Annotated in this window: 43 protein-coding genes and 1 tRNA gene; 20 read left to right on the top strand and 24 right to left on the bottom strand. The window is 64.7% G+C overall.

The features are described from left to right. Positions 1-110: 110 nt before the first annotated feature. Together K8I04_08980 and K8I04_08975 are read left to right on the top strand one after the other, a co-directional pair. Positions 111-1,289, top strand: a complete 1,179-nt coding sequence (locus K8I04_08980) for a hypothetical protein (protein ID MBZ0071840.1) — start codon at positions 111-113, stop codon at positions 1,287-1,289. Between the two features lie 173 nt (positions 1,290-1,462). Further along, the gene (locus K8I04_08975) at positions 1,463-1,981 is read left to right on the top strand and encodes a hypothetical protein (protein MBZ0071839.1); all 519 of its coding nucleotides are present in this window, start codon (positions 1,463-1,465) and stop codon (positions 1,979-1,981) included. Between the two features lie 88 nt (positions 1,982-2,069). On the opposite strand, the gene K8I04_08970 is transcribed toward K8I04_08975, so the two are convergent. From K8I04_08970 to K8I04_08960, 3 genes are all read right to left on the bottom strand, one after another. Then, positions 2,070-2,441 carry a hypothetical protein gene (locus K8I04_08970; protein ID MBZ0071838.1) on the bottom strand — a complete coding sequence of 124 codons (372 nt, stop codon included), beginning with the start codon at positions 2,439-2,441 and terminating at the stop codon, positions 2,070-2,072. A 119-nt stretch (positions 2,442-2,560) separates the two neighbouring features. Next, positions 2,561-3,391 carry a serine/threonine-protein phosphatase gene (locus K8I04_08965; protein ID MBZ0071837.1) on the bottom strand — a complete coding sequence of 277 codons (831 nt, stop codon included), beginning with the start codon at positions 3,389-3,391 and terminating at the stop codon, positions 2,561-2,563. Beyond that, positions 3,382-4,119, bottom strand: coding sequence for a protein kinase (locus K8I04_08960; GenBank protein MBZ0071836.1), 738 nt, complete (start codon positions 4,117-4,119; stop codon positions 3,382-3,384). The genes K8I04_08965 and K8I04_08960 overlap by 10 nt, the downstream gene beginning before the upstream one ends. Positions 4,120-4,206: 87 nt before the next feature. Between K8I04_08960 and K8I04_08955 the strand changes: the two genes are divergently transcribed. Continuing rightward, positions 4,207-5,544 (top strand): YihY family inner membrane protein, encoded by a 1,338-nt coding sequence (locus K8I04_08955; GenBank protein MBZ0071835.1) that lies wholly within the window; start codon positions 4,207-4,209, stop codon positions 5,542-5,544. Positions 5,545-5,550: 6 nt separating this feature from the next. On the opposite strand, the gene K8I04_08950 is transcribed toward K8I04_08955, so the two are convergent. Beyond that, entirely contained in the window at positions 5,551-6,084 is a 534-nt protein-coding gene (locus tag K8I04_08950) for a hypothetical protein (GenBank protein MBZ0071834.1), read from the bottom strand. Positions 6,085-6,181: 97 nt separating this feature from the next. Between K8I04_08950 and K8I04_08945 the strand changes: the two genes are divergently transcribed. The 3 genes from K8I04_08945 to K8I04_08935 all read left to right on the top strand — a co-directional run bounded on the left by K8I04_08945 (position 6,182) and on the right by K8I04_08935 (position 8,832). Beyond that, complete coding sequence (locus K8I04_08945; protein MBZ0071833.1) at positions 6,182-6,790, top strand: protein disulfide oxidoreductase; 609 nt, start codon at positions 6,182-6,184, stop codon at positions 6,788-6,790. Continuing rightward, a complete protein-coding gene (locus K8I04_08940) occupies positions 6,787-6,993 on the top strand; it encodes a hypothetical protein (protein ID MBZ0071832.1) in 207 nt (68 codons plus the stop codon). Before K8I04_08945 ends, K8I04_08940 begins: the two co-directional genes overlap by 4 nt. A gap of 225 nt (positions 6,994-7,218) precedes the next feature. Next, a complete protein-coding gene (locus tag K8I04_08935; protein ID MBZ0071831.1) occupies positions 7,219-8,832 on the top strand; it encodes an ABC-F family ATPase in 1,614 nt (537 codons plus the stop codon). 42 nt (positions 8,833-8,874) lie between these two features. Here K8I04_08935 and typA read toward each other — a convergent pair whose 3' ends face one another. Continuing rightward, positions 8,875-10,707 carry a translational GTPase TypA gene (gene typA / locus K8I04_08930; GenBank protein ID MBZ0071830.1) on the bottom strand — a complete coding sequence of 611 codons (1,833 nt, stop codon included), beginning with the start codon at positions 10,705-10,707 and terminating at the stop codon, positions 8,875-8,877. 423 nt (positions 10,708-11,130) lie between these two features. Beyond that, a complete protein-coding gene (locus tag K8I04_08925; GenBank protein MBZ0071829.1) occupies positions 11,131-11,649 on the bottom strand; it encodes a YhcB family protein in 519 nt (172 codons plus the stop codon). Between the two features lie 282 nt (positions 11,650-11,931). On the opposite strand from K8I04_08925, the gene K8I04_08920 reads away from it, so the two are divergent. Beyond that, complete coding sequence (locus tag K8I04_08920) at positions 11,932-12,876, top strand: HPP family protein (protein ID MBZ0071828.1); 945 nt, start codon at positions 11,932-11,934, stop codon at positions 12,874-12,876. Between the two features lie 12 nt (positions 12,877-12,888). On the opposite strand, the gene K8I04_08915 is transcribed toward K8I04_08920, so the two are convergent. Then, positions 12,889-13,842: a glycerate dehydrogenase gene (locus tag K8I04_08915; protein ID MBZ0071827.1), complete on the bottom strand. Its 954-nt coding sequence runs from the start codon at positions 13,840-13,842 to the stop codon at positions 12,889-12,891. Positions 13,843-13,928: 86 nt separating this feature from the next. Beyond that, entirely contained in the window at positions 13,929-14,483 is a 555-nt protein-coding gene (locus K8I04_08910) for an NUDIX hydrolase (protein MBZ0071826.1), read from the bottom strand. Between the two features lie 399 nt (positions 14,484-14,882). Between K8I04_08910 and K8I04_08905 the strand changes: the two genes are divergently transcribed. Then, positions 14,883-15,311, top strand: a complete 429-nt coding sequence (locus K8I04_08905; protein ID MBZ0071825.1) for a YkgJ family cysteine cluster protein — start codon at positions 14,883-14,885, stop codon at positions 15,309-15,311. A 32-nt stretch (positions 15,312-15,343) separates the two neighbouring features. On the opposite strand, the gene K8I04_08900 is transcribed toward K8I04_08905, so the two are convergent. From K8I04_08900 to K8I04_08880, 5 genes are all read right to left on the bottom strand, one after another. After that, positions 15,344-16,192, bottom strand: coding sequence for a dihydrofolate reductase family protein (locus K8I04_08900; GenBank protein MBZ0071824.1), 849 nt, complete (start codon positions 16,190-16,192; stop codon positions 15,344-15,346). After that, positions 16,152-16,988, bottom strand: coding sequence for a sulfite exporter TauE/SafE family protein (locus tag K8I04_08895; protein ID MBZ0071823.1), 837 nt, complete (start codon positions 16,986-16,988; stop codon positions 16,152-16,154). Before K8I04_08895 ends, K8I04_08900 begins: the two co-directional genes overlap by 41 nt. Positions 16,989-17,096: 108 nt before the next feature. Next, positions 17,097-17,903, bottom strand: a complete 807-nt coding sequence (locus K8I04_08890) for a spermidine synthase (protein MBZ0071822.1) — start codon at positions 17,901-17,903, stop codon at positions 17,097-17,099. A 136-nt stretch (positions 17,904-18,039) separates the two neighbouring features. Next, positions 18,040-18,504: an Rrf2 family transcriptional regulator gene (locus K8I04_08885; protein ID MBZ0071821.1), complete on the bottom strand. Its 465-nt coding sequence runs from the start codon at positions 18,502-18,504 to the stop codon at positions 18,040-18,042. A gap of 282 nt (positions 18,505-18,786) precedes the next feature. After that, the gene (locus tag K8I04_08880; protein MBZ0071820.1) at positions 18,787-20,199 is read right to left on the bottom strand and encodes an HDOD domain-containing protein; all 1,413 of its coding nucleotides are present in this window, start codon (positions 20,197-20,199) and stop codon (positions 18,787-18,789) included. Between the two features lie 191 nt (positions 20,200-20,390). On the opposite strand from K8I04_08880, the gene K8I04_08875 reads away from it, so the two are divergent. After that, a complete protein-coding gene (locus tag K8I04_08875) occupies positions 20,391-20,852 on the top strand; it encodes a sigma D regulator (GenBank protein MBZ0071819.1) in 462 nt (153 codons plus the stop codon). A gap of 72 nt (positions 20,853-20,924) precedes the next feature. Here the strand turns inward: K8I04_08875 and K8I04_08870 are convergent, their stop codons facing one another. Continuing rightward, on the bottom strand, positions 20,925-21,554 hold the full coding sequence (locus K8I04_08870) for a hypothetical protein (protein ID MBZ0071818.1): 630 nt from the start codon (positions 21,552-21,554) through the stop codon (positions 20,925-20,927). 152 nt (positions 21,555-21,706) lie between these two features. Here K8I04_08870 and K8I04_08865 point away from each other — a divergent pair, with 152 nt between their 5' ends. Continuing rightward, on the top strand, positions 21,707-22,732 hold the full coding sequence (locus tag K8I04_08865; protein MBZ0071817.1) for a class 1 fructose-bisphosphatase: 1,026 nt from the start codon (positions 21,707-21,709) through the stop codon (positions 22,730-22,732). A gap of 388 nt (positions 22,733-23,120) precedes the next feature. On the opposite strand, the gene K8I04_08860 is transcribed toward K8I04_08865, so the two are convergent. Both K8I04_08860 and ispB read right to left on the bottom strand, forming a co-directional pair. Next, positions 23,121-23,197: transfer RNA gene (locus tag K8I04_08860), tRNA-Pro, on the bottom strand. 2 nt (positions 23,198-23,199) lie between these two features. Continuing rightward, positions 23,200-24,168, bottom strand: a complete 969-nt coding sequence (gene ispB / locus K8I04_08855) for an octaprenyl diphosphate synthase (GenBank protein ID MBZ0071816.1) — start codon at positions 24,166-24,168, stop codon at positions 23,200-23,202. Positions 24,169-24,419: 251 nt separating this feature from the next. On the opposite strand from ispB, the gene rplU reads away from it, so the two are divergent. The 4 genes from rplU (at position 24,420) to proB (ending at position 27,605) form a co-directional block, all read left to right on the top strand. Then, positions 24,420-24,731: a 50S ribosomal protein L21 gene (rplU, locus tag K8I04_08850; protein MBZ0071815.1), complete on the top strand. Its 312-nt coding sequence runs from the start codon at positions 24,420-24,422 to the stop codon at positions 24,729-24,731. Between the two features lie 26 nt (positions 24,732-24,757). Continuing rightward, the gene (gene rpmA, locus K8I04_08845; GenBank protein MBZ0071814.1) at positions 24,758-25,018 is read left to right on the top strand and encodes a 50S ribosomal protein L27; all 261 of its coding nucleotides are present in this window, start codon (positions 24,758-24,760) and stop codon (positions 25,016-25,018) included. 395 nt (positions 25,019-25,413) lie between these two features. Continuing rightward, positions 25,414-26,469: an Obg family GTPase CgtA gene (cgtA, locus tag K8I04_08840; protein ID MBZ0071813.1), complete on the top strand. Its 1,056-nt coding sequence runs from the start codon at positions 25,414-25,416 to the stop codon at positions 26,467-26,469. Positions 26,470-26,480: 11 nt separating this feature from the next. Beyond that, entirely contained in the window at positions 26,481-27,605 is a 1,125-nt protein-coding gene (gene proB, locus K8I04_08835; GenBank protein MBZ0071812.1) for a glutamate 5-kinase, read from the top strand. Between the two features lie 519 nt (positions 27,606-28,124). Here proB and rpsT read toward each other — a convergent pair. Continuing rightward, a complete protein-coding gene (gene rpsT, locus K8I04_08830; GenBank protein MBZ0071811.1) occupies positions 28,125-28,394 on the bottom strand; it encodes a 30S ribosomal protein S20 in 270 nt (89 codons plus the stop codon). A 176-nt stretch (positions 28,395-28,570) separates the two neighbouring features. Between rpsT and murJ the strand changes: the two genes are divergently transcribed. The 6 genes from murJ (at position 28,571) to ispH (ending at position 36,526) form a co-directional block, all read left to right on the top strand. Next, positions 28,571-30,151, top strand: coding sequence for a murein biosynthesis integral membrane protein MurJ (gene murJ / locus K8I04_08825; GenBank protein ID MBZ0071810.1), 1,581 nt, complete (start codon positions 28,571-28,573; stop codon positions 30,149-30,151). 70 nt (positions 30,152-30,221) lie between these two features. Further along, the gene (ribF, locus tag K8I04_08820; GenBank protein MBZ0071809.1) at positions 30,222-31,193 is read left to right on the top strand and encodes a bifunctional riboflavin kinase/FAD synthetase; all 972 of its coding nucleotides are present in this window, start codon (positions 30,222-30,224) and stop codon (positions 31,191-31,193) included. A 159-nt stretch (positions 31,194-31,352) separates the two neighbouring features. After that, positions 31,353-34,202 carry an isoleucine--tRNA ligase gene (ileS, locus tag K8I04_08815; protein MBZ0071808.1) on the top strand — a complete coding sequence of 950 codons (2,850 nt, stop codon included), beginning with the start codon at positions 31,353-31,355 and terminating at the stop codon, positions 34,200-34,202. Then, positions 34,195-34,695 (top strand): signal peptidase II, encoded by a 501-nt coding sequence (lspA, locus tag K8I04_08810; GenBank protein MBZ0071807.1) that lies wholly within the window; start codon positions 34,195-34,197, stop codon positions 34,693-34,695. Before ileS ends, lspA begins: the two co-directional genes overlap by 8 nt. A 49-nt stretch (positions 34,696-34,744) precedes the next feature. Continuing rightward, entirely contained in the window at positions 34,745-35,215 is a 471-nt protein-coding gene (locus tag K8I04_08805; protein ID MBZ0071806.1) for a peptidylprolyl isomerase, read from the top strand. A 375-nt stretch (positions 35,216-35,590) separates the two neighbouring features. Further along, positions 35,591-36,526 (top strand): 4-hydroxy-3-methylbut-2-enyl diphosphate reductase, encoded by a 936-nt coding sequence (gene ispH / locus K8I04_08800; GenBank protein MBZ0071805.1) that lies wholly within the window; start codon positions 35,591-35,593, stop codon positions 36,524-36,526. A 387-nt stretch (positions 36,527-36,913) separates the two neighbouring features. Here ispH and K8I04_08795 read toward each other — a convergent pair whose 3' ends face one another. The 7 genes from K8I04_08795 to K8I04_08765 all read right to left on the bottom strand — a co-directional run bounded on the left by K8I04_08795 (position 36,914) and on the right by K8I04_08765 (position 43,902). After that, positions 36,914-37,348 (bottom strand): type IV pilin protein, encoded by a 435-nt coding sequence (locus K8I04_08795; protein MBZ0071804.1) that lies wholly within the window; start codon positions 37,346-37,348, stop codon positions 36,914-36,916. 10 nt (positions 37,349-37,358) lie between these two features. Further along, positions 37,359-37,673 (bottom strand): hypothetical protein, encoded by a 315-nt coding sequence (locus K8I04_08790; protein MBZ0071803.1) that lies wholly within the window; start codon positions 37,671-37,673, stop codon positions 37,359-37,361. Between the two features lie 20 nt (positions 37,674-37,693). Beyond that, complete coding sequence (locus K8I04_08785) at positions 37,694-41,200, bottom strand: pilus assembly protein PilY (protein MBZ0071802.1); 3,507 nt, start codon at positions 41,198-41,200, stop codon at positions 37,694-37,696. A gap of 92 nt (positions 41,201-41,292) precedes the next feature. After that, positions 41,293-41,808, bottom strand: a complete 516-nt coding sequence (locus K8I04_08780) for a pilus assembly protein PilX (protein ID MBZ0071801.1) — start codon at positions 41,806-41,808, stop codon at positions 41,293-41,295. 11 nt (positions 41,809-41,819) lie between these two features. Beyond that, positions 41,820-42,959: a PilW family protein gene (locus tag K8I04_08775; protein MBZ0071800.1), complete on the bottom strand. Its 1,140-nt coding sequence runs from the start codon at positions 42,957-42,959 to the stop codon at positions 41,820-41,822. Further along, positions 42,956-43,417: a type IV pilus modification protein PilV gene (gene pilV / locus K8I04_08770; protein ID MBZ0071799.1), complete on the bottom strand. Its 462-nt coding sequence runs from the start codon at positions 43,415-43,417 to the stop codon at positions 42,956-42,958. Before pilV ends, K8I04_08775 begins: the two co-directional genes overlap by 4 nt. Further along, positions 43,414-43,902, bottom strand: a complete 489-nt coding sequence (locus tag K8I04_08765; GenBank protein ID MBZ0071798.1) for a GspH/FimT family pseudopilin — start codon at positions 43,900-43,902, stop codon at positions 43,414-43,416. Before K8I04_08765 ends, pilV begins: the two co-directional genes overlap by 4 nt. Positions 43,903-44,021 lie beyond the last annotated feature (119 nt).

Below are 44,021 nucleotides of genomic sequence, written 5' to 3'. Positions count from 1 at the left end.
GGCGTGTACCCGGCTGGGTCGCAGACGGATGGGCTGCCCTCTCCCTATAATAGGGTGCCTGGGGATACGCGCCGCCGCATGTGGCGGACGACCTGGCGGAGAGACCGAACGTGAACCAAGCTCAGTGGCAATTCCTGCGGGCGCTGTTGGCCATCCCCACCGCACCCTTCCGCGAACAGCAGGTACGCGCCTTCGCGGAGGCTGCGCTGGATACCTGGGGCGTGCCGCACTGCCGCGATCCGCATGGCAATCTGCTGGTCGGGGTCGCGAGCCCGGCCGCCTACCGACAACTGTTGGCGCTGCGCAGTGAGGTGCCGGTACGTCTGTTCATCGCGCATATGGATCACCCGGGCTTCCACGGCGTGCGCTGGCGGGACGCACAACGGCTCACGATCGCCTGGCACGGCGGTTCACCCGTGAAGCATCTCGCTGGTGCCCGGGTGTGGCTGTCGGCGGGGGCCGGGTATGTCGCTACGGGTGAACTGCGTAACATCGAACTGCATCCCAAGGGCTATGCCATCGGGCGTGCGGAGGTGCGGTTGCCCGCCGCGCATTTGCGGGCGGCCGTACCGCAGGCGCGGCGTCTGTTCGGCGGCTTCGCCTTCCGCGCACCCGTCTGGCGCAGCGGGTCGCGCATCTACACTCAGGCTGCCGACGACCTCGTCGGGGTGTTCGCCATCCTGCAGACGGCACGTGCGCTGTTCCGGCGCCGCGCGACCGAGCGGCCACCCTTCATCGGCCTGCTGACGCGCGCCGAGGAGGTCGGCTTCGTCGGGGCGGTCGCGCACTTCGAGCTCGACTGGCTGCGCCGCCGGCGACCGCTGGTCGCTGTCAGCCTGGAGGCATCGCGCACCCTGCCGGGTGCCGAGATCGGTAAGGGGCCGGTGGTGCGGCTCGGCGACCGCCGTACGGTGTTCGACGCCGATGGCATGCAGGTATTGTCAGAGCTGGCCGGAAAGGTGCTGCCGGGGCGGCATCAGCGGCGCATCATGGATGGTGGTGCCTGTGAGGCGACCGCCGCGACGGCCTTCGGCATCCCGACCATCGGCCTGACGGTGCCGCTCGGCAACTACCATAATCAAGGCCTGGAGGGGGGAGCGGACTGCCCGCGACCGGGCGGACCGGCCCCCGAGTTCGTCCATCTGGATGATGTGCAGGGTCTGCTGACGCTGTGCCGCGCGCTGGTCGACCGGCCGTTACGCTGGGACGACCCCTGGGGTGTGGTACGCGCCCGGCTGCAGCGGAACCGGCGCGCCTATGCGCGCCATCTTACTCGCGATGAGGAATGACACATGCACCCAAAAACCGCATTGGCCACGGAAACACACGGACAGACGCCAAGCAGGGCACACGTTGCGCACAACAGCGCCCCGCGCCCGCCAGGTGCTGCCCCGGGGCTTCACGACGAGGTTTCATTTCAGTGTCCTCCGTATGCTTCCGGGGCTGAAATGAGTTCTTCAGGATGAAGACTGGCGGCCTCAAGGGCCTGCTCGTGGGGCTGGCGGTCCTGTCCGCAACCGGCTGCGCCGGCTTCTGGCAGCCACGGCCAGTACCCTTCGCGGCACCGGACAGCGTGTTGCTGGTGCAGCGCCCGATCGACTTCCCCGCCGGCACGACCCGCGTCTACTTTCAGCACGGTGGACCGGTCACTGAGCGTCAGCTGACCGTGTGGGAGCATCATTGCGCGCTCGCGATCGATCACGCGCTCGATACGGCGGTGACCATCGAGCCCGGTCCGCAATCCATCACACATACGCAACGACGTCGCACCATCGGTGAGTGGGGCTACGGTGTCATGACCTACGAGAACAGTTTTTTCGTCACCCAGGATGCGCGCCCGCTGTATGCGCTCTATTGCGAGCTCTGGACGATGGGTGGCGGCCACGACAATCGCGCGCACATCACGCCGGCAGGGCTCGTCGAGGTGCTCGGCGACTGGCTGTCGCTGACTACCACGGCAGAAATAAACGCAGTTGAATAAAAAAGGCCCGCAGAGCGGGCCGTGGAGATCAACAGGGGGCTTGCAGGCTATCGGAAGCCACTCATTATTGGCTTGAGTGGTCTACTTCTCAGGCAGCCTTTTTCTTTGCGGTCTTTTTCTTTGCAGTCTTTTTCTTCGCAGTCTTCTTCTTCGCGGTCTTTTTAGCGACCTTCTTTTTGGCTACCTTTTTCTTGCCACCCTTCTTGGTGACACGCTTCTTGGCAGCCTTTTTCTTGGCTACCTTCTTCTTTCCGCCCTTCTTGGCGACGCGCTTCTTGGTAACCTTCTTCTTTGCTACCTTCTTTTTGGCGACCTTCTTCTTGGCTGCCTTCTTCTTCGCGACGCGCTTCTTGGCGACCTTCTTACCGACGACCTTACGCTTGGCGGCGACCTTTTTCTTGGTCGCAACCTTCTTCTTGGACGCGGTCTTCTTCTTCCCAGTCTTCTTCTTTACTGCCATGAGGTAACCCTCCTCGTTAATGGTTCGCGCAGACTAACGGCAACCGATTATAGAAACTTTAAAGAAAAACGGAAGATACGGCTGCAAAATAATGTCTCGCTCGACCTTTCGAGGGTAACTCAGGTGGGGCGGTAGAGGATGAAGCTGAAGTCATCCGGTTTGCTCGGCATGTCCGACGCGGTGTCGGTCATGCGTGCGAGCGAATCCAGCCGCAGTGCGTTCGCCCCTCTATTCATAGGTCCGCAGCGCATACGTTCGACGATCTCCTCCAGGTGCAGGTTGTCGAACAGACCGTCGCTGGCGAGCAGTGCGGTGTCGTGCGGGGCGAGTGCGACCGCTGTCCCGATCTCGATGCGCATGTCGGGCGTCCCGATCATGTTGGAGATCAGATGGCGCTCCTCGTGGTGCATGGCCTCCTGTGCGTCCAGAAATCCGGCCTCCACGGCGTAGCCGACGGGGGAGTGCGATACCGTCTGCAGCTTGATGCGACCGCGCTGGCCGCTGACCAGGATCATCGAGTCGCCGACGTGGTAAGGCCGGACCAGGGCGCCCTGGATCTCCAGCAGCGCGAGCGTCGTCGCGGCGCCGACAGCGAGGCCCGTGATGCTGTGATTGGCCTTCTCGATACCGTCCAGGATCGCCTCGCGCAGGCCACCGTTGCCGGGCAGTGCGCTGGCGATGCTGTCGGCGAGACAGTGCACTGCGATGCTGGACGCGTCGGCACCGGCGGGCTGTCCGCCCAGTCCGTCACAGACCACCAGCACGCCGGCGTTGTCGCCCCACGGGATCAGGCCGAGGGCATCCTCGTTGGGGGTCTCCTTGTCGGGGGCGCGCGCGGTGAAGTAGCAGATCTCGCCGCCGGCGAAGCGCAGGACGGCGGGCTCCGGCATGTCGGTGGTGGCGATGATCAGCGCACGGTCCTGTAGCGTGGTGGGCGGCTTCAATCCCATGTGATGTTTTCCAGATACTCCTTCAGCTGACTTGCGCTGCGGAACTTCTTGAGGATCAGGCCACGCTTCAGCCCACAGCAGATGGCCTTGATCTGCGGCGGCTGGCGGGCATAGTGCCGCTTGCCGCCGATGGCGTCGTAGACGATACGGACCAGATCCACGACGTCGTCATGGATGTTCTCCTTCTTCGGCTTGCCCCAGTGGAACAGGTCCAGGAGCTTCAGGTCGAAGCCGATGCCGTGGCGGCGGATGATGATGTTCTCGGCATGCAGGTCGCCGTGGTATTCGTGCAACTGGTGAATGCATTCGATGCCCGACGCCAGGGCGTGCAGCAGATGCAGAGCCTGGAAGGGGCTCAGGCGCTTGCCGGGCTGCTTGTGTAAAAATTCACTGAGCAGGTCGCCCTCGACGAAATCCGAGACCAGAAAACTGATCGGTGTGCCCCGGTAGAGAATGGTCTCCTGGGTGTGGTACTGGATGACGATCGGGCAGTGGCGCAGTTTGTGCAGCTTGCAGGCGTAGAAGGTCGCGGTGCGGTCGCGCGGATTGCGGTGCGGGAAAAAGAACTTGGCCGCGCGGTCGATGCCGGTGGCGCGCTCGCGGACCAGGTAGACCTCGCCCTCCCAGCCGCGCCCCAGGTGCGAGATGACCTCGTACTTGCGCGCCAGGATACGGCCCGGCTGGAAGTCGAAGCGGTCGATCTGCGGTGAGCGGGTGGATGGCGGCATGCGGCGGGGCGCGGAATGGTTGTTTTCTGACTGATTGCTTTATAGTGATGCCGGCAGGCAAAGGCAAGCGATGAGAGAATCCGGGGCATGACCAACTTCTTGGCAACGACACGCGACGCCATCATGGGATTCGTCTGGGATGGCGAGTTACGCAGCCTGCCATGGCCCCGCCGCCTGGTGGTGCGGGCGTTGCGCATGCTCTACGTGCTGGCGCGTGACGTCGCTGCCGGCGATCTCAACCTGCGCGCCATGAGCATGGTGTACACCACCCTGCTGTCGGTGGTGCCCCTGCTGGCATTCAGCTTTTCCGTACTCAAGGGTTTTGGCGTCTACAACCAGCTGGAGCCACTGCTGTACCGCTTCATGGAGCCGCTGGGGCCGAAGGGTACGGAGGTCGCCGGCCATGTCATCGAGTTCGTCGCCAATATGAAGGTCGGGGTGCTCGGCAGCGTCGGTCTGGCACTGCTGATCTACACCGTGCTGTCGCTGCTGCAGAAGATCGAGGCGTCATTCAACTATGTCTGGCGCATCGAGCGCCTGCGCAGCATCGGGCAGCGCTTCAGCAACTATCTCAGCGTCATTCTGGTCGGGCCGGTGCTGATCTTCACCGCCATCGGCATCACGGCCACGGTGATGAACAACACGCTCGTGCTGCGGCTGCTGGAGATCGAGCCGCTGGGCACGCTGATCCTGGAGTCCTCGCGGCTGGCACCCTACCTGCTGGTGGTCGCCGCCTTCACGTTCATCTATGTGTTCATCCCCAACACCCGGGTCAGGCTGGGTGCGGCGCTGGTGGGGGGGCTGGTCGCCGGCATACTGTGGCAGAGTACCGGCTGGGCGTTCGCCGTCTTCATCGCCTCGTCGACCCGGTACGCCGCCATCTATTCCAGCTTCGCCATCCTGGTGCTGCTGCTGATCTGGTTGTACATCAACTGGCTGGTGCTGCTGCTCGGTGCGCAGATCGCCTTCTACGTACAGCACCCGCAGTACTTGGTACAGACGCGCGTGCGGCTGACGCTGAGCAATCGGCTGAAGGAACGACTGAGTCTGACACTGATGTATCTGATCGCCGACCACCACCGCCGTGACCGGCCAGCCTGGGGCGCCGAGGTGCTGGCCCGGCATCTGGGTATGCCCATCGCGCCACTGCAGCGCCTGATCGACAACCTGATGGAGCAGGGCTATCTGGTCGAGCTCAACAGCGAACCCGTGACCTATATGCCGGCGCGCGACATCGCCACCATTCGCGTCGCCGATCTCATCGAGGACGTGCGGGCCGCGGACGAGAGTCGTTTTCTCAGCAAGGACCGGTTGATGCCGCTGCCGGCCGTGGATGCCGTCATTGAACGCGCCGATCATGCCCGCACCGACAGCTTCGGCGCGTTGACCTTGGGGGACCTGCTGGCGGAAGGTGCAGCGGACTGACGGGCGTCAGTCAGCGCCATGCAGCGCAATGGCGGAATACGGCGGCGCGTCCTGATGATAGAGCGCCGTGCCGCGGTGGAACAGCGCCAGCGGTTGGCTGGACTGAGTCATCATCCACTCGGGCAGGTGCTCGCTCACGGCGAGCGCATAGCGCTGCGGACTGACGCCGCACTCGGCGACGTGCGGTGCCCAGCGGATGCGTACCTGCCAGCCGGTGAAACCACCGAGCGACTCGGGGGCCACGGCGAGCACGGCCCGACTGTCCTGCTCGAGCGTGCCCGAAAACAACCAGGTGCCGCCGCACAACTCTGCCTCGGCGGCGCGCTTGGCCTTGGCCAGCGCGATATGCGCGGCCGCCTCGGCGACGGCCCCGGTCTGGGCACGCTCGCGCGGCACCCAGGCGAGGACCAGATCGTGACCGGGGCTCAGATGAGGCAGCTCGGCGTGGTGATCGCCCGTGCCGATGCCGGCGCAGCCGGCGCACAGGCCGATGATCGCAGCGAGCGGAAGGCGGGTGGCGGCAGCGGTGCGTGTCGTCATTGATCGGCTCGGCTGGGGGTGGGAGGTGGTTACAGGGTAAGATAACGCCATCGCTGTGACCGGAACAGCGTCAACATATCGCCATTCCGGCAGGTAGATGCCGCCGGATTCTGTGAACGAACGCACACTGGGTGGTGTTACGACCGTGCATACGCAGGCTGATACCCAGGCCAGGCAGTCGCGTTACTGGCGCTGGCTGCGCGATGCGCTGCTGCTGGCGGCCGTGCTGGTCGCGGTGCATCTCTATCAGACGCGGGATGCGGTCGTCGGCCGCGCCCCGCTGCTCCAGGGCGTGGACCTCGATGGCACGCCACGCGCACTCGCGGATTTCCACGGCCGACCGGTGCTGGTCTACTTCTGGGCGACCTGGTGCCCGGTGTGCCGGGCCGAGCAGGGCACCATCCGGTCCATCGCGGCGGACTACCCGGTATTGAGCGTGGCACTGGAGGATACCGCACCGGCCGCGCTGCGCGCCTATATGGAAGAGCATGAGCTGGATTTTGCCGTGCTGCGCGACACCGACGGCGAGCTTGCGCAGCGCTACGGCGTGCGCGGTGTGCCCGCGTTCTTCGTCATCGATGGCGCCGGGATGATCCGTTCCACTGCCGCCGGTTACACCACCGGTCCCGGGCTGAGGCTGCGGCTGTGGTGGGCCGGCCGAGCGGCTATTCGCGGCGCACGGGTCGTCAGAGCGGCCGCGCCATGACGACCGGCGATGCCAGCGTCGACCGCTGTGTCGAAGAGTTCTGCGAGCAGGGCTGCGGTTCCGTCCGCGGCTATATCCGGGCCCTGCGGGAAGGGCAGCCGCTGCCGCAGTTCGAGGGTCTGGATGCAGCGCAGCGGCGGCTGCTGCAGCGCGAACTCGAGGCCATCATGGGCGTCTACGACGAACCACCGGGCGACACCTGAGGGACCTCTGCAAAAGTCCCTGAGTACGGGCAGGGTAGCAGCAGGGCCGCCCGCCACCAGGGCCCGCGCGCGCTGCGCCCCGATGTGAGACAATACCGCCCTCGCACGACCCGTCCCCCTCCTGCAGTACGCATGCCGTATCCGGCTTTTCAGGGACCTCACTCGGCAACAGGCCGCGGTCTGCCGTCGTGCACGTTCAACATTCATGACTTTGGAAACAGTACATTGATCATCACCGCCAATCTCACCATGCAGTTCGGGCCCAAGCCCCTGTTCGAGAACATCTCGGTCAAATTCGGCAATGGCAACCGCTACGGCCTCATCGGCGCCAACGGCTGCGGCAAGTCGACCTTGATGAAGATCCTCGGCGGCGACCTGCAGCCGACCTCGGGCAACGTCAGCGTCGATGCCGACGAGCGGGTCGGCAAGCTGCGCCAGGATCAGTTCGCCTTCGAGCATTTCACGGTCCTCGACACCGTCATCATGGGGCACACCGAGCTCTGGGAGGTGAAGCAGGAACGCGAACGCATCTACGCGCTGCCCGAGATGACCGAAGAGGACGGCATGCGCGTCGCCGATCTCGAGGTGCGCTTCGCCGAGCTGGACGGCTATACCGCCGAGGCGCGCGCCGGCGAGCTGCTGTTCGGCCTGGATATCCCGCTGGAGCAGCACACCGGACCGATGAGTGCGGTGGCACCCGGCTGGAAGCTGCGCGTGCTGCTGGCGCAGGCGCTGTTCGCCGACCCCGACATCCTGCTGCTCGACGAGCCGACCAACAACCTGGACATCAACACCATCCGCTGGCTGGAGGGCGTGCTCAACGCCCGCAACAGCACCATGGTGATCATCTCCCATGATCGTCACTTTCTGAACAGCGTGTGTACGCACATGGCCGATCTGGACTACGGAGAACTGCGCATCTATCCGGGCAATTACGACGAGTACATGAGCGCCTCGACCCAGGCACGCGAGCGCCTGTACGCCGACAATGCCAAGAAGAAGGCGCAGATCGCCGACCTGCAGGCCTTCGTCAGCCGCTTCTCCGCCAACGCCTCCAAGGCGAAGCAGGCGACCTCACGCGCCCGGCAGATCGAGAAGATCAAGCTCGACGAAATCAAACCGTCGAGCCGCGTGAATCCCTTCATCCGCTTCGACCAGGCCAAGAAACTCTATCGTCTGGCGCTGGAGCTCGACGGAGTGAGCAAGGGTTATGGTGGGACGCCGTTGTTCCGCAACCTCGATCTGATGGTCGAGGTCGGCGAGCGCGTCGCGGTGATCGGTCCGAATGGCATCGGCAAGAGCACGCTGCTGCGCACACTGGTCGGCGAGCTGCCGCCCGACGACGGGACCGTGAAATGGTCGGAGAATGTCGACATCGGCTATTTCGCCCAGGACCATGCCGCCGACTTCGCGACCGACATGACGCTGTTCGACTGGATGAGTCAGTGGCAGAGACCCGGGGACGACGAACAGGTGATCCGCGGCACCCTGGGCCGCCTGCTGTTCTCGTCGGACGAGACCGGCAAGTCCGTGAAGGTCCTGTCCGGCGGCGAGCAGGGCCGCATGCTGTTCGGCAAGCTGATGCTCGCGCGCCCGAACATCCTGGTGATGGACGAACCGACCAACCACCTCGACATGGAATCCATCGAGTCGCTCAACAGCGCCCTGGAAAACTATCCCGGCACACTGATCTTCGTCAGCCACGACCGCGAGTTCGTCTCGTCCCTGGCGACGCGCATCATCGAACTGACGCCGACCGGCGTCGTCGATTTCAGTGGCAGCTACGACGATTATCTGCACAGCCAGGGCGTCGAGCTGATGGGCCGGACCGGGACCTAGGAGCCAAGAGCACCGCCGGCCTGGCGTGGTTTGTCGCCCGGCTCAGCCCCCGGCCGCGCGCATGGCGCGCTTGCGGTCGTGCTCGTGCAGGAATTTCTTGCGCAGCCGGATGTGGTTGGGCGTCACCTCCACCAGTTCATCGTCGTCGATGAACTCCAGCGCCTGTTCCAGCGACATGCGGATCGGCGGCGTGAGGATGATGTTCTCATCGCTGCCGGCGGCACGGATGTTGGTGAGCTGCTTGGCCTTGAGCGGGTTGACCACCAGGTCGTTGTCACGCGCATGGATGCCGATGACCATACCCTCATACACCTCTTCACCATGACCGATGAACAGACGGCCGCGCTCCTGCAGGTTGAACAGGGCGTAGGCCAGTGCCTTGCCGGGGCCGTTGGCGATCAGCACGCCGTTGTTGCGGGTCCCGTATTCACCCTTCTTCACCGAGCCATAGTGATCGAATACGCTGTAGAGCAGACCGGTACCCTGGGTGGCGGTGAGAAACTCGGTACGGAAACCGATCAGGCCGCGTGAGGGGATGCTGTAGTCGAGGCGCACACGGCCCTTGCCGTCGGGCAGCATGTCCTTGATTTCGCCGCCACGCTGGCCCAGCCGCTCCATCACGGTGCCCTGATGCTGCTCTTCGACATCGACGGTGAGCTGCTCGTAGGGTTCCTGCCGCTCGCCGTCCTGCTCGCGGAAGATGACCTCCGGGCGCGACACACCCAGCTCATAACCCTCGCGACGCATATTCTCGATCAGGATCGACAGGTGCAGTTCGCCGCGGCCGGAGACGCGGAATCTGTCGGGGTCGTCGGTCTCGGCGACGCGCAGCGCGACGTTGTGCAGCAATTCACGCTCCAGGCGTTCCTTGATCTGGCGGGAGGTGACGTACTTGCCGTCCTTACCGGCGAACGGCGAGGTGTTGACCTGAAAGGTCATACTCACGGTAGGTTCGTCCACCGACAGCGGCGCGAGCGCCTCGACGGCATTGGGATCGCACAGGGTATCGGAGATATGGAGTTCGCTGATGCCGTTGAAGGCGATGATGTCACCGGCGTTCGCCTCCGCCACCTCGATCCGCTGCAGGCCGAGGAAGTCGAAGATCTGCATGATGCGCCCGTTCCGGCGTGCGCCGTCACGACCGACGATGGCGACCTGGGTGTTGGTCTTTACGCGCCCGCGCACAATCCGGCCGATGCCGATCAGTCCCACGTAGCTGTTGTAGTCGAGCTGCGAGATCTGCATCTGGAACGGGCCCTCGATGTCGACCTGCGGCGGATGCACCTTGTCGACGATGGTCTCGAACAGATAGGTCATGTCACCGCCGCGCACGTCCGCGGTCGGCCCGGCGTACCCGTTCAGGCCGGAGGCGTAGACGACTGGAAAATCCAGTTGCTCCTCGGTGGCGCCGAGACGGTCGAACAGGTCGAAGGTCTGATCCAGTACCCAGTGGGCGCGGGCACCGTCGCGATCGACCTTGTTGATGACGACGATGGGCTTGAGGCCGCGCGCCAGGGCCTTCTGTGTCACGAAACGGGTCTGCGGCATGGGGCCGTCGACGGCGTCGACCAGCAACAGGACGGAGTCGACCATCGACAGCACGCGCTCCACCTCACCGCCGAAGTCGGCGTGGCCGGGGGTGTCGACGATGTTGATGCGGTAATCCTTGCCGCCATGGTGCCAGCGCACGCCGGTGTTCTTGGCCAGGATGGTGATGCCGCGTTCCTTCTCCAGCGCGCCGGAGTCCATGGCGCGTTCCTCGAGCTGGGTGCGCGCGTCGAGGGTGTCCGACTGTTTGAGCAGCTGATCGACCAGGGTGGTCTTGCCGTGGTCGACGTGGGCGATGATGGCGATGTTGCGGAGGTGTTCAATCACGGCGGCACTACCTGAGCGAAAAAGAGGGCGGATTATACAGTAGCGGCGTTCCGCGCGACGGGATTTCTGCGGCGCCCACCCGGAGGACGGTATCCAGGGTGTATCAGAGGGGTTCCGAGGTGGTGTCCCACCATCCAAGTAATTATATGATAAATAACTAAATTAGGGAAATCCTGGGTTGCCAGGCTGACGCAACACAGAGGCGCAGGGGCGCAGAAAAAATGCATGAATTCAGAGCGGTCCTGCGCACTGTGGGGTGGCCGCTGGGGGGGCGCATGCGGTCCGGTACCCAGCCCGGACGGCGCGAGCACCGCCAGCTGACCGTGACGGTGTGTCGGCGACCAAGGCGCTGGAAGTGCGGCGGTGGTCTATTGCCCTGCTTCCCGAACGGGTTCCGACCGGTAACGCCGGGCAGCTCGTGACTTACCGCTGACGCGTGTCCTGCCCGCGATCGTCCAGTGTCGGTACCTGCGGTGCTTCGCCCAGATACGTGTCGTCCTGGTCGGTGGGCCCGGTCGGGACCGGATCCACCGCTGGGGTGTCCGCGTGCGGGTCGCTCTCGGGGTCGACGAGGTCGTCCTCGGCTGGGCGCGGCACCGGCGGGGACGTGCCGCCGGCTGCGGTGTCCGTAAGCCGGCCGTGGTCGACGATCTCCAGCTGCAGGGCCGGCGGCTGGTCCTCACATAGCGTCTGCGCACCCTGCGCCATATGCCGATAGACAGCCCGGTAGCGGTCCGTCATGTCGCCGAAGAGCTCCGCAGTCTTCTGGAAATGCCGGTTCACCTCGCCGCGGTAGTTCTCGAGGGCCGTACGCGCGGTCGCCAGTTCCTCCTCGAGTTCGCGCAGGCGCTGGCCGCGTGGGATGAGTACATAGGCGACCGCAAAGCCGATGCCCAAGCCGAAGGCGAAGGTGATGATGCCGATTCCCCAGTTCCAGGCCATGCCGAGTTCCACCGCTGTGTCGCGTCGTTGCGGGGCTAGTATATCGACCTCGCTGCCGATTGGGCAGGGTCGCTCTGCCGGGTATGATCCCGCGCGACGGGCGTGGTTGGTGCCTGGGTGTACAGGCGGGGTCGGTGCGTTATGATACGCGCCCGGCAGCGGGGGCGGCCGTGTCCCGGCGCCCGCTGCGAACTCGAGATCACCCATAAACCGCGAGGCACGGGGCGCGATTCCGGTCGCAGATCCTACACCTGCTCACCTCGACTCACGTACCCGCTCACTATGTTTCAGACTTGGTTCGACTACCTCGGCATCGAGCCCGATACCACCGGCTATGGCGAAAAAATCATTTCAGGAGTCAGTGGCTTTCTGGGGGTCTTCGCGATCTTCCTGGCCAGTGCCGCGGTGCTCGCCGACAGCAGCGTGCCGTATGTGGTCGCCTCCATGGGCGCCTCCGCAGTGCTGTTGTTCGCCGCCCCACACGGCAAGCTCTCCCAGCCCTGGAACCTGATCGGGGGGCATCTGATCTCTGCGGCCATCGGCGTTGCCTGCGCCCAGGCGATCCCGGACATCCATCTGGCCAGCGCGATCGCCGTCGGCAGTGCGATCATAGCGATGTATTTTCTCGGCTGCGTCCATCCGCCCGGCGGGGCGAGCGCGCTGGTGGCGGTGATCGGTGGCGCGGAGATCCAGTCATTGGGCTATGGATATCTGTTGCTGCCGGTGGGGCTCAACGTCCTGGTGATCCTGGTGGCGGCCATCGCCGTGAACTTCATCTTCTCCTGGCGGCGCTATCCGGCGCATCTACATCGCGTGCTGCAGCCGGTGCAGTCTTCGAAACCGCTGCCGCCGGTGTTGTCGACCAAGGATCTCGACCTGGCCCTGCGTCAGGTGGGTACCTATGTCGATGTCTCCGGCGACGATCTCTCCAGCATCTATCGCCTGGCCGAGCATCACGCCCAGAGCACGCATGTGCCGGTCGAGGCGCTGCGCGTCAGCCACTGCTACTCGAACGGCAAGTATGGCGCCGCATGGTCGGTGCGGCAGATTACTGCAGAGAGCGCCGGGGAGGAGTCAGAGACACTGATCGATTACCGGGTCGTTGCCGGCAGCGGCCGGCGTCGCAACGGGACTTCCAGCCGGATCGACTTCGCTCGCTGGGCGAAGCACGAGGTGTGCCGCCACGGAACCAATTGGCAACGCGTGCAACCCTCGCCGCGGGACTGAGCGCCACGGCCGTCAGCAGACACGGTTGCGCACCTCACCCGCGCAGAAGGCGCGGATGTTGGCAGCGACGCCATCGACCAGCCGCTGGCGCGCCTCGCGGCTCGCCCAGGCGATGTGCGGGGTGACGATCAGGTTCGGCAGAGCGGGCGCCAGCAGCGGATTGCCATGGCGGGGCGGCTCCTCCGTCAGCACATCCAGGCCGGCGCCGCCCGGCCGCCCGGCACGCAGGGCGGCGAGCAGGGCGGCCTCGTCGACGAGACCGCCGCGGGCGGTGTTGATCAACAGCGCGCCCGGCTTCATCAACGCCAGTTCGTCGCTGCCGATGAGGTTGCGCGTCGCCGGCGTGAGTGGGCAATGCAGGCTGACCACGTCCGCCACGCGCAACAGTTCGCTCAGCGGCAGGCGCCCGGCGCGGTCATCGCCACCGGGACGTTGGGCGATCACGACCTCCATGCCGAAGGCGCGGCCGAGCGCCGCCGCCGCCCGGCCCAGTTCCCCGTACCCGACGATGCCCAGGATCCCGCCTGCCAGTTCCGTGGTGGGATAATCGAGCATGCAGAAGTCCGCCTGCTGCCGCCAGCGTTCCATGGCGGCCTGCCGATGCTCGGCTAGACGGCGTTTGAGTGCCAGGATCAGTGCGAAGGTGTGTTCGACCACCGAGGGTGTGCCATAGCCCGTGACGTTGGTGACCGCGATGCCGTGTGCCGCGGCGGCCGCGAGATCGACGTTGTTGGTGCCGGTGGCGGCGATGCAGATGAGGCGTAGCGACTCGGCCTGGGCCAGTGCCGCCGCATCGATAATCGCTTTGTTGGTGACCGCCACCTGTGCACCTTGCAGGTGGGCAGCGGCCTCTGCGGGCGCCGTGCGCGCGTGGCTGGTCCAATCGGGCAGGGTCGCGTACAGGTCCGACAGGTCAAGGTCGCTGGGGTGCAGCGTATCCAGATCGAGAATTACACCAGTGTGCATGACGGGACACCCGGCTGAGAGGGTGGCGACAGTGTAGCAGTTCGCCCCTGTTGCTCAGAACGGCGGAGCGTTCCAGCGCTGCTGGGTCAAGGGGATCGGCGCGCCGCGCAGAACAGACCCAGCAGCGTCTTCGCATCGCGGATCTCGCCACGATCGGCCATGGCGAGTGCCGCATCGAACGGTCGCCAGTGGACCTCGATGCATTCGTGCGCCTCGTGCCGCACCGGCACGGTGCGCAGATCCCGGGCGAGAAACAGATGGATGACCTCGTCGCAGAAGCCGGGCGTGGTGAATACCTGGGCGAGTGCCTGCCAGTCGCCGGCCTCGAGCCCGGCCTCTTCGGCGAGTTCGCGCTGCGCCGTCCGCAGGGCCGATTCGCCCGACTCGAGCTTGCCGGCCGGCAGTTCCCACAACCAGCCGCCCGCCGCGTGGCGGTACTGGCGCAGCAGACAGACCGCGCCGCGTGCGTCGAGTGCACAGACGGCCGCACCGCCCGGATGTCGTACGACCTCCAGTTCGATGTCGTTGCCATCCGGCAGCGTAACGGACTCGATGCCGAGATCGACGACGGCACCGCGGTAGATGGATCGGCGTGTAGTCACAACGGGTCTCCAGGGAAAGGCTGTCACTAAGGCAGTCATTAACAAAGCCTCACGCCGCGTCGGCAGGACACCGTGAATACATGCCCCAGGGCACCCTCTCGACCGCTCCGCGGCCTCACCTTGTGCCCCAGGGCACCCTCTCGACCGCTCCGCGGCCTCACCTTGTGCCCCAGGGCACCTTCTCGACCGCTCCGCGGCCTCACCTTGTGCCCCAGGGCACCTTCTCGACCGCTCCGCGGCCTCACCTTGTGCCCCAGGGCACCTTCTCGACCGCTCCGCGGCCTCACCTCGTCCATGTAGGCTTGACGGCCGCGTCCATGCGGCCGACACCTGCCGACACGGCGTGAGGTTTTGTTAATGCAGGTTTTGGTAACATACACAGGACGCCAGCAAGGCTCCAGCCGCGGGTTTCATCGTCACCGGACAGAGGGATCATCGATGTTTTTCGAGCTCGAACCGTTGCGTTTCCAGTGCACGGAGTGCGGCCGCTGCTGCAGTGGCGGTGGGGATTATCATGTCTTTCTGAAGCGGGGTGAGGCCGAGGCGATACGCACACTGCTGGGGCTGAGCCGCCTCTGGTTCCGGCGCCGCTATCTGCGGTACCTGGGCAGTGGTGAGCTGACCATCGCCCTGCGCCGCGACGGGCGCTGCAGCTTCCTCGACGCCCGCGGACGCTGCCGCGTCTATGCCGCGCGTCCGACCCAGTGCCGTACCTATCCGTTCTGGCCCGAGGTGCTGCGCAGCCGTGGTGCGTGGCGTGCCGAGGCCACCCGCTGCGAAGGCATCGATCGCGGTACCGTCGTGCCGCTCGCCCAGGTGCGTGCGGCCTTGCTGGCGCAGCGCGCCTATGAAAGCAGTGCAGGGTGACCGGAGTCGCACGTCGCCTGCGTTCCAGGTGTTCAGCGGGTGCTCGTCGGCGTGGGCAGGTCGTAGCAGGCCAGCAGCTGGCCGGCATCTGCGGGTGCATGGGCATCGTAGAACAGTGAACGCAGCCGCAGTATCGGCGCCGGTGCCAGCTCGGGACCCCAGATGACGGTGTCGAAATCCTTACCGCCGAGCAGGCGGTGCGCGAAGCTGATATACAGACGGTTGAGAACACCGGCGCATACCAGGGCATGAAATACCGAGGGACCGGCGATCGCATAGATGCGCCGATAGCCCGCCGCCTGCAAGGCGGCGATGGCCAGCCCCCCGTCGGCCGTGGCGCCGCCGCCCACCTGATGGACCTCGATCCCCGCCGCCTGCAGTGCCGCGATGCGCCCCCGGTCGGCACCGGCGCCCGTCATGACGTGCAGCCGCCGCTCGGCATAGATCGCGATCGCCTCCGCGGGGATCTCCAGACTGGCACTGAAGATGGCGAGGTCGGGCTGGGCGCCCAGACCGTTGGCCCGCCGCCAGGCCTGCAGATCGCCGAACCGATCCGCCGGCCCCACCGGCAGCAGATCCTGGGCCTCGCCCTGTGCGAGCTGCCGGAAGTAGCGCGCGCTGGTGATCAGCAGGTCGGCCTGTGCGCCGAGCTCCTGGTAGAGCCGCCAGTCGCGCGCATTGCCGATGGCCGGCGGGACCCGGTGGCTTGTGCGGCCAGGACTGGGCAGGGCGATGCGCCCGTCGAGGCTGCTGATGAAATTGCTGTAGACCAGCGGTGCGTCCGCCGCCGTGAGGCGATGCAGCGGGTGCTGGAGGTACAGCCCCTGCAGCTGCGGGTGATCACTCGACGGGGGATAGAGTTGCAGCAGATCGCCAGGCATGGGTGATATCCGCGGGGTTGGTCACGGGCAGTGTAACTGAATCGGCGTGTGCGGACGTCGGCAGCAGCAGGCCCGTGCCGGTCAACGCGAGCAGGGCGAAGGCGAAGCGGCGCATGGGCAGCGGGCCGATACGCGGCGCGAGCAGTGCGCCCCCCTGTGCGGCGAGCAGCACCGGCAGGGTGCAGTACAACGCCGTCTCCACCATCGTGAAGTGGAGTTCGCCGCGGGCGGACTGCAGGCTGATGCGGGCCAGTGTGCTCAACAGGAATACCGTCAGCAGCGTCGAGCGGATGCGAACCGAGGTCCAGGGCTGGCGGTAGAGATGAAAGACGATGGGTGGCCCGGCCGTACTGAACAGGCCACCGAGCAACCCGCCCAGGGCGCCGCTGATGACATTGGCGCTGCGGCCGGCCGCTTGCGCACGTGGGTGCGGGCGCAGCATCAGCAGCACGCCGGCGCCGAGGATCACCGCGCCGGCGAGCTGGCGGAGCCGCACCGGCGTGCTGGCGTCGAGGTATGCGAGCCCGGCCAGCCCCAGCGCCACCGCCGGCACCAGCGCGGCCGTGATCCAGACGACGCTCGGCCAGTGGATGTCGCGCGGGTGGCGTGCCAGCACCCAGCCACCGTTGAGCAGCGAGACGATGCTGATGACCGCCGCCGTGAAGGGGATGGGCGCAAGCTGCAGCAGGGTCACGCTGCCCAACACGATCAGTCCCAGGGCGAAGCCACTGAGTGCCTGGACGAAGCTGCCCAGGGTGGCGATCAGAATGAATACCGTCAGCTCGGTGGGAGACATGCTGCTGCACCGTGTGCGCAAAGGTCGGGCAGTCTACGGGCGCGGTGGTGGAAAATACAATGGCCGCGGCGGGGCCGATCAGACCGGACGCACCCGGACCGCGCCCGCTCAGGCAGTGCGCAGATCCAGGAAGCGCCGTACCAGCCCGCTGTTGTGGTGCACGAGGCTGCGCAATTGCTTGGGCAGATCGAGCTGGAGGTGGTGCTCCAGTGCCTGTGCACGTGGCCGCAGTGCCTGCAGTTCCCGGCGTGTGTAGCTCCGGTCCAGCGCCAGGGTGATGATGTTGGCCCGCTTTTCCACCGGCAGGCGCAGAATCTGGTGGTCGAAACCCGCTGTCATGTTCGCCAGGATCGCTTTCAATGCCGCGTCCGGGGACGCCCACAGATTCGTGGAGACCACCCCGCCAGGCGCCAGGGCGCGGCGGCAGGCACTGAAAAAGGCGGGCGGACAGACACTCGGATGGATGCCGTCGCCGTCGAAGGCGTCGATCAGGATAAGGTCGTACTGCGCGGGGGGACAGGTCTCCAGGAAACCGGCGCCATCCCCGACCTGGATGTCGAGGCGGTCATGTCGCGGCAGTTGGAAAAAACGCCGGGCGAGGTCGACGACGGCGGGTCTGGATTCGATGCAGTCGAGGAACGCCTCGGGAAAGTGTCCGTGCAGGAAGCGCACCAGGGAGCCGCCGCCCAGCCCGACGAGCAGGATGTGCTGCGGCTGCGGCTGAAACAGCAGCGCCGCCAGCATGGTGCGCGTGTAGCTGAGCTGCAGGGCCAGTGGATCGGTGAGCCGCATGCTGCTTTGCCGGGCGCGGGTGCCGAAATACAGTGAACGCGTGCCGGCGGCGTCATCGATCACCTCGATCAAGCCGTCGGCATCGCGGGTCGCATGGATCAGAATGCCGCGGTCAGTGAGCATAACGGCATTCTAGCAGTGATCGCCGCGCGCCGGCCCGCGGCCCCGGCCGCAACGCCCCGGACATTCGCGAAGAACCAAAAAAAAAACCGGGGCAGAGCCCCGGCGTTTTTCGGTGTTGGGCGGTGCCGCCCGGATGTCAGGCGACGGCGATCCGCTGTGCGGAGCCACCGATGCCCTTGTCGCTGGGGACGCCGACCACGTCCTTCTGCGTGATCGCCTGAGCTAGGCTGATGCTGTCCAGATACGCATAGATCTGGTGACTCAGCTGATCCCACAGCACCAGGCTCGGCCCACGCATCTCGGGCACCAGGGTGCTCGGCTCTGCCTGGGCGGCCGCCTCCACACTCTCGTCGACCGCCCGCAGGATGTCGGCGATGCTGATTTCGCTGGCGGGGCGGCGCAGGCAGTAACCGCCACCCGGACCGCGCAGACCGGTGACCAGACCGTGCTTGCGCAGCAGGGCGAACAGCTGCTCGAGGTACGACACCGAGATGGACTGCTCAACGGAAATGTCGGCCAGAGTCACCGGCCCCTGCTTGTGGCGCAGGGCGAGTTCCAACATGGCGGTGATTGCATAACGTCCTTTGGTCGAAAGTTTCATGGCTAACCTCGCTTCGTAAATGGCTTCCGGTGTATGGGCCATATCAGAGCGTAAAACCTGACTGGCATGGTCGGGTATTCTAGCTATTGTTGACCAAATCAGTCAAGTTCTTTTACAGGGCCTGGGTGCGGGATAGATGCCTTGTTATTTGGGGAATTAGTATTTAACTTATTGTTTTAACTAATATAAAATATTATGCCTGCCCTATCGGTATATCCCGTAAGGGATAAATCCCCGTCATGCAAAGCGGCTGTTCGGCCGTATCAGATGCACGGTTTTGGCTCAGGCGACCATCCGGGCGAGGTCGTCGAGTTCAGTACTGCCGGTCCAGAGCGCCTCTGCCGCAGCGGCCACCTGTTGCTCATTCAAGCCCAGCATCTCCAGGGTACCCGCCGGAAGATCCGTGGTGGTACCGGTGCCGATGCCATGGCGGGCCAGCAGGCGGTTGGCGATCAGCACCAGTTGCGCATACAGCGCGTGATCGCCGCGGTAGGCTTCATCGTGATGACGGTGGGCGGCCGTGACCAGTTCCTCCGGCAGCCCCCAGGCGGCCAGGAGCCAGGCACCGATCTGATCGTGGCCGACGCCCAGGAGGTACTTCTCCACCGTCTCCAGCGGGACGTCGGGGTTGGCTGCCAGGTAGCGGTTGAGCAGAAAGAACTCCGTCTGAAAGGCATGGCCGAGCAGCAGGATGCCCATGTCGTGCAGCAACCCGGCCAGGTAGGCTGTGCCGCGGTTCGGGCGGATCGCGGCAGGCATCAGCGTCGCCAGGCGTTCCACCAGGGAGGCGGCATAGACCGAATGCCGCCAGAACGCGTCCAGGCCCAGCGGACCATCGGTCGCGATATGCAACGATTTCCCGATGGTGATGCCCAGTGCAAGATTGAGTACGAAATCGAATCCCAGCACGCGCGCGATCGCCCCGCGCAGATCCTTGATCTTTCCAGGGTAGCCATAGAGCGGTGAATTCGCATAGCGCAGGATACGCGCCGCCAGAGGGGCGTCTTGTTCGATCGCTGCGGCAAGGTCCTGTGCATCGGCGCGCGGATTGCGGGCGATATCGAGGATCCGCAGGGCCGCACCCGGCAGGGCCGGCAGGTCATGGAACGCCTCGACGCGGCGTTTGATCCTGGTGGGCGTGAACTGCTCGAGGGTCGTATTCAGCATCCGGCTCGAGTCCCGTCCCGCCAGCGCGGAGAAGGGGTGGGAGAAACGGCCACGGTGGGCGTTCGCGAGCAGCCGCTGGAACTCAGCAGTGGAGAATTTCAGGAGGGTCGAGTGGCTGCCGGGTTCCACGTAGACGACGTCGGCCGCGAATACGGCCTCGTCGACCACCGTGTCGAGGCCATAGGCACCACCCAGGGGCGGACAGCACAGCGCTTCACAATCATCGAAGAGACCGGTCAGGTGCTCTGCCGGCAGCGGCTCGAGTTCGCGGTGAAGCCAGCTGCACAGCGACCTGAAATCGAGGAGGTGATCACTGGGCAGTACTGCCAGCAACGGGCCATCGGCATCGCTGAGCACCAGCGCGCGGGCGATCCGTGCGCTCGGTACGCCGCACACGCCGGCGGTCTGCGCCAGGGTCCGGGTGGGTGGATGCCGGATCTGTTCGAAACGGGCCTCGCGATCGTTCAGAAACTGTAGGATGGTGGTCGGTAGCACGGCAGGTCCCTCCAGCCAGGTGTCGTTGGTCATTTTTTGATCAATGACAGCAATAAGTGGGCCACCTCCATAAAAACCTATTTACATCATGCAATTGATACGTATCCTTGGCATCAGTGTTGCATGCGGAATGTGACGTACGACAAGTTTATGGCATGGGCCAACGCACGCAGGCGCGTGCGGCCATAACAGACAAACAGCAAACACGTGGGGAGAGACGGCCGATGGCATTCGATCACGCAGGCGGAACCGATCGCCGCGCCCGCTCCAAAGAGCGCGTCGCGACCTTGGTCCATTCACGCAATGAGACGCTCGCCCTGTATTCCGATCTGGCGAACAACCGACCCTATCAGCCGGGCGAGCAGACGGAAGAGATGCTGCGGCGATTCTGCCAGGCGTTGGTCGACTATGCCGCCAGCGCCCATTTCCAACTCTATCGCTACATCGTCGAGAATAAGGAGCGCCGCCAGGCGGTGGTCTCCCTCGCCGAGCACATTTATCCGCAGATCGCGGCGAGCACCGATGCCATCCTGGATTTCAATGATCGCTACGATGTCACGCCGCTGGATACGCGCCTGCCCGCGCTGGCCGGTGATCTGTCCGAGTTGGGGGAGATGCTCGCCGACCGCATCCAGCTCGAGGACCGGGTAATCGCGGCACTCGACGGCGCGCGGCAAGACCGCTAGGAGCCTGTCGGACTTGAGCGGTCGTAGCGAGCAAGGTGGGGGAGCGAGATCAGTCTCAAGTCCGACAGGCTCCTAGACCGTCTTCGTTCCCGACTCGCCGGCCCGCAGGCGGTCGTACTCGCTGTGGGAGAGGTAGCGCCAGGGGCGCGGGATCAGCCCCGGGACCTGGCGGTGATAGCGTCGATACGGCTCGCCGAGGGCGCGCGCGAGTTTGCGGTCTTCCAGGTACGATCCGATCACGATGTAGGCCGTGATTACCACGGCCGCCGTCAGCCGTGCACTGTCCATGTCGCGCGTCCACAACCACACCAGTCCGAAGAAATACCAGGGGTGGCGCACGAACCGGTGCACCGCCGAGAGCCCCAGTGCCTGGGAGGGCCGTGACGGACTCAGCCCCAGGAATTCCCCCAGATCATAGGCCCGGCTGCTCCAGACGACACCCGCCAGCGCCAGGGCACCCAGGGTGTTGGATACCCAGGCCCAGGTGCCGTGCCAGGACCACAAGGGGACAGCGTCCCGCCATTCGGTGGCGGCGATGAGCGGCAGGATGAGTAGGGTCGCGACCCCGTTGTAGAACAGGCGGTAGCGTTGCCAAAGCAACGGCCAGCGGGCCGCGACTGCGGCCTTGCAGGAGTCGGCCGCCAGCAGGGAGTGGAGGGCGAAGTAGAGCGCCCAGACCAGGCCCAGCCAGACCATGTCCATAGTAAAGAAGTCGGAAATCATGGTGTTGTACACCCTCTCCTGCTCGGCGTTCCTTGGATAAGAATGTTCTGATAAACTTTGCAACCTATTGAATTTGAGTGCGTCCCGTCCCGTCAGGCGCTCACCCATCTGCTGACATCGAGGATTCGACGATGGATCACGGTACCACCCTAACCCAGTTTATTATTGAAGAGCAGCGCCGCATCCCGGGTGCGACCGGTGACTTCACCTCGCTGCTCAACGACGTCCTGACCGCCTGCAAGAAGATCGCCTGCGCGGTGAACCGCGGTGGCCTGATCGGCATCCTCGGCTCCGCCGACACCGAGAACGTGCAGGGCGAGACCCAGAAGAAGCTCGACGTCATCTCCAACGACATCATGGTCAGCTCGCTGGAGTGGACCGGGCACCTGGCCGGTATGGCCTCCGAGGAGATGGACGACCCACTGCCGATCCCGGCCCTGTATCCGAAGGGCAAGTACCTCATCCTGTTCGATCCGCTGGACGGCTCGTCGAACATCGACGTGAACGTCTCGGTCGGCACCATCTTCTCCATCCTGCGCTGCCCCGAAGGCGTGCAGGAACCCAGGGCCGGGGATTTCCTGCAGCCCGGTACCCGCCAGGTCTGCGCCGGCTATGCCATCTACGGGCCGACCACCATGCTGGTGCTGACCTCCGGTCACGGCGTCAACGGTTTCACCCTGGACCGCTCCATCGGCGAATTCATCCTGACCCATCCCGACATGAAGATTCCCACGAACACCCGGGAATTCGCCATCAACATGTCCAACCAGCGCTTCTGGGACGTGCCCATCAAGCGCTATGTCGACGAGTGCATCGCCGGTAAGGATGGTCCGCGCAAGAAGGATTTCAACATGCGCTGGGTCGCGTCGATGGTCGCCGAGGTGCACCGCATTCTGACCCGCGGGGGCATCTTCATGTACCCGCTGGACAGCAAGCTCGAGGCCAAGGGTCAGACCGGCAAGCTGCGCCTGATGTATGAGGCCAATCCGATGAGCTTCATCGTTGAGCAGGCCGGTGGAGCCAGCAGCACCGGCACCGAGCGCATCATGGACCTGCAGCCCAACGACCTGCACCAACGCGTACCCGTGGTGCTGGGCTCGAAGAACGAGGTCGAGCATGTGGTGGCCTATCATCGTGAGCACACGGCTGCCGCCTGACGACACCGCGGCAGGGGTGGCCATCACGTACGGATCGATCCCTTTTTGTGCGCCACTGCACGGACTGGCGGACGAAAAGCTGGATAGTTGATCCCGCTTGTTCTTTATCTCCGGCAGGGAGCGCCGGTTACCCGGACTCCCTTTCCGCCGGTGGACAACCCCCGTCCACCGGTTTTTTTTTGCCTGGATATAGGCGCCCCTGGCGGCACCCTTGCGGTTGCTGCAGTTACCGGTCCACACGCACGTCGAAGCCGCGCCTGGCAAGCACGGGGAAGAGAGCGGCCACGGTCGCTGGCCTGTCGGAAAATGCGGCCTGACACCCAGCCGCTCGACGCCGTGTCGGTGGATGGGGCGGGATCAGGTCGGTGCCGTGAACCGGCGGAGAAAATGGTCGGGGTGATAGGATTTGAACCTACGGCCCCTGCCTCCCGAAGGCAGTGCTCTACCAGGCTGAGCTACACCCCGAATCAATACGTTCTACTGGCTGAAAATTCCGCGAGGGCGTACAGGGCATCCCGGTAGGGGGACGCGGGCACTACCTGTAATGCTTGCATGGCTCGATCGGCGGCCGCGCGCGCGGATTGCGCAGTGTACGCGATGGCCCCTACCGATTCAATGGCCTGTTGGACGGCGTCGATGTTGTCGCGGCCACCCTGTTCGATGGCCTTGCGCACCACCGCGGCCTGCGCGGGCGTGCCGTTTCTGATCACGTAGATCAGTGGCAGGGTGGGCTTGCCTTCGGCGAGGTCGTCGCCGATGTTCTTGCCGGTTTCGGCAGCATCCGCGCTGTAGTCGAGCACGTCGTCGATGAGCTGAAACGCCGTGCCGAGGTGCATGCCGTAGGCCGCCATGGCCGCTTCGATCGAGGCCGGTTGCTCGCCGAGCACGGCGCCGATGCGGGCCGCGGCCTCGAATAACTTGGCGGTCTTACAGCGGATCACCTTGAGATAATGTGTCTCGGTGGTGTCGGGGTCATGACAGTTGAGCAACTGCATGACCTCGCCTTCGGCGATGGTGTTCGTGGTCTGCGCCATGATCTCCATGATGCGCATGTTGCCGACCTCGACCATCATCTCGAAGGATCGGGAATACAGGAAATCACCGACCAGCACGCTGGCCTCGTTGCCCCAGATGGCGTTGGCGGTCTCGCGGCCGCGGCGCAGATCCGAGGCATCGACGACGTCATCGTGCAGGAGTGTCGCGGTGTGGATGAATTCCACGATCGCGGCCAGGTCGTGATGGCGCCGGCCGCCATAGCCGGCGGCGTGTGCGGCCAGCAGGACCAGCAAGGGGCGCAGGCGTTTGCCGCCGCTGTTGATGATATAGAGGCTCAGCTGATTGATCAGCAGGACGTCGGACCGCAGTCGGTCCTCAATGAGCTGGTTGACCGCCTGCATGTCCGCCGCCACCAGGTCGCGGACCTGGTCCAAGCTCATGAGGAGGCTGTCCTTTCGCAGTGGTTCGCGCATCGGCTGGGTTGACCTTAACCGCCTGGCCGGGGTCCCGGAGAGGCCCCGGCCTCGCAGGCGACGGGCCGCCTAGTGTAACCCCAGGTCCGTTTACAGACCAAGCGAATCCCGTTTGACCTGGGACCGTCCCGCCTATAGAATTGGCGCCCTTTCAGGGCTGTGGCGCGTGGCGCCCGGTCCACTGAAGCCGATTTGGGCAGGTTTTCGGAGATTTCGCGATGTATGCTGTGATCGTCACCGGCGGTAAGCAATACCGGGTCGCACCCGGCGACACCCTCAAGATCGAGAAGCTGGAGGCGGCCGCCGGCGATGCGGTGGAATTCGATCGCGTGCTCATGGTGGCCGACGGCGATGCCGTCAAGCTCGGCACGCCGTATGTGGCGGGCGGCAAGGTCAGCGCCACGGTGACAGCGCACGGTCGCCACGACAAGGTGATGATCGTCAAATTCCGCCGCCGCAAGCACTCCATGAAGCGTCAGGGGCACCGTCAGCACTTCACCGAGGTGCAGATTACCGGTGTTTCCGCGTAAGGCATTCGAACCAGAGGTAGGCAGCAATGGCACATAAAAAGGCAGGCGGCAGCTCGCGCAACGGTCGCGATTCGGAATCCAAACGACTCGGCGTCAAGCGGTACGGTGGCGAGCAGGTGGCCGCGGGCAACATCATCGTCCGTCAGCGCGGCACGCATTTCCACCCCGGCTTGAATGTCGGCTGCGGCAAGGACCATACCCTGTTCGCCAAGGCGGAGGGTAAGGTGCAGTTCATCACCCGTGGCGCGCGCAACCGCAAGTTTGTGGACGTGGTCGCCAGCGAGTAACGGTCCGGTCCGGAGCGGGAATTACGAGGCCCCGTCCTGGACGGGGCTTTTTGTTTTGGCGGCCACCGGACAGGTCGGTAACTTTCACCGCAAAGGACGCGAAGGCGCGCAAAGGAAACCGCAAGGCACTTTTACCGCAAAGGACGCAAAGGACGCGAAGGAAATCCTTATTGCAACGAAAGTCATAAGGGTCGATAAGGGCGGGTGCTGATTTTTAGTTTTTTTGTGGATTACGGGGTTTTGCAAGACGATTTTGGTTCCCTTCGCGTCCTTTGCGTCCTTTGCGGTAAAAGTTCTGGTTTTGGGTTTTGCAGCCAATACGGTTTTGCTTTCCTTTGGGTGCCTTCGCGCCCTTTGCGGTAATAGTTCGAAGGCCCGGATCTGAACCAATCAACATGAAATTTATTGACGAAGCGACCATTCAGGTGGCGGCCGGTGACGGCGGCAATGGCTGCGTGAGCTTCCGGCGCGAGAAGTTCATCCCCTTTGGGGGGCCGAACGGTGGTGACGGTGGCGACGGTGGCAGTGTCTTCATGGTCGCCGATGAGAACATCAATACGCTGGTGGATTTCCGTTACGAGCGGCACTATCGGGCGCAGCGTGGCGAGAACGGCAAGGGCAGCAATTGTACCGGCAAGAAGGGCGACGACCTGACCATCCGCGTCCCGGTCGGCACCCTGATCTATGACAACGATACCGGTGAGCTGATCGCGGATCTGGTCACTGCCGGGCAGCCGCTGCGGATTGCGCAGGGTGGCTGGCATGGCATCGGCAATACCCGTTTCAAGAGTTCCACCAACCGTGCACCGCGGCAGTCGACGCCCGGCACGCCGGGCGAGCAGCGCGAGCTGCGCCTCGAGCTGAAGCTGCTGGCTGACGTCGGCCTGTTGGGCATGCCCAATGCCGGCAAGTCGACCCTGATCCGCGCCATCTCCGCGGCCCGGCCGAAGGTCGCCGATTACCCCTTCACGACGCTCTATCCCAACCTGGGTGTGGTGCGGCTGGCGCCGCACCGCTCCTTCGTCATGGCCGACATCCCGGGCCTGATCGAGGGCGCGGCCGAAGGTGCGGGCCTGGGCATCCAATTCCTGAAGCACCTGGCGCGTACGCGGTTGCTGCTGCACCTGGTCGATGTCGCGCCCTATGGCGGCAGCGGCGATCCGATCGACGACGCCCGCAAGATCGTCGCCGAGCTGGAGAAGTACAGCGCGGAACTGGCGGCCAAGGAACGCTGGCTGGTACTGAACAAGATCGACCAGCTGCCCGAAGAGGAGCGCGAGGCGCGTTGCCGGATGGTCGTGGACGGCCTGGGCTGGACGGGACCCGTCTTCAGGATCAGCGCCCTGAGCGCGCTGGGTACACAACAACTGGTGTACCGCATTATGGAGCACCTCGAGGCGCAGCCGCCCGCGTCGCCGGACCCGGTGACAGACGCAGTGCCCTTGGATTAACGTAGCGCCCCATGAACGCACGCGTGAAACTCGGTAACAGCCGCCGCTGGGTCATCAAGATCGGCAGCAGCCTGCTGACCAACGACGGTCGCGGCCTGGACACCGACGCCATCGCCGGCTGGGTGGAGCAGATGGTCGGGCTCAAGCAGTCCGGGCGGGAGCTGGTGCTGGTGTCGTCCGGTGCGGTCGCCGAGGGCATGTGCCGGCTGGGCTGGAAGAAGCGCCCGCGCGCGCTCCACGAATTGCAGGCCGCCGCTGCCGTGGGGCAGATGGGTCTGGTACAGGCCTACGAATCACGCTTTAAAAAACACCAGCTGCATACCGCCCAGGTACTGCTCACCCACGACGATCTCGTCGACCGACGCCGCTATCTGAATGCCCGCAGCACGTTGCGTACGCTGCTCAAGCTCAATGTCGTGCCGGTGGTCAACGAAAACGACACCGTCGCCACCGACGAAATCAAGTTCGGCGACAACGACACCCTGGCGGCGCTGGTCGCCAACCTGGTCGAGGCCGATCTGCTGGTGATCCTCACCGATCAGAAGGGCGTGTTCGACTGCGATCCGCGCCTGAATCCCGCTGCCAGGCTGCTCACCCAGGTCGCGGCCGACGATCCGGAGCTGGAACGCGTCGCCGGTGGCGGTGGCAGCGGGCTGGGGCGTGGTGGCATGATCACCAAGGTGCGCGCGGCCCGGCGCGCGGCCCGTTCGGGCGCCAGCACGCTGATCGTGTCCGGCCGCGAACCCGAGGTGCTGCGCCAGATCAGCGCCGGCGTTGAGGTCGGCACACTGCTGACGCCGGTGCAGGGCCCGATCGCCGCGCGCAAGCAGTGGCTCGCCGGGCAGATGACGGCGCGCGGGCGCCTCACCCTCGATGCCGGTGCGGTTACGGTGCTGCGCCAGTCGGGCCGCAGCCTGCTGCCGGTCGGCGTGACGGCGGTGGACGGCGGCTTCAAGCGCGGCGAACTGGTGGTGTGCGCGGGGCCGGACGGCACCGAGGTCGCCCGCGGCCTGGTGAACTACAGCGCCGAGGAGGCCCGGCGCATCATCGGCCAGCCCAGCGATCGTATCGAGGCCATCCTCGGCTACGTCGATGAGCCGGAGCTGATCCATCGGGACAATCTGGTGTTGGTGTGAGGCGTGAGGCGTGAGGCGTGAGGCGTGAGGCGTGAGGCGTGAGGCGTGAGGCGTGAGGCGTAAAAGACAAACCCTTTTTAGCCACGGAAACACACGGAAAAACACAGAAAAATTCAATGAGCAAAATCCCGGGTTGTGAGCAAATGGGTTGATTGCCGGGCTTTTACATCAGGCGTTTTCCGTATTGTTCCGTGTGTTTCCGTGGCCAGAGATGGTTTTTATTTTTCTGGGCCTGCTGACCGATTGACAGGAGTACAAGCGGTCTTCGGCTGCGAACGGTGCGGCAGATCGCGGTTCATGGCCAGTGCTTCGGGGCAGCCTCTTGGCGTACGCGCCTCACCTTCAGGCCGCTCCGACAAGGTATGTCAAAGCATTTGGTTAAGATCACCCGATTTTTCCGTGGATTCCGTGGCTAGGGTCTTTTCCTTCGCGTCCGTTGCAGTCGCAATGTCTTTCCCTGACCAGGCACAAAAAAAACCGGCCAGTGGCCGGTTTTGAGTGTCTGAAGGCCGGGCGCCCTCAGCCAGTGGCCAGCGCTTTGAGACGCGCATTCAGGCGACTCTTGTGGCGCGCGGCCTTGTTCTTGTGGATGAGACCCTTACGTGTCATGGCGTCGATCACCGGCACGGCAGCGACATAGGTGGCACGGGCAACGTCGGCGTCGCCGGCGGCCAGAGCCTTGACCGTCTTCTTGATCTCGGTGCGCAGTTTGGAGCGCTGGCTGGCATTCAGGGCGCGATGCTTCTCCGCCTGGCGGGCGCGCTTCCTCGCTTGTGCAGTGTTGGCCAAGATACGACTCCTTAATGCGTGGGCCTGAAAGGAGGCGTACTATGCGGATTTTTGCGCCGCTTGTCAACGCCGGGGCAGTGCCCGCGCGGACCCCCTGCGGGTACCGGCTGGGCACCGTGCGTAAGCTTTAAAGACATACGATTTCAATTACATAACACCATTACACGGGGTCGGTCATGGGGCGAGGTTTGGTCCGGGATACAGCGGTGGTCAGTGCCATGACGCTGCTGTCGCGGATCCTGGGGTTTGTGCGCGATCTGATCCTGGCGCGCGTCTTCGGGGCCGGTTTGGCGATGGACGCCTTCTTCGTGGCGTTCAAGATCCCCAACTTCCTGCGCCGGCTGTTCGCCGAAGGTGCCTTCTCGCTGGCCTTCGTGCCGGTGATCGGCGAGTACCGCGCCCAGCGCGACCTGGACGAGGTGCGCACGCTGGTCAGCCGGGTGGCCGGCACACTCGTCGGCATCCTGGTGGTCGTCAGCATCCTCGGCATCCTCGGTGCGCCGATCGTGGCAGGCCTGTTCGCGCCCGGCTTCCTGGACGAACCGGAGAAGTTCGAGCTCACCGTGCGCATGCTGCGGGTAACCTTCGCCTACATCCTGTTCATCTCGCTCACGGCGTTTGCCAGCGGCATCCTCAACACCTACGGGCGCTTCGCCGTCCCGGCGTTTGCGCCGGTGCTGCTGAACGTCGTGCTGATCGCGGCCGCCTGGTGGGTGGCACCGCACCTCGAGACACCGGTCATGGCGCTGGCCTGGGCGGTGACCATCGGCGGTGTGGCGCAACTGCTGGTCCTGCTGCCGGCGCTCAGGACACTGCGCCTGCTGGTCCGGCCGCGCTGGGGCTGGCGCCACGCGGGGGTGCAGCGCATCCTGAAACTGATGGGCCCGGCGGTGCTGGGCTCGTCGGTCGCGCAGATCAACCTGCTCCTGGACACCCTCATCGCCTCGTTCCTCGTCACCGGCAGCGTCAGCTGGCTGTACTACTCCGACCGGATGGTGGAGTTTCCGCTGGGTGTGTTCGGCATCGCACTGTCGACCGTGATCCTGCCCAGTCTGTCGCGCACCCACGCCCAGGCCGAGCCGCAGGTGTTCCGGCGCATCCTCGACCAGGCGTTGCGCTGGGTGGTGCTGCTGGGGACACCGGCGGCGCTGGGGCTGCTGCTGCTGTCCGGGCCGATCATGGTGGCACTGTTTCAGTACGACCAGTTCGGGGCCCATGATGCACGGATGGCGGCACTCAGTCTGATGGCCCTGTCGCTGGGACTGCCGGCCTTCATTCTGGTCAAGGTGTTGGCGCCTGCCTTTTATGCGCGGCAGGACACCCGCACCCCGGTGCGCATCGCCATTATCGCGATGATTGCCAATATGGGGCTGAACTTCGCCTTCGTGCTGCCCATGCTGTACCTCGATATCCCCGGGCCGCATGCCGGTCTGGCGCTGGCGACCGCAATCTCGTCGTGGCTGAATGCCTATCTGCTGTACCGCGGGCTGCGTGCCGAGGGGGTCTACGCGCCCCTGTCAGGTTGGCGGCCAGTGCTGCTGCGGGTGCTGGTCGCGGGCCTGCTCATGGGTGTGCTGCTCTGGTACGGCGCCAGCGATCTGCAGCTGTGGCTCGATCGGGCCGGCACGCACCGGCTGCTGAATCTGGGCCTGCTGATCCTGTTGGCCGGGGTGGTCTACCTCGGGGTGCTGCAGCTCCTCGGTCAGAACCTGCACCTGCTGTGGCGTCGCCCCGACGCCTCTCGCCCGGAAGAATGACAAGTCCTGGCAGTGCCTTATAATCACGCCTCGGGTGAGGGGCGTGCGGCTCCTCGGACAGTGGGATGGCATGCGATTAATCCGCGGTGTGCATAATCTGGGTCCGGCACTGCGGGGCTGCGCCGCCACCATCGGTAATTTCGACGGTGTGCATCGCGGGCATCAGGCGGTGCTGGGGCAACTGGCCGAGCGGGCCGCCGAGCTGGGTTTGCCGACGACGGTGATCCTGTTCGAACCCCAGCCGCAGGAATACTTCGCACCCGAGCAGGTGCCGCCGCGGCTGACGCGCCTGCGCGAGAAGCTGGTCGCGTTGCAGTCCCTGGCGGTCGATCGGGTGTTGTGCCTGCACTTCGACCGGCGGCTCGCGGAGTTGCCCGCCGACGACTTCATCCAGCGGGTGCTGATCGACGGTCTGGGGGTGCGCTACCTGGTGGTGGGCGACGACTTCCGCTTCGGCAAGGGTCGCCGCGGCGACTTCGATCTGCTGGTGCAGGCCGGCCACCGTGCGGGGTTCCCGGTGGTGAACATGCACAGCTTCGCACTCGGCGGCGCGCGGGTGAGCAGCACCCGCATCCGCGCGGCGCTGAGCAGCGGCGATCTGGAGGCCGCGGCGCAGATGCTCGGCCGGCCCTATCGGATGCTGGGCCGGGTCGCGCACGGCGACAAGCGCGGCCGTACCATCGGCTTTCCGACCGCGAACCTGTTCCTGCACCGCCGCAGTACGCCGGTGCAGGGCGTGTTTGCCGTGGAGCTGCACGGACTGGACACCGAGCCACTGTACGGTGTCGCCAATGTCGGCACCCGCCCGACCGTGGATGGCACCCGCAGCCTGCTGGAGGTGCACCTGTTCGATTTCAGCGCCGATATCTACGGCCGCCAGGTGGCGGTGGATTTCATGTACAAGATCCGCGCCGAGAAGAAGTTCGCATCGTTCGACGAGCTGAAGCTGCAGATCCAGCGCGACGTCGAACAGGCGCGGGCATTCTTTCTGGGGCGGAGTCTTAACCACGAAGGACACGAAGGACACGAAGGAAATATCTAGGAACCCCTACGGCCTCCTCAGTGAGCGCGATCCGGAACGTCTCGACGCCGTTTGAGCTCGATGGGTTTTGTTTAAGATACCTTCGTGTCCTTTGTGTCCTTCGTGGTTAAAGTAGATTTTCCCCGTAATCGAGACCGAACGAACAACCAGGACACCGATGTGGCCGAGTATAAAGATACACTGAACCTGCCGAGTACGGCCTTCCCCATGAAGGGCAATCTCGCCAACCGTGAGCCCGAGATGCTCGCGCATTGGGATGCGATCGGACTCTACCGCCTCATGCGCGAGGCAGGGGAGGGGCGGCCACGCTTCGTGCTGCACGACGGTCCGCCGTACGCTAACGGCGAGATCCACATCGGCCATGCAGTCAACAAGATCCTCAAGGACATCATCGTCAAGAGCAAGACGCTGTCCGGCTTCGATGCGCCCTACGTGCCGGGCTGGGACTGCCACGGTCTGCCGATCGAGCTGAACGTGGAGAAGAAGATCGGCAAGGCTGGCCACAAGGTCGATCATGCCGCCTTCCGCACCGCCTGCCGCGCCTATGCCGCCGAGCAGGTGGCGAAGCAGAAGGCCGACTTCATCCGTCTGGGTGTCAGCGGCGACTGGGAGCATCCCTACCTCACCATGGACTTCCGGTTCGAGGCCGACATCATCCGCGCACTCGGCCGGGTCGCGGCCAACGGCCATCTGACCAAGGGCTTCAAGCCCGTCCACTGGTGCACCGACTGCGGCTCGGCCCTGGCCGAGGCGGAAGTGGAATACGAGGACAAGACCTCGCCCGCCATCGACGTGCGTTTCGCGGTGCTGGACGATGAGGCGCTGTTGTCGCGTTGTCGGGTCGAGCAGGCCGCGGAAGGCTCCGGTCCTCTGTCAGTGGTGATCTGGACCACCACGCCCTGGACCCTGCCGGCGAACCGTGCGGTGGCACTGCACCCGGAGCTGGACTATGTGGTCGTCCAATGCGACGGCCCCCAAGGTATCGAACGCCTCGTGCTGGCCGATGCGCTGTACCAGCAGGCATTGGAACGCTACGGTATCAGCGACTACCGGGTGATCGGCAACTGCACGGGCGCCGACCTCGAAGGCCTGAAACTACAGCACCCGTTCTACGCACACGAGGTGCCGATCATCCTCGGCGACCACGTCACGACGGAGGCCGGTACCGGCGCCGTGCATACCGCGCCCGGCCACGGTCAGGACGACTACGTCGTTGGTCGGCGCTATGGCATCGAGGCCGATAATCCGGTTGGTGCGGATGGCCGCTTTCTGCCGGATACCGAACTCTTCGCCGGCCAGCACGTGTTGTCGGCGAACGACGCCGTCATCGAGACGCTCAAGTTGCGCGGCACGCTGGTGCACGAGGAGAAGATCCGCCACAGCTACCCGCATTGCTGGCGGCACAAGACCCCGATCATCTTCCGTGCCACGCCGCAGTGGTTCATCGGCATGGACCACAACGGCCTGCGTGCCAATGCGCTGCAGGAGATCCAGCAGGTCCAGTGGCTGCCGGGCTGGGGCCGGGCGCGCATCGAGGGCATGGTCGAGAAGCGGCCGGACTGGTGCATCTCGCGGCAGCGTACCTGGGGTGTGCCCATCGCGCTGTTCGTGCACCGGCAGACGGGCAAGCTGCATCCGGATACCCCGCGGCTGATCGAAACAGTCGCCCTGGCCGTCGAGCGTGCGGGCATCGATGCCTGGTTCGAGCTCGATGCCGCCGACCTGCTGGGAGACGAGGCGGCCGAGTACGACAAGGTCACCGATACGTTGGACGTCTGGTTCGATTCGGGCGTGACCCATCACGCCGTGCTCGACCGCCGCCCGCAGCTGGGCCGCCCCGCCGATCTCTATCTGGAAGGCTCCGACCAGCACCGCGGCTGGTTCCAGTCCTCGCTGTTGACCTCGGTGGCGATGACCGGTGCGGCGCCGTACCGCAGCGTCCTGACTCATGGCTTCACCGTCGATGCCAAGGGTCAGAAGATGTCGAAGTCCAAGGGCAATGTGGTCGCGCCGCAGAAGGTGGTCAACAATTTGGGTGCCGACATCCTGCGCCTGTGGGTGGCTGCCACCGACTATCGCGGCGAGATGCATGTCTCGGACGAGATCCTCAAGCGCACTGCTGATGCCTACCGCCGCCTGCGCAACACGGCGCGCTTCCTACTCGCCAACCTCAATGACTTCGATCCGCTGGAACATGCGCTCGCGCCAGAGCAGATGCTGCTGCTGGATCGCTGGGCGGTGGAGCGCGCGCGGCTGCTGCAGCACGATATCAGGCGTGCCTACGAGGACTACGAATTCCATGTTATCTATCAGCGGGTACACAACTTCTGCGCCGTGGACATGGGCAGCTTCTATCTGGATGTCATCAAGGACCGCCAGTACACCTGCCAGACCGACAGCGTGGCACGGCGCTCGGCGCAGACGGCCATGTACCTCATCGTCGAGACATTGGTGCGCTGGTTCGCGCCCATCCTGAGTTTCACCGCCGACGAGATCTGGCGTCACATCCCCGGCGAACATCAGCAGTCGGTGTTCCTCGAGACCTGGTTCGAATTGCCGGAGATGTTCCTCGCCGGTGAGCCGGAAGGTGCGCGCTTCGGCATGGATTTCTGGGGGCAGGTGATCGCGGTGCGCGAGGCGGTCGCGAAAGAGCTGGAGCGTCTGCGCGTGGCCGGTGACATCGGCTCGTCGCTGGACGCCGAGGTCGATCTCTATTGCGGCCGCGAGATCCACGACCTGCTGCTGCGCCTGGAGGATGAACTGCGCTTTGTGCTGCTGACTTCGTATGCGCGCGTACACCTGGTCATGAACCCGCCCGAGCACGGCGAGCACATCACTCTGGCCTCGGGTGACGAGGTCTGGATCACGGTCGCACCGAGCGGGCATGCGAAGTGCGTGCGCTGCTGGCACCATCGTGAGGATGTCGGTCGGCATGCCGGGCACCCCGAACTGTGCGGACGCTGTGTCGAGAACGTTGCCGGCGATGGTGAGCGGCGCTGTTATGCCTGAGGCGGCCGCTGCGCGTTCGGCGTTGCGCTGGTTATGGTTGTCCGCATTCGTGGTCGTCCTCGATCAGGTCACCAAGGTCTGGGCGGAGGCGGCGCTGCAGGGCCACGGCCCGATCGAGCTGCTGTCCTGGTTCAACCTGACCCTGGCCTACAATACCGGCGCGGCCTTCAGCTTTCTCGCCAGCGCCGGCGGCTGGCAGCGTTTTCTGTTCATCGGTATCGGTGCGCTGGCAATGCTGATCATCGTCCTGTGGCTGCGTCGCCTGTCGGCGCACGAGCGGCCGACGGCCAGCGGGCTGGCACTGATCCTGGGCGGCGCGATCGGCAACGTCATCGACCGCGCCCTGTACGGTCACGTGATCGACTTCATCGATTGGCACTACGGCGGCTGGCATTGGCCGGCCTTCAACATCGCCGACTCGGCCATCACCGCCGGCGCGGTGCTGGTGGTGCTGGCCGGGCTGTGGAGGCGTCCCGCGGGCGGTGCGGCGTGATCCCAAAAACGGTATTCGCCACGGAAGCCATTGAAATGAGTTCTCCAGAATGATTCATCCCTCGCAGATCCAGCCGGGCAGCCGCGTACGCCTGCACCTCGCCATCCGGCTCGCCGACGGCACGGTGGCGGAGAGCAGCTTCGACGACGAACCGTTGGACATCGTCATCGGTGCCGGCACACTGGTACCGGGGCTGGAGCTGGCGCTCTATGGTCTGCGCCCCGGCCAGCGTCAGACCGTGACGCTGCACCCCGAGCAGGCCTTCGGGACACACGACCCGGAGGCGGTCGGCTGGCTGCCCCGCGACCGGTTTCCGGCGGACATGAACCTCGAGCCCGGTGCACTGGTCGGTTTCACCGGCGCCGGGGACTCCGAGAACCCCGAGGCCGAAGAGGTCGCGGCCCTGGTGATCGCCGTCGAGGCGGAACGGGTGCAGATCGATTTCAACCACCCCCTGGCCGGCAAGCCCATCATCTTCGAGTCGGAAATCCTCTCCGTGGAGCCGCCGGGAGTGGAGTGAGTGAGGCGTGAGGCGTAAGGCGTGAGGCGTAAGGCGTAAGGCGTAAAAATCTTAGCCACGGAAGCACACGGAACCACACGGAAAGAATTCATTGCAAAAATCCCGTGAAAATACATGGCGAGCCACGGCAACCGGTAGCAAGAGACGGGGCATGCAGACGCCAAGTTGATTCCCGGTGTTTCAATAATAAGTTTTCCGTGTATTTCCGTGTGGTTCCGTGGCTAATACGATTTTGCCTCACTCCTCACTCCTCACTCCTCACTCCTCACTCCTCACTCCTCACGCCTCACTCACTCCAGCCTCACGCCCAGAACCCACGGCTGATCCGTATTTGCCGCTATAATGCCTCGGGCATACTCAATCGGGACACACGTCATGCAGTTGTTGCTCGCCAATCCCCGTGGTTTCTGTGCCGGCGTTGACCGCGCCATCGAGATCGTCGAGCGGGCGCTGGCCCTGTTCGGCGCGCCTATCTATGTGCGTCATGAGGTCGTGCACAACCGCTATGTGGTCGACGATCTGCGCCGTCGCGGCGCGATCTTCATCGAGGATCTGGCGGATGTGCCGGATGGTGCCACCCTGATCTTCAGTGCCCATGGTGTGTCGCGCGCCGTGCAGGAGGCCGCCACGGCGCGCGACCTGCGGGTATTCGACGCGACCTGTCCGTTGGTGACCAAGGTGCACCTGGAGGTTGTTCGGCACGCCAAGGCGGGCCGTGAATGCATCCTCATCGGCCATGCCGGCCATCCCGAGGTCGAAGGTACCCTGGGCCGCTACGACCGTGCCCAGGGCGGAGACATCTATCTGGTCGAGTCCGTGGCCGGCGTGGCGGCAGTCGCGGTACGCGATCCCGACAACCTCGCCTACGTCACGCAGACGACCCTGTCCGTGGACGATACCGCGCGTATCGTCGCTGCCTTGCGCACGCGCTTCCCGGCGATCGAGGGGCCGCGCAAGGACGACATCTGCTATGCGACCCAGAACCGGCAGGACGCGGTGAAGACGCTGGCAGACCGCTGCGATCTGATCCTGGTGGTGGGCTCGAAGAACAGTTCCAACTCGAACCGCCTGCGCGAACTGGCGGAGAACCAGGGCGTGACGGCCTATCTCATCGACGGTGCCGAGCAGATCCAAGCAGAATGGCTGGAGGGAAGGCGGGCCGTCGGTGTCACCGCCGGTGCCTCGGCGCCCGAGCTGCTGGTGCGACAGGTGGTCGAGGCGCTGCAGGCGCGCGGCGCGGAGCTTGCCGAAGAGCAGCGCGGACGGGAGGAGGCGATCACCTTCGCGTTGCCACAGGGCTTGCGTGGCTGATCGGCCAGCGCGAAAAAGGGGGCAGGGGTTAATGAGCCTTACTTAAACTATTTTTGGCCACGGAATCCACGGAACAACACGGAAGGAATTTACTATGGAAACCCAGCATGATCCCCCACGGTTTGGTTTCCCAGATTTACATAATGAGCTTTTTCACCGCTATTCCATTATTTCGAGCCTGATAATACTCATTTCAATCTCGGAAGCACACGGAAGACATTGAAATGACATCGTGTCACGAAGTGCTACCTCAGCACTTGGCAGGCGATGTGGGATGTCATGTGAAGCCCATAATCCTATAACTATTTTTCCGTGTGCTTCCGTGGCAAATATGGTTTTTGGGCTTATGGGACAGTTGTGAACCTTTTCCCGTCGGCTGTCGGCACGCTAGCGGCGCCAGCACTCGGCCGCGCCGAGGCTGCCGCTGGCGCCCTGGGTCCCGGCCTGGGTGAGGCTCAGCATTCCGCAGCGGGCGTCGGCGTTGACCGGCGTTGCCTGTAACGTAAAGCTGCTCGCCGCGACGGCGGACAAGGCGAGGTTGTAGCGCACGGTGCCACCTTCCTTGGGCGAATGGGTGAGGATGGCCGGTAAGGCGACGGCCGTGCCGCCCGGGGTCTGGTGGTAGCGGCCGTTGATGGTGAAAAACCGCTCCATGAACTGTGCCGCCTCCAGCAATACGGCCTGGGCCTCTGCGCGTTGTGACTTGCGCACCTGTTCCTGATAGGACGGGTAGGCGATCGCCGCGAGGATGCCGACGATGGCCACCACGATCATGAGTTCGATCAGGGTAAAACCGCTGGGTGGTCGTTTCTGGCTGGGCATGGGGTCATCCTCACTGCGGCTCGGGCGCCGGTCTGGTTCGTATAATGACGATCTCGGTGATCCGGTCGTTGACCTCGTACACGGATACATCCATATCACGTCGGAGGTCCCTGGCGGTCAGCGGTGTACCGTCGTCGGCATGGATGCTGACGCCGGGTTCGGTCCGATAGCGCTTGCCCGCAATGACGATGTAGTGCGAGGCGAAGCTCCAGTCCTGCAACTGGCCGCCGATCTCCACCACCTTGTCCGCCGCCATCACCATGGTGCCACCGGAGGTCAGCACGAGTGCGCCGAGCAAGCCAATACTGATCAGGGTGTTGCGCATAAATACCCTCCTCCTCAAGCCTATCGAATCTGACGCCAGGACTGCCGGCCACGAGGCAGACCGGGTTCCTCGACGATGGTATGGTTTTCACCGACGTACATGTGACCTTGTCCGTCGCCGTCGGAGATGACGATCATCTCTTCGCCACCGCCCATCTGCAGTCCGCTGACAGTACGGCCATCGGGTTGATCGTCGCCGTCGAACAGACCGTCACCATTGAGGTCGAACACCGGATGGTCGGCGCGCCCGCCTGAGGCCAGCATGATGTCCATCACGAAGCCGTTGCGCCCACCTCGCGTCCCACAGGGATCCTTGTCCGGGATCATCGTGGAGAAGCGCACCCGGTCGCGGGTCGCGCCGGAGAGCAGCAGCGGCCGGCTCACCACCCGCTCACCCACGGCACTGCCATAGATCAGATCCAGGTACCAGCCCTTTTCCGTCGTCATGGCCGTATCCGAGACTTCGCGCAGGGTGTAGCTGCGGCCGTTGGCGGTGGTGTGGTCCCCCTGCCAGGTGATGGACTGCCCCAGCAGTTCTCCGCGTCCGGTGACGGCGGCCCCGTTGTCGTCGACGATTCCGTACAGACTCTGCACCTGCAGGCTGCTGTCGTCCTGGGTGCGGAAGTAACTGCCGGTGCCGAAGGTCACGATCAGTTTGTCCGGGTTGCCGGGCAGGATGGCCACCTCGGGCGCCGCGGTGATCGGCTGCGCGGTACCGCCGGCGTCACGTGCCTGGAACAGTACCTTCCGGTTGGAGCTGTTGGCCCACGTGCTGCTGTTGCCGCTGACCTCGAAGCGCCATAGCTGGCCGCTCAGGTCGCCTGCATAGATCGTGTCGGCCGACAGGTCGGTCATCGACAGCGCCGCGGTGGGTGCGGCCAGTCCGTTGGGGGCGGCGGCCGTGCCACTGCCAGTATCGATCCTGGCGAGCAGCTGCCCGTCGCTGAGACGGACGATGAACAGCATGGCGCGGTGACTGGCGCTGTTGTAGCCGTTGCCGAATACGGCCGCCCATTCGCCGTTGCTCATGCGCACGATTGCAGGCTGGCCGACGCCGTAGCCCAGATCGGGATGGCTGAACTCCCACAGGATGTCACTCGGCCCGAAGCCCTGTGGGCTGGTGACATCCAGGGCGAACACGCTACGGCCGCCCGCGCCCATGCTGCCAACCAGCACGGTCTTCCAACTGCCGCCCCAGTGGGCGTCGCCGACCGTGACGGTACCGTCCACGAAATAGCGGTGGCTGTAGTCCGGCGCCATCACCCGGTTGATGCGGGCGAAGCTGGTGCTGATCCCGGGCAGCAGCAGCTCGCTCGGCACATAGGCGAAGCGCTCGCTGCCGGTCGCGGCGTCGAAGGCGTGCAGCATGCCGTCGTTGGCGCCCAGGTAGAGCATGTTGGGCCGGCTCTGATAGCTCGCGCTGTTGCGGAAGGTCACATAGCTGTCGCCCAGACCGCTCAGCAACCGGTAGCCGAAGTTCTTCTTGCCGGCGAACTGTGGGTTGGAGTTGATGATGTCGCCGAGCAGGCGCGCCTCGCCGCTGTTCGAACGGCTGCGGAACGAGCTGTGTGCCGTCTCGTCGCCATGCAGCCAGGCGATCCGGTTGGTGCCGAGGCCATCGGGGTTGCCGTCGAAGTCACGGTTGAGCGCGGCCTGCTGGTTGGCACCGAGATTGGCCAGCGCCAGGGATACGCCGCTGCCGGTATCGCTGTTGACGGTGACCAGCGTCCGCCCGGCAGGACTTTGTTCGCGCAGCTTCGTCTCGGCACTCCAGGCCACGCTGCCCAGCGTGCCATTGGGATTGATGTGCCGGGCCTGCAACTGGCCCGACCAGTCGGTACTGCGGAACCCGGCGGTATACAGCAGGGTATCGCTCTGCAGCGTGGCCGAGCTCGCCGCGGCCGAGGTGGACGAACTCTCCACCCGCGCGACGATGGTGCTCAGCACCGCGCCCAATTCGTTGGCGAAGGTCACGGGATCGGCCGCGCTGAAGAACCCGCCACGGCTGTTGACCGCGGCATGCAGCAGGTCATCCAGCTTGGCGCTGTTGCTGGAGGTTGGATTATCCCAATCGATGGTGGCGTGCGAGGTGATGGCAGCAAAGGCGTCATCAGGGTTCTGCGCACCGCTGACGCCGAGGCCGACACCGAAGGTCACCATGTGCTGCCAGAAGGCCGGGTTGGCGGCGGTGGTCGGTACCTCGTTGGTCAGGTCGGTGCGCAGGTCATTCTTCCAGTAGTACATGGCGACGTCGGCCAGGGTGTTGCTGTAACCGTCGGTGAACGGGGATACCGCCTCGTAGGTGTAGGACTGGTCGTTGGGGCCGGTGATCGCAGTACCGGCTGTGCCGTCATTGTTGTCACCGGCGTCGCCACTGACGTCACTTCCCGACCAGTAACCATCGGTCATGAGGATGCTGAAGTTCTGTCTACACTGCAGGTGCGCGCTGGCGTTGTCGGTACCCGGCATGGCACCCCAGGGGCCACGGTTGTCGGTTCTCGAAAAATACTGACCGACGTCATTCAGTGCCCGGCGCAGGGGTGTGCCCGAGTTGGGGATGGTGTGGCCGTAGAGCCGGTCGAAAAAACTGATACGATCGCTGCCTGTGAAGGGCCGTACCCCGTCAATCACGGTGCGTGTGCTGACCCCGTCGACAGACGTGCTGCCTTTGTTGATGGCCGCGAAGCCGACGCGCATGCCCTCGCCCTGTTCGGCGAAGGCCTTGCCGATGCCGGCGCGGGCGGCCAGGACGCGGGAGCGGTAATAGGTGTACCAGTTGGCGAAGTTCTGCATCTCCTCGGCGTAGGTGCAGGTGGGTGCGGCAGCACAATCGGTGCGGTCTTCGCGGCCGTGACCTGTGTAACTGGTCGTAGTAGAGCGGATCTCAACCTTGGTGTAGTTGTTCCAGTCTGTTTCACTGCCGCCGTTGTGCCAGAAATAGGTGGCGGGCCAAAAGGTTTTAGTACCATTATTGCAGCCGCTGGTAGTGCACCAATAATTGCTGTTGTAGTTACCATTGTCGACCGTGAGATCCCGGCAATAGGCAGCGGTCGTGCCGGTCCGTTCTGGGTTGTGCAGGGCACAACTCGGTACGGCCGGAGGATACAGTGAGCCATCATAGCGTGACCAGGGTGTATAGGTGACCGACGGGTTGTAGTAAAGGGTGTTGACCTGTGGTGAGCGCGCACGCGCATTATAGGATTCATTATCATCAACTGTGGGGACACGGTTGCCGTAGTCGCTACCACCATAGATTCCACTGGCACGCGGGAAGACGTAACGTGCATCTTGGTAAATAAGGCCATCCGGCATCAGCTCGAACTGCATCGACCCCGAGTCATCGAGGATGAACATCAGGTTGGGATCGACACTGGCGGTGAGAAAGAGCGGGACATTGGCGATGTCGACCGCCGCCTGCGCGGGCAGGCCGGTGCCCAGACCGAGGGCCAGACCCAGGTTCAGCCCCAGGCTGAGACCCAGGCTTTTGAACCGCTGTCCGTTGTGCTGCGGGATGCCGTTGGTGTGCATGATCTCTCTCCCACTATCGGTTGTGCCGATCTTCTGTGCAGCGCCCCGGCCCCGAGGGGTTGGATGGCCCCCGGCCGTGCGGCACGATGAACTCAGTCGAGTCGCTTGAACATGGTCTGCAGGATGACGATGGACGTATCCGCGCTGCCAACCCCGCGGGCCGTCACGGGATAGAAGTCTTCGACCGTCATACTGGTTGCCGTCACGCCATAGATGACCTGTTGCGACGGCTGCACATAAAACACCGGGTCGTTCGCCAGCTCGGGCGTGAAGCCGGCCACGTTGCCGCTGGATGTGCCGCCGTCCCAATCCCGCAGCAGGCCCGGGGCGACCAGGTCCTCGAGCGGCGTCGCGGTATCCGCGGTGGCCTTGTTGGCGGCCACTGCGATCCAGGTCTCACCACCGCGCAGGGCGGCCTCGGCGGCCTGCAGGGCCAGGTTGCGGTCGCGCGTGTTGCCCGCCATGCGCTCCTGCAGCGTGGTGCTCTGCATGGAGGTGACGCCGATCAGGGTCATCAGCAGCAGGAAGATGAGGCTGACGATCAGCACGGCCCCACGCTGGCGATCGGCCAGGCCCGGGGTGTAGAGGGTGGAAACGCTGGTCTGCATGGATCTGGCCCTCACGGGACGCGGTTTCTGAGTGCGATGGTGGTGTTGACTACCTGCCGCAGATGGCCGTCGGCGGTCGCCGTCGCGTTGCTGCCGGCCAGGGTGTGGGTGGCCGCGCCGCTGATGTCGTCACCGCGCCCGGTGGCCCGCATCAGCAGTGCGATCCGTACACTGGTGACGCGCCGCCAGTCATTGACGGCGTCGGCGGTCACATAGCTGTCCACGATGCGGTCGGCGTTGGTATCGATGCCGTACAGTATCTGCATGTTCTCCACGCCCTCGACCACCTCCTCGGCGGCACCGGCGGCCGCACTGTTGCCACCCGTGATGCCGAGGGGGCGGCGGAACAGCCCGGGGGGGCTGTCGGGGGCATCGTTGCGCTTGCCGACGTAGTAGATGAAGCTTTCGAGCTTGACGGCATGGCCGTTCGGCTGCGTCAGGACGTTCGCGGTCGCACTGTTGCCGGGCGAGCACCCGGTGGAGAGCGTCGCATCGACGGAGGTGCCGCTGCTCGTGTCGACGCTGCAGGCCTGGACCCAATCGATATTCTGGCAGTCGCTGAGCAGCAGGATGTCACCGGCACCGAAGCTGGCGTTGGGCGTGGTGTTGACGACCAGGGCACCGCTCGCGCCCGGGGTGATGCTGTTGATGGTCGCCAGGTTGCTGTCGCCGCGCCAGATGCGCACGATGTCCGACCCTGGCAGCGCCATCGTCGCCGCATCCAGTACCGCACCGCCGGATGTGGTCCAGCCGCCGGCACTCGCGTCAGCGACCGCGGCATTGGCGACGGGCAGGGCGAAGCTATCGCCCGGCGCCGTGCCGTTGGCCTCCCAGCCCTGGATGCCGGCCCCCGGATCGAATGACGAGGGCGGGCCGTTCAGAGTGCTGTTGACGGTGGGGACGAAGGCCGTGCAGCCCAGGTTGCCGGCCATACGGACGTCGAAGTGGAGTGCGTCGATGGCGAAGCGTGCATTCTCCTGGACCCGCGACAGGGCGTCCTGGAAGCGATAGGTCTGTTTGCTGCCGAGGAACAGCTGGATGATGCCGGTGGTCAGGACCAGGCCGATCACCAGCGCAACCATGATCTCGACCAGGGAGACGCCACGCTGGGCAGGCCGGCGGCCGGCAGACGGGGTGTGTGGCTGCTTCATAGACGTGTCACCATTTCAAAGACCTGCGGGGCCTCGGCGCCTCGGCTGTCGTCCCAGCGCACGCGGATGGTGAAGACATCGCCGGCACGGGCGATCTCGCTGTCGCCGTTCGCCAGCACGGTCGTCACCCGGGCGCGCCAGGTGTTGAGATCGTCCTGGGCGATACCGCCGCTCGAGGAGGCGGCGCCGTAGGCGAGGTCATAGCCGCCGGCGCGCGCCACAGTGACGTTGGCACGCATGGCGTCGACGATCTCGTAGGCGAGATTGGTGGCCTGGGTACGCACATAGGCACTTTGATTGTTTCTCAGCGAGGCGCCCTGCAGACCGGCCAGCCCCAGCAGACCGATGGCGAGAATCAGCACGGTGATCAGGATCTCGATCAGTGAGAAGCCGTTGCTGCGCACACCGTGACGGGGTGTCGGGATGTGCGTGGACGGTGGGCGTTTCAAGGCGCTCATGAACATGCCTCTGTAGTGATGCTGGCGCGGCCGGTGTTGGTGATGCTGATGTCGCGGGCGCGGCCGGCGTCGCCCGCGGTGCAGTCCTGCGGCTGCAAGCGGATGGTGACGGTGGTGTTGGGCGTGGCCTTGTGCCCCTGCCCGTTGAACACCAGGGTCGACACCCCGCCGGAATTCACGTTCATCTGGCGCATGGCGCCGAACTCGCGGAGGTTGTCGGCGGCGCTGGCACAGCCGCCGCCGAGGTGCACACACCAGCCGTTCTGAAAGCCACCACTGGCTGCCGTGACGCTGATGTTGGCGCCGCGCTTGATTGCCTCGCTGCGGGCCAGATTGAGCGCGCCGACCAGGCCGTTGGCCTGGGTCGCCACACGGTTGTTCTGGAGTATGTTCTGAAAGGATGGCAGGCCGACCGTGAGCAGAATCGCGGCGATGGCGAGGGTGATCATCAGCTCGACGAGCGTAAATCCGCTGTGCGTTTTCATGGCTTCTCTTCTACTCCACCGATGGGGCGGTTGTCCGCCGGTTCCCGATGAACCGGCCGGATCGGCCGACGAGCGGCAGCGGCCGGGGGTCAGGGCGTTACGGACGGGGAGTTACGAAC

The organism is Gammaproteobacteria bacterium (assembly GCA_019911805.1).
GTDB lineage: Bacteria > Pseudomonadota > Gammaproteobacteria > Thiohalobacterales > Thiohalobacteraceae > JAHJQQ01.
The sequence above is the reverse complement of the archived record's forward strand: the minus strand, read 5'-3'. Positions and strand labels throughout refer to the sequence as shown.

Bases quoted from the DNA above. Each gene is read 5' to 3' on its own strand.
- K8I04_08975 (MBZ0071839.1), top strand. From the start codon at position 1,463: ATGAAGACTGGCGGCCTCAAGGGCCTGCTCGTGGGGCTGGCGGTCCTG.
- K8I04_08970 (MBZ0071838.1), bottom strand. From the start codon at position 2,441: ATGGCAGTAAAGAAGAAGACTGGGAAGAAGAAGACCGCGTCCAAGAAG.
- K8I04_08965 (MBZ0071837.1), bottom strand. From the start codon at position 3,391: ATGGGATTGAAGCCGCCCACCACGCTACAGGACCGTGCGCTGATCATC.
- K8I04_08960 (MBZ0071836.1), bottom strand. From the start codon at position 4,119: ATGCCGCCATCCACCCGCTCACCGCAGATCGACCGCTTCGACTTCCAG.
- K8I04_08955 (MBZ0071835.1), top strand. From the start codon at position 4,207: ATGACCAACTTCTTGGCAACGACACGCGACGCCATCATGGGATTCGTC.
- K8I04_08950 (MBZ0071834.1), bottom strand. From the start codon at position 6,084: ATGACGACACGCACCGCTGCCGCCACCCGCCTTCCGCTCGCTGCGATC.
- K8I04_08945 (MBZ0071833.1), top strand. From the start codon at position 6,182: ATGCCGCCGGATTCTGTGAACGAACGCACACTGGGTGGTGTTACGACC.
- K8I04_08940 (MBZ0071832.1), top strand. From the start codon at position 6,787: ATGACGACCGGCGATGCCAGCGTCGACCGCTGTGTCGAAGAGTTCTGC.
- K8I04_08925 (MBZ0071829.1), bottom strand. From the start codon at position 11,649: ATGGCCTGGAACTGGGGAATCGGCATCATCACCTTCGCCTTCGGCTTG.
- K8I04_08920 (MBZ0071828.1), top strand. From the start codon at position 11,932: ATGTTTCAGACTTGGTTCGACTACCTCGGCATCGAGCCCGATACCACC.
- K8I04_08915 (MBZ0071827.1), bottom strand. From the start codon at position 13,842: ATGCACACTGGTGTAATTCTCGATCTGGATACGCTGCACCCCAGCGAC.
- K8I04_08910 (MBZ0071826.1), bottom strand. From the start codon at position 14,483: ATGACTGCCTTAGTGACAGCCTTTCCCTGGAGACCCGTTGTGACTACA.
- K8I04_08905 (MBZ0071825.1), top strand. From the start codon at position 14,883: ATGTTTTTCGAGCTCGAACCGTTGCGTTTCCAGTGCACGGAGTGCGGC.
- K8I04_08900 (MBZ0071824.1), bottom strand. From the start codon at position 16,192: ATGCCTGGCGATCTGCTGCAACTCTATCCCCCGTCGAGTGATCACCCG.
- K8I04_08895 (MBZ0071823.1), bottom strand. From the start codon at position 16,988: ATGTCTCCCACCGAGCTGACGGTATTCATTCTGATCGCCACCCTGGGC.
- K8I04_08890 (MBZ0071822.1), bottom strand. From the start codon at position 17,903: ATGCTCACTGACCGCGGCATTCTGATCCATGCGACCCGCGATGCCGAC.
- K8I04_08885 (MBZ0071821.1), bottom strand. From the start codon at position 18,504: ATGAAACTTTCGACCAAAGGACGTTATGCAATCACCGCCATGTTGGAA.
- K8I04_08880 (MBZ0071820.1), bottom strand. From the start codon at position 20,199: ATGACCAACGACACCTGGCTGGAGGGACCTGCCGTGCTACCGACCACC.
- K8I04_08875 (MBZ0071819.1), top strand. From the start codon at position 20,391: ATGGCATTCGATCACGCAGGCGGAACCGATCGCCGCGCCCGCTCCAAA.
- K8I04_08870 (MBZ0071818.1), bottom strand. From the start codon at position 21,554: ATGGACATGGTCTGGCTGGGCCTGGTCTGGGCGCTCTACTTCGCCCTC.
- K8I04_08865 (MBZ0071817.1), top strand. From the start codon at position 21,707: ATGGATCACGGTACCACCCTAACCCAGTTTATTATTGAAGAGCAGCGC.
- ispB (MBZ0071816.1), bottom strand. From the start codon at position 24,168: ATGAGCTTGGACCAGGTCCGCGACCTGGTGGCGGCGGACATGCAGGCG.
- rplU (MBZ0071815.1), top strand. From the start codon at position 24,420: ATGTATGCTGTGATCGTCACCGGCGGTAAGCAATACCGGGTCGCACCC.
- rpmA (MBZ0071814.1), top strand. From the start codon at position 24,758: ATGGCACATAAAAAGGCAGGCGGCAGCTCGCGCAACGGTCGCGATTCG.
- cgtA (MBZ0071813.1), top strand. From the start codon at position 25,414: ATGAAATTTATTGACGAAGCGACCATTCAGGTGGCGGCCGGTGACGGC.
- proB (MBZ0071812.1), top strand. From the start codon at position 26,481: ATGAACGCACGCGTGAAACTCGGTAACAGCCGCCGCTGGGTCATCAAG.
- murJ (MBZ0071810.1), top strand. From the start codon at position 28,571: ATGGGGCGAGGTTTGGTCCGGGATACAGCGGTGGTCAGTGCCATGACG.
- ribF (MBZ0071809.1), top strand. From the start codon at position 30,222: ATGCGATTAATCCGCGGTGTGCATAATCTGGGTCCGGCACTGCGGGGC.
- lspA (MBZ0071807.1), top strand. From the start codon at position 34,195: ATGCCTGAGGCGGCCGCTGCGCGTTCGGCGTTGCGCTGGTTATGGTTG.
- K8I04_08805 (MBZ0071806.1), top strand. From the start codon at position 34,745: ATGATTCATCCCTCGCAGATCCAGCCGGGCAGCCGCGTACGCCTGCAC.
- ispH (MBZ0071805.1), top strand. From the start codon at position 35,591: ATGCAGTTGTTGCTCGCCAATCCCCGTGGTTTCTGTGCCGGCGTTGAC.
- K8I04_08795 (MBZ0071804.1), bottom strand. From the start codon at position 37,348: ATGCCCAGCCAGAAACGACCACCCAGCGGTTTTACCCTGATCGAACTC.
- K8I04_08790 (MBZ0071803.1), bottom strand. From the start codon at position 37,673: ATGCGCAACACCCTGATCAGTATTGGCTTGCTCGGCGCACTCGTGCTG.
- K8I04_08785 (MBZ0071802.1), bottom strand. From the start codon at position 41,200: ATGCACACCAACGGCATCCCGCAGCACAACGGACAGCGGTTCAAAAGC.
- K8I04_08780 (MBZ0071801.1), bottom strand. From the start codon at position 41,808: ATGCAGACCAGCGTTTCCACCCTCTACACCCCGGGCCTGGCCGATCGC.
- K8I04_08775 (MBZ0071800.1), bottom strand. From the start codon at position 42,959: ATGAAGCAGCCACACACCCCGTCTGCCGGCCGCCGGCCTGCCCAGCGT.
- pilV (MBZ0071799.1), bottom strand. From the start codon at position 43,417: ATGAGCGCCTTGAAACGCCCACCGTCCACGCACATCCCGACACCCCGT.
- K8I04_08765 (MBZ0071798.1), bottom strand. From the start codon at position 43,902: ATGAAAACGCACAGCGGATTTACGCTCGTCGAGCTGATGATCACCCTC.